69 protein-coding genes are annotated in these 54,449 nt (G+C 51.9%); 53 read left to right on the forward strand and 16 right to left on the reverse strand.

The features are described from left to right. The 20 genes from AC4OVS_RS00585 to AC4OVS_RS00680 all read left to right on the forward strand — a co-directional run. The coding region (locus AC4OVS_RS00585) for a helix-turn-helix domain-containing protein (protein ID WP_491922123.1) at positions 1-309 on the forward strand (309 nt) is incomplete at its 5' end. Positions 310-337: 28 nt separating this feature from the next. Further along, positions 338-748 (forward strand): hypothetical protein, encoded by a 411-nt coding sequence (locus AC4OVS_RS00590; RefSeq protein WP_015058929.1) that lies wholly within the window; start codon positions 338-340, stop codon positions 746-748. 117 nt (positions 749-865) lie between these two features. Beyond that, positions 866-1,129: a hypothetical protein gene (locus AC4OVS_RS00595; RefSeq protein WP_004206908.1), complete on the forward strand. Its 264-nt coding sequence runs from the start codon at positions 866-868 to the stop codon at positions 1,127-1,129. 21 nt (positions 1,130-1,150) lie between these two features. Further along, a complete protein-coding gene (locus AC4OVS_RS00600) occupies positions 1,151-1,513 on the forward strand; it encodes a DUF3085 domain-containing protein (protein WP_004206909.1) in 363 nt (120 codons plus the stop codon). Between the two features lie 121 nt (positions 1,514-1,634). Then, positions 1,635-2,084: a JAB domain-containing protein gene (locus AC4OVS_RS00605; protein ID WP_004206910.1), complete on the forward strand. Its 450-nt coding sequence runs from the start codon at positions 1,635-1,637 to the stop codon at positions 2,082-2,084. 44 nt (positions 2,085-2,128) lie between these two features. After that, positions 2,129-2,395, forward strand: coding sequence for a helix-turn-helix domain-containing protein (locus AC4OVS_RS00610; protein ID WP_004187367.1), 267 nt, complete (start codon positions 2,129-2,131; stop codon positions 2,393-2,395). 63 nt (positions 2,396-2,458) lie between these two features. After that, the gene (locus tag AC4OVS_RS00615) at positions 2,459-3,742 is read left to right on the forward strand and encodes a DGQHR domain-containing protein (protein ID WP_015058930.1); all 1,284 of its coding nucleotides are present in this window, start codon (positions 2,459-2,461) and stop codon (positions 3,740-3,742) included. Between the two features lie 607 nt (positions 3,743-4,349). Continuing rightward, on the forward strand, positions 4,350-4,529 hold the full coding sequence (locus AC4OVS_RS00620; RefSeq protein WP_040119756.1) for a hypothetical protein: 180 nt from the start codon (positions 4,350-4,352) through the stop codon (positions 4,527-4,529). A 72-nt stretch (positions 4,530-4,601) separates the two neighbouring features. Continuing rightward, positions 4,602-5,462 carry a DUF4942 domain-containing protein gene (locus tag AC4OVS_RS00625; RefSeq protein ID WP_004206911.1) on the forward strand — a complete coding sequence of 287 codons (861 nt, stop codon included), beginning with the start codon at positions 4,602-4,604 and terminating at the stop codon, positions 5,460-5,462. A gap of 189 nt (positions 5,463-5,651) precedes the next feature. Next, a complete protein-coding gene (locus AC4OVS_RS00630; RefSeq protein WP_004187354.1) occupies positions 5,652-5,990 on the forward strand; it encodes a hypothetical protein in 339 nt (112 codons plus the stop codon). Between the two features lie 97 nt (positions 5,991-6,087). Beyond that, the gene (locus tag AC4OVS_RS00635; protein ID WP_004187345.1) at positions 6,088-6,318 is read left to right on the forward strand and encodes an Hha/YmoA family nucleoid-associated regulatory protein; all 231 of its coding nucleotides are present in this window, start codon (positions 6,088-6,090) and stop codon (positions 6,316-6,318) included. A gap of 297 nt (positions 6,319-6,615) precedes the next feature. After that, entirely contained in the window at positions 6,616-6,852 is a 237-nt protein-coding gene (locus tag AC4OVS_RS00640) for a hypothetical protein (RefSeq protein ID WP_015058931.1), read from the forward strand. 84 nt (positions 6,853-6,936) lie between these two features. Then, positions 6,937-7,347, forward strand: coding sequence for a DUF1380 family protein (locus AC4OVS_RS00645; RefSeq protein ID WP_011154458.1), 411 nt, complete (start codon positions 6,937-6,939; stop codon positions 7,345-7,347). 61 nt (positions 7,348-7,408) lie between these two features. Next, positions 7,409-7,714, forward strand: a complete 306-nt coding sequence (locus tag AC4OVS_RS00650; RefSeq protein WP_004187339.1) for a hypothetical protein — start codon at positions 7,409-7,411, stop codon at positions 7,712-7,714. A 200-nt stretch (positions 7,715-7,914) separates the two neighbouring features. Continuing rightward, positions 7,915-8,355 (forward strand): antirestriction protein, encoded by a 441-nt coding sequence (locus AC4OVS_RS00655; RefSeq protein WP_015058932.1) that lies wholly within the window; start codon positions 7,915-7,917, stop codon positions 8,353-8,355. A 43-nt stretch (positions 8,356-8,398) separates the two neighbouring features. Continuing rightward, positions 8,399-8,683: a hypothetical protein gene (locus AC4OVS_RS00660; protein WP_011091062.1), complete on the forward strand. Its 285-nt coding sequence runs from the start codon at positions 8,399-8,401 to the stop codon at positions 8,681-8,683. A 153-nt stretch (positions 8,684-8,836) separates the two neighbouring features. Beyond that, entirely contained in the window at positions 8,837-9,058 is a 222-nt protein-coding gene (locus tag AC4OVS_RS00665; protein ID WP_004187336.1) for a hypothetical protein, read from the forward strand. 71 nt (positions 9,059-9,129) lie between these two features. Further along, positions 9,130-9,564: a single-stranded DNA-binding protein gene (gene ssb, locus AC4OVS_RS00670; protein ID WP_015243642.1), complete on the forward strand. Its 435-nt coding sequence runs from the start codon at positions 9,130-9,132 to the stop codon at positions 9,562-9,564. Positions 9,565-9,622: 58 nt separating this feature from the next. Continuing rightward, positions 9,623-9,934 (forward strand): DUF5983 family protein, encoded by a 312-nt coding sequence (locus tag AC4OVS_RS00675; protein ID WP_015058934.1) that lies wholly within the window; start codon positions 9,623-9,625, stop codon positions 9,932-9,934. A gap of 132 nt (positions 9,935-10,066) precedes the next feature. After that, positions 10,067-10,603: a hypothetical protein gene (locus AC4OVS_RS00680; RefSeq protein WP_015058935.1), complete on the forward strand. Its 537-nt coding sequence runs from the start codon at positions 10,067-10,069 to the stop codon at positions 10,601-10,603. Between the two features lie 500 nt (positions 10,604-11,103). Here the strand turns inward: AC4OVS_RS00680 and AC4OVS_RS00685 are convergent, their stop codons facing one another. Then, positions 11,104-11,499, reverse strand: coding sequence for a hypothetical protein (locus tag AC4OVS_RS00685; RefSeq protein WP_015058936.1), 396 nt, complete (start codon positions 11,497-11,499; stop codon positions 11,104-11,106). Between the two features lie 34 nt (positions 11,500-11,533). Between AC4OVS_RS00685 and mobA the strand changes: the two genes are divergently transcribed. Genes mobA through AC4OVS_RS00725 form a run of 8 tightly spaced genes read left to right on the forward strand, consistent with a single transcriptional unit; the run spans position 11,534 to position 20,771 of the window. Then, positions 11,534-12,061, forward strand: a complete 528-nt coding sequence (gene mobA, locus AC4OVS_RS00690) for a plasmid mobilization protein MobA (protein ID WP_172740549.1) — start codon at positions 11,534-11,536, stop codon at positions 12,059-12,061. After that, positions 12,048-14,027 carry a TraI/MobA(P) family conjugative relaxase gene (gene traI / locus AC4OVS_RS00695; protein ID WP_015058937.1) on the forward strand — a complete coding sequence of 660 codons (1,980 nt, stop codon included), beginning with the start codon at positions 12,048-12,050 and terminating at the stop codon, positions 14,025-14,027. Before mobA ends, traI begins: the two co-directional genes overlap by 14 nt. Positions 14,028-14,040: 13 nt before the next feature. Further along, the gene (locus AC4OVS_RS00700; protein ID WP_004187320.1) at positions 14,041-14,541 is read left to right on the forward strand and encodes a DotD/TraH family lipoprotein; all 501 of its coding nucleotides are present in this window, start codon (positions 14,041-14,043) and stop codon (positions 14,539-14,541) included. After that, on the forward strand, positions 14,538-15,317 hold the full coding sequence (locus tag AC4OVS_RS00705; RefSeq protein WP_015058938.1) for a type IV secretory system conjugative DNA transfer family protein: 780 nt from the start codon (positions 14,538-14,540) through the stop codon (positions 15,315-15,317). Before AC4OVS_RS00700 ends, AC4OVS_RS00705 begins: the two co-directional genes overlap by 4 nt. Before the next feature lie 10 nt (positions 15,318-15,327). Then, the gene (gene traJ / locus AC4OVS_RS00710) at positions 15,328-16,491 is read left to right on the forward strand and encodes a plasmid transfer ATPase TraJ (protein ID WP_004187313.1); all 1,164 of its coding nucleotides are present in this window, start codon (positions 15,328-15,330) and stop codon (positions 16,489-16,491) included. Continuing rightward, positions 16,481-16,741, forward strand: a complete 261-nt coding sequence (icmT, locus tag AC4OVS_RS00715) for an IcmT/TraK family protein (protein WP_004187310.1) — start codon at positions 16,481-16,483, stop codon at positions 16,739-16,741. The genes traJ and icmT overlap by 11 nt, the downstream gene beginning before the upstream one ends. Positions 16,742-16,765: 24 nt before the next feature. Next, positions 16,766-20,293, forward strand: coding sequence for an LPD7 domain-containing protein (locus AC4OVS_RS00720; protein ID WP_015058939.1), 3,528 nt, complete (start codon positions 16,766-16,768; stop codon positions 20,291-20,293). Beyond that, on the forward strand, positions 20,259-20,771 hold the full coding sequence (locus tag AC4OVS_RS00725) for a hypothetical protein (protein WP_015058940.1): 513 nt from the start codon (positions 20,259-20,261) through the stop codon (positions 20,769-20,771). Before AC4OVS_RS00720 ends, AC4OVS_RS00725 begins: the two co-directional genes overlap by 35 nt. Here AC4OVS_RS00725 and AC4OVS_RS00730 read toward each other — a convergent pair whose 3' ends face one another. Further along, positions 20,772-20,984, reverse strand: a complete 213-nt coding sequence (locus AC4OVS_RS00730) for an Hha/YmoA family nucleoid-associated regulatory protein (protein ID WP_305953721.1) — start codon at positions 20,982-20,984, stop codon at positions 20,772-20,774. After that, the gene (locus AC4OVS_RS00735; protein ID WP_004187465.1) at positions 20,956-21,366 is read right to left on the reverse strand and encodes an H-NS family nucleoid-associated regulatory protein; all 411 of its coding nucleotides are present in this window, start codon (positions 21,364-21,366) and stop codon (positions 20,956-20,958) included. Before AC4OVS_RS00735 ends, AC4OVS_RS00730 begins: the two co-directional genes overlap by 29 nt. 67 nt (positions 21,367-21,433) lie before the next feature. On the opposite strand from AC4OVS_RS00735, the gene AC4OVS_RS00740 reads away from it, so the two are divergent. From AC4OVS_RS00740 to repA, 15 genes are all read left to right on the forward strand, one after another. Further along, a complete protein-coding gene (locus tag AC4OVS_RS00740; RefSeq protein WP_004187467.1) occupies positions 21,434-22,147 on the forward strand; it encodes a DotI/IcmL family type IV secretion protein in 714 nt (237 codons plus the stop codon). 8 nt (positions 22,148-22,155) lie between these two features. Continuing rightward, a complete protein-coding gene (locus tag AC4OVS_RS00745) occupies positions 22,156-23,307 on the forward strand; it encodes a DotH/IcmK family type IV secretion protein (protein ID WP_011091074.1) in 1,152 nt (383 codons plus the stop codon). Positions 23,308-23,318: 11 nt separating this feature from the next. Continuing rightward, positions 23,319-24,668 carry a conjugal transfer protein TraO gene (gene traO, locus AC4OVS_RS00750; protein WP_015058942.1) on the forward strand — a complete coding sequence of 450 codons (1,350 nt, stop codon included), beginning with the start codon at positions 23,319-23,321 and terminating at the stop codon, positions 24,666-24,668. A gap of 11 nt (positions 24,669-24,679) precedes the next feature. Then, positions 24,680-25,384 carry a conjugal transfer protein TraP gene (gene traP, locus AC4OVS_RS00755; RefSeq protein ID WP_015243644.1) on the forward strand — a complete coding sequence of 235 codons (705 nt, stop codon included), beginning with the start codon at positions 24,680-24,682 and terminating at the stop codon, positions 25,382-25,384. 23 nt (positions 25,385-25,407) lie between these two features. Next, the gene (gene traQ, locus AC4OVS_RS00760) at positions 25,408-25,938 is read left to right on the forward strand and encodes a conjugal transfer protein TraQ (RefSeq protein ID WP_011091077.1); all 531 of its coding nucleotides are present in this window, start codon (positions 25,408-25,410) and stop codon (positions 25,936-25,938) included. 16 nt (positions 25,939-25,954) lie between these two features. Next, positions 25,955-26,344 (forward strand): DUF6750 family protein, encoded by a 390-nt coding sequence (locus tag AC4OVS_RS00765; RefSeq protein WP_011091078.1) that lies wholly within the window; start codon positions 25,955-25,957, stop codon positions 26,342-26,344. Between the two features lie 45 nt (positions 26,345-26,389). Beyond that, a complete protein-coding gene (locus tag AC4OVS_RS00770; protein WP_015243645.1) occupies positions 26,390-26,884 on the forward strand; it encodes a hypothetical protein in 495 nt (164 codons plus the stop codon). Beyond that, entirely contained in the window at positions 26,881-29,931 is a 3,051-nt protein-coding gene (locus tag AC4OVS_RS00775; protein WP_011091081.1) for a putative type IV secretion/conjugal transfer ATPase, read from the forward strand. The genes AC4OVS_RS00770 and AC4OVS_RS00775 overlap by 4 nt, the downstream gene beginning before the upstream one ends. Next, positions 29,928-31,136, forward strand: coding sequence for a conjugal transfer protein TraW (traW, locus tag AC4OVS_RS00780; protein ID WP_011091082.1), 1,209 nt, complete (start codon positions 29,928-29,930; stop codon positions 31,134-31,136). The genes AC4OVS_RS00775 and traW overlap by 4 nt, the downstream gene beginning before the upstream one ends. Further along, positions 31,133-31,783 (forward strand): hypothetical protein, encoded by a 651-nt coding sequence (locus AC4OVS_RS00785; RefSeq protein WP_011091083.1) that lies wholly within the window; start codon positions 31,133-31,135, stop codon positions 31,781-31,783. Before traW ends, AC4OVS_RS00785 begins: the two co-directional genes overlap by 4 nt. After that, positions 31,776-33,956 (forward strand): DotA/TraY family protein, encoded by a 2,181-nt coding sequence (locus AC4OVS_RS00790; protein WP_004187492.1) that lies wholly within the window; start codon positions 31,776-31,778, stop codon positions 33,954-33,956. Before AC4OVS_RS00785 ends, AC4OVS_RS00790 begins: the two co-directional genes overlap by 8 nt. 2 nt (positions 33,957-33,958) lie before the next feature. Further along, the gene (locus AC4OVS_RS00795; protein WP_011091084.1) at positions 33,959-34,612 is read left to right on the forward strand and encodes a hypothetical protein; all 654 of its coding nucleotides are present in this window, start codon (positions 33,959-33,961) and stop codon (positions 34,610-34,612) included. Between the two features lie 74 nt (positions 34,613-34,686). Then, positions 34,687-34,917, forward strand: coding sequence for an IncL/M type plasmid replication protein RepC (repC, locus tag AC4OVS_RS00800; protein WP_011091085.1), 231 nt, complete (start codon positions 34,687-34,689; stop codon positions 34,915-34,917). 250 nt (positions 34,918-35,167) lie between these two features. Next, positions 35,168-35,218 carry an IncL/M-type plasmid replication leader peptide RepB gene (gene repB / locus AC4OVS_RS00805; protein ID WP_011091097.1) on the forward strand — a complete coding sequence of 17 codons (51 nt, stop codon included), beginning with the start codon at positions 35,168-35,170 and terminating at the stop codon, positions 35,216-35,218. Continuing rightward, on the forward strand, positions 35,215-36,270 hold the full coding sequence (repA, locus tag AC4OVS_RS00810; protein ID WP_011091086.1) for a plasmid replication initiator RepA: 1,056 nt from the start codon (positions 35,215-35,217) through the stop codon (positions 36,268-36,270). Before repB ends, repA begins: the two co-directional genes overlap by 4 nt. A gap of 1,003 nt (positions 36,271-37,273) precedes the next feature. Here the strand turns inward: repA and AC4OVS_RS00815 are convergent. The 4 genes from AC4OVS_RS00815 to AC4OVS_RS00830 all read right to left on the reverse strand — a co-directional run bounded on the left by AC4OVS_RS00815 (position 37,274) and on the right by AC4OVS_RS00830 (position 41,854). Then, positions 37,274-38,134 carry a broad-spectrum class A beta-lactamase TEM-1 gene (locus tag AC4OVS_RS00815; RefSeq protein ID WP_000027057.1) on the reverse strand — a complete coding sequence of 287 codons (861 nt, stop codon included), beginning with the start codon at positions 38,132-38,134 and terminating at the stop codon, positions 37,274-37,276. Positions 38,135-38,954: 820 nt separating this feature from the next. After that, on the reverse strand, positions 38,955-40,325 hold the full coding sequence (locus AC4OVS_RS00820; RefSeq protein ID WP_000971921.1) for an IS1182-like element ISCfr1 family transposase: 1,371 nt from the start codon (positions 40,323-40,325) through the stop codon (positions 38,955-38,957). A 114-nt stretch (positions 40,326-40,439) separates the two neighbouring features. Next, positions 40,440-41,576: a protein NO VEIN domain-containing protein gene (locus tag AC4OVS_RS00825; RefSeq protein ID WP_000080861.1), complete on the reverse strand. Its 1,137-nt coding sequence runs from the start codon at positions 41,574-41,576 to the stop codon at positions 40,440-40,442. Positions 41,577-41,626: 50 nt separating this feature from the next. After that, on the reverse strand, positions 41,627-41,854 hold the full coding sequence (locus AC4OVS_RS00830) for a hypothetical protein (protein ID WP_000248278.1): 228 nt from the start codon (positions 41,852-41,854) through the stop codon (positions 41,627-41,629). 23 nt (positions 41,855-41,877) lie between these two features. Between AC4OVS_RS00830 and AC4OVS_RS00835 the strand changes: the two genes are divergently transcribed. After that, positions 41,878-42,069 carry a hypothetical protein gene (locus AC4OVS_RS00835; protein WP_000951934.1) on the forward strand — a complete coding sequence of 64 codons (192 nt, stop codon included), beginning with the start codon at positions 41,878-41,880 and terminating at the stop codon, positions 42,067-42,069. A gap of 481 nt (positions 42,070-42,550) precedes the next feature. Here AC4OVS_RS00835 and AC4OVS_RS00840 read toward each other — a convergent pair whose 3' ends face one another. Next, entirely contained in the window at positions 42,551-43,093 is a 543-nt protein-coding gene (locus tag AC4OVS_RS00840; protein ID WP_000587837.1) for an AAA family ATPase, read from the reverse strand. A gap of 12 nt (positions 43,094-43,105) precedes the next feature. Beyond that, entirely contained in the window at positions 43,106-43,966 is an 861-nt protein-coding gene (gene aac(3)-IId / locus AC4OVS_RS00845) for an aminoglycoside N-acetyltransferase AAC(3)-IId (protein WP_000557454.1), read from the reverse strand. Positions 43,967-44,198: 232 nt separating this feature from the next. On the opposite strand from aac(3)-IId, the gene AC4OVS_RS00850 reads away from it, so the two are divergent. Continuing rightward, complete coding sequence (locus tag AC4OVS_RS00850) at positions 44,199-44,903, forward strand: IS6-like element IS26 family transposase (protein ID WP_001067855.1); 705 nt, start codon at positions 44,199-44,201, stop codon at positions 44,901-44,903. Between the two features lie 461 nt (positions 44,904-45,364). On the opposite strand, the gene AC4OVS_RS00855 is transcribed toward AC4OVS_RS00850, so the two are convergent. Genes AC4OVS_RS00855 through AC4OVS_RS00865 form a run of 3 tightly spaced genes read right to left on the reverse strand, consistent with a single transcriptional unit; the run spans position 45,365 to position 46,476 of the window. Further along, the gene (locus AC4OVS_RS00855) at positions 45,365-45,949 is read right to left on the reverse strand and encodes a hypothetical protein (RefSeq protein WP_004187403.1); all 585 of its coding nucleotides are present in this window, start codon (positions 45,947-45,949) and stop codon (positions 45,365-45,367) included. Further along, positions 45,949-46,107, reverse strand: coding sequence for a hypothetical protein (locus AC4OVS_RS00860; protein ID WP_163584230.1), 159 nt, complete (start codon positions 46,105-46,107; stop codon positions 45,949-45,951). The genes AC4OVS_RS00855 and AC4OVS_RS00860 overlap by 1 nt, the downstream gene beginning before the upstream one ends. 24 nt (positions 46,108-46,131) lie before the next feature. Continuing rightward, positions 46,132-46,476 (reverse strand): hypothetical protein, encoded by a 345-nt coding sequence (locus AC4OVS_RS00865; RefSeq protein WP_045626298.1) that lies wholly within the window; start codon positions 46,474-46,476, stop codon positions 46,132-46,134. 526 nt (positions 46,477-47,002) lie between these two features. Here AC4OVS_RS00865 and AC4OVS_RS00870 point away from each other — a divergent pair. The 8 genes from AC4OVS_RS00870 to AC4OVS_RS00905 all read left to right on the forward strand — a co-directional run bounded on the left by AC4OVS_RS00870 (position 47,003) and on the right by AC4OVS_RS00905 (position 51,745). Next, a complete protein-coding gene (locus AC4OVS_RS00870; RefSeq protein ID WP_012579093.1) occupies positions 47,003-48,277 on the forward strand; it encodes a type II toxin-antitoxin system RelB/DinJ family antitoxin in 1,275 nt (424 codons plus the stop codon). Between the two features lie 17 nt (positions 48,278-48,294). Then, positions 48,295-48,567: a helix-turn-helix domain-containing protein gene (locus tag AC4OVS_RS00875; protein ID WP_011091036.1), complete on the forward strand. Its 273-nt coding sequence runs from the start codon at positions 48,295-48,297 to the stop codon at positions 48,565-48,567. Next, positions 48,564-49,247, forward strand: a complete 684-nt coding sequence (locus tag AC4OVS_RS00880) for a hypothetical protein (protein ID WP_011091035.1) — start codon at positions 48,564-48,566, stop codon at positions 49,245-49,247. The genes AC4OVS_RS00875 and AC4OVS_RS00880 overlap by 4 nt, the downstream gene beginning before the upstream one ends. Positions 49,248-49,291: 44 nt before the next feature. After that, positions 49,292-49,510 carry a hypothetical protein gene (locus tag AC4OVS_RS00885; RefSeq protein WP_011091034.1) on the forward strand — a complete coding sequence of 73 codons (219 nt, stop codon included), beginning with the start codon at positions 49,292-49,294 and terminating at the stop codon, positions 49,508-49,510. Positions 49,511-49,512: 2 nt separating this feature from the next. Continuing rightward, a complete protein-coding gene (locus AC4OVS_RS00890) occupies positions 49,513-49,722 on the forward strand; it encodes a DUF7706 family protein (RefSeq protein ID WP_004187413.1) in 210 nt (69 codons plus the stop codon). Between the two features lie 68 nt (positions 49,723-49,790). Continuing rightward, positions 49,791-50,429 carry a hypothetical protein gene (locus tag AC4OVS_RS00895; RefSeq protein WP_040027915.1) on the forward strand — a complete coding sequence of 213 codons (639 nt, stop codon included), beginning with the start codon at positions 49,791-49,793 and terminating at the stop codon, positions 50,427-50,429. Positions 50,430-50,573: 144 nt separating this feature from the next. After that, positions 50,574-50,894 carry a hypothetical protein gene (locus tag AC4OVS_RS00900; RefSeq protein WP_004187415.1) on the forward strand — a complete coding sequence of 107 codons (321 nt, stop codon included), beginning with the start codon at positions 50,574-50,576 and terminating at the stop codon, positions 50,892-50,894. Positions 50,895-50,896: 2 nt separating this feature from the next. Continuing rightward, the gene (locus tag AC4OVS_RS00905; protein WP_015058924.1) at positions 50,897-51,745 is read left to right on the forward strand and encodes a 3'-5' exonuclease; all 849 of its coding nucleotides are present in this window, start codon (positions 50,897-50,899) and stop codon (positions 51,743-51,745) included. 22 nt (positions 51,746-51,767) lie between these two features. Here AC4OVS_RS00905 and umuC read toward each other — a convergent pair whose 3' ends face one another. From umuC to pemI, 4 genes are all read right to left on the reverse strand, one after another. Further along, positions 51,768-53,033: a translesion error-prone DNA polymerase V subunit UmuC gene (gene umuC, locus AC4OVS_RS00910; RefSeq protein WP_040027898.1), complete on the reverse strand. Its 1,266-nt coding sequence runs from the start codon at positions 53,031-53,033 to the stop codon at positions 51,768-51,770. Further along, positions 53,021-53,455, reverse strand: coding sequence for a LexA family protein (locus AC4OVS_RS00915; protein ID WP_011091030.1), 435 nt, complete (start codon positions 53,453-53,455; stop codon positions 53,021-53,023). Before AC4OVS_RS00915 ends, umuC begins: the two co-directional genes overlap by 13 nt. Before the next feature lie 344 nt (positions 53,456-53,799). Next, positions 53,800-54,132, reverse strand: a complete 333-nt coding sequence (gene pemK-mt, locus AC4OVS_RS00920; protein ID WP_011091027.1) for a type II toxin-antitoxin system toxin endoribonuclease PemK-mt — start codon at positions 54,130-54,132, stop codon at positions 53,800-53,802. 1 nt (position 54,133) lies between these two features. Beyond that, positions 54,134-54,391 (reverse strand): type II toxin-antitoxin system antitoxin PemI, encoded by a 258-nt coding sequence (pemI, locus tag AC4OVS_RS00925; RefSeq protein ID WP_011091026.1) that lies wholly within the window; start codon positions 54,389-54,391, stop codon positions 54,134-54,136. Positions 54,392-54,449: the final 58 nt, after the last annotated feature.

Raw genomic sequence — 54,449 nt, forward strand, 5'->3', positions numbered from 1 at the left:
CGCCCAGGCGAATATAACATGCTGATGCTGATCGCCGGCGTGCATCCTGATTACCGCCTGAACAGGGCATTCAGTCCGGATGATATGGTCAAAGATCCCGCCACGGCCGAAGACGTTCGCCGCCTGCGTCTGGCGCTGGGGCTGAAGCACGCTGAAATTGCAGCGCTGTTTGGCTATAAACCGGCGTCATGGCAGACCAAAGAAAAGGCTGCTCAGCGCGGCGTAAAGCTCAAGACCGGGGAATTCAATTTCCTGTTACTGCTGGCCGGTGAGCATCCTTCACTGCAGCTGGTTGAGAAGGTGAAATAAGGCCCGCGGCGACCAGAGAGGACCCTTTATGATCACCACACGCCGAATGTTAATGCTGTATGCCTGCCTTGTGCCCGTAGCCCTGACAGGGTGTGATCTGGCTGATTATTTCCCGAATGTGCCACAGCCCGTGCCCGTGATTTCGCCCGGCTATCAGGTTGATATCGATGGCCATCCGGTCCGAATATCAGGATTTGATGACTGCCCGCGGGATAAAGATGAAGCCCGGCACGCAGCTGCACAAGATGAGAAAGGCTGCATTGTGCTGTCTGCAGAGCGTTCCGAGGTGAAGGTCAGACTGTATCAGCCAGCCGGCGCCGTCACCGAAACCTGGCGGATCATCCGGGAAAAAGACGCTCGCCAGAACGATATTATTCGCCTGCAGCGCCCGAACGGTGCGCTTGTGATGCAAAATTTACAGGGGAAAGAGTCTCCTTAAACCAGGAAAATAACAAAATTAACTTGATTTATATGGCTCGTTAGACGTATAATAATCACATCGAAAGGCAATCCGGTCTTTCGACGGTAGCGCCCCGACCGGCGCAGGAGTCACCTTATGACTGCTCTCAATTCTCAGCAACAGGCTGATGTTGCCCGCTATATCCGGGAACATGGCAATAAAACCGTTATTTCCCCTGAATGGTCACTTATTTATTTCTCGCTGTGTCAGTGTGAATTACATCAATCGCATGAAGCCATTATTTTTCATAATGGCCGACCTGCAGGGCTATTTCTTCTGAATGAAACAGGCGAGCTCACCGAATTATACCTGCTGGGGTCGCTTTCTGACATTCTCACCGCCGCTGCGGTCAACAAATAGCTTTCAGGGAGTAAATACACTATGACCATGCAATCAGAACTTGTTTTTACTGATCCTATGCTCAACGTCGTTATTGCTGAAGTTAAGCGTTTTAATTGCCCGCTTCTTTTTGTCAAAGATCATGGCGTGTATGTGATGGCGGCGAAAGGTGAGAAAAACAGTAATGGGATGCACAATGTCTGTTACGCCAATGGTTTCAATCCGGATACAACGGATTTTGACGAGCTCTGGGACCGGATGCGTGATGCCTGTGGCGGAGATGATTTTTGCGAATCCCTGGACCTCGATCCGAGGTCGATTGAACTTCTCAGCCGTACCAAACCCTGCCTGAAAATTATGCTTTCAGAGACGGAACTGGAAGTTATTGCAGGGGGACAGAAATAGACCATAAAAGCCCGTTAAATCGGGCTTTTTTATATTTAACTGTATTTACATCTAGGACAAAATGTCCTATTATATATTTGTGGCCGGGCATGGTGCTCAGGTCCCCTAACGAGGGAAATATATGAAATTTTCAGCAGAAGAACTCAACATTATCCGCCAGGCGGACGCCATTATTGCCGGTAAAATTACCACAACGGATTTTATCACCGGCGCCGACGCCGCGCGTTCCTTACTGCGGTTTCGTCTTGCTGCAGAACCACGCGAATCATTCTGCGCGTTCTTTCTTAACTGCCACAACGGCGTGATTGCGTTTGAAGAACTGTTTAAGGGAACTATCAGCAGCGTCACCGTTCATCCGCGTATCGTCCTGCAACGCGCCCTGCATCATAATGCCGCCGCCGTGGTACTGGCGCATAACCATCCTTCCGCTAACACTGCACCCAGCCAGGCTGACAAGCTGATCACCGAGCGTCTGGCGCAGGTGCTGGGGATGGTTGATGTCAAAGTCCTCGATCACCTGATTGTGGGCGGCAGCGATATTTACTCTTTTGCTGAACATGGTCTGATTTGATAACCGCGGCCGCACAGTGGTGCGGCCGGCTCTGGAGGCTTGCTATGGGCAATAAATATACCGTGCCGCTTAACGTGGGCGCGATCCGCGAAAGTTGTTTCCGTCCCGCTGATAAATGGACCCCGCCGACGGGGGATGAACTCCGCTATCTGCTGGAAAATGTGCTCAACCTCAGTCAGGAGGGGCTGGCGCGACATGTTGGCGTGAACGGCAGAACGGTGCGCCGCTGGGTGAACGGAGAAAGTGACATCGCGTATTCCGTCTGGTGTGTCCTATGCATCGATGCCGGCTTACCGCCGATCTGGAAATAGCCGCGCAAAACACCGACGCGCAAACGTGCTTCCTGAACGTATCGGATATACGAAGGAAATATTATGAATACTGATAACTATTTTTTCAGAGTCCCGGCCACACGCGGAATACAGGGCGGCATAGAACAATACATGCTGACGGTTCCTATGGTCGTGTTACGTCGTATTCTCGCAATGGACAATGATGGCGATGTTATGGATCGCAGCCAGCGAGAAGCGAACAAAACGCGGGCCAAAAAAATACGGAATTATGTTGCCGGCGCAACATCAAAACGAGCTCCCTATATTTTGCCGTCAATTACCGGAAATATTGATAGTCATGTTGAATTCCTTCCCAGCGAACTCTCGCCGGCAGTCGGTATTCTTAAAATTCCGATGGACGCTGATTTAAAATTATTCGATGGCCAGCACCGTGCGCTGGGTATTTTTGAATTTGTACGCGATTATTCCAACACGGAAGATACGATCAGCTTATTGCTTACCGTTGGCCTGCCACTTGAGTTACGCCAGCAGTTTTTCGCTGATATTAATAACAACGCGAGCAAACCGGCAGCGGCGATCAGTATGGCATATAACAACAATGATCCGGTCAACCAGCTGGCAATGCATCTGGCCCGAACCGTCACCGGGCTGGCGGGCACAGTGGATTTTGAACACAACGTGGTCCCGGCAAAAAGCTCACGGCTTATCAGCTTTAAAGCGCTGAACGATGCGACGAAAAAAATGCTCAACCTGCGGGCCAACAGCATTCCCTCGCCGCAACAGCGTGATATGGCAGAAAGACTCTGGACTGCCTGGGCGCAGGCGATGCGCTGGAATGATATTGCCCAGGATGATATCGCCGCGGAGTACCGTCAGGAGGCGCTGGGACTGCATGGCATCATGATTAATGCGATCGGTATGGCAACGGCCAGGATGTTACGGCACAGAACCCCTGAAAGCATCGAGAACCTACTGGCCTGTGCGGAAAACGGTGACAACGGTTTTCATTACCGGGAGTCGTTTGTACCTGAGTGCTGGGAAGGGAAGTGTGTTGATCCGGAGACAGGCACCATCAAAACCGACAGGCGGGCGCTCGAAGCAACGGCTGAAGCGTTGCAAAAGCTGATAGATCCGTTCGCAGATGCGCTGTGGTTGCGTGATTACCTGCCAGCTGAGGAGGCGAGTGATATGGCATTACTGAAATATGCAGCCGACATCGAGAATTATAAGCAGCGTACTGCCGCGCCGATGATCAATATCGTGGAGAAGCTGAAGGCGCTGGGTGACGGCGAACCGCAGTTCAGAGCGTCGGTGCTGGCTTCCCGTGAGGGGCTAAGCCGCTATCTGGCCGGAGCTGAAGGCTGACGCGGTGGTTGCCGCCTGCAGGGCAATACGGGCATCGAACCCGTATTGCCCTGAAACGCTCTGAGCCGCTCTCTGGGCGCGCATTTAAAAAACCTGTACCCATCATCGTTTTTGTGACTTTGACGAGTCCTGCCCCCTATTCTGGCCCTTTCTGATGTGATCCCGCCCTGGTGTCTGCCAGTTAACTTAATTTTGACGCCCGCACAGCGTGTCTTCCCTGTTCATTTCTGCTCAGTTGCCGGCGTTTTCTGGCAGGCCTGCCGTACTAAAACACCTCTGGGCCCCTTCGGCTCCTGCCCGTCGGGCAGTCGTCAGCCACACTCCGCTAGCCAGGCAAGGCCTGGCAGCTCCGCCGAACCCCCTGCGGGGTTTCGGGCTATCGCTAGTGTCTGATGCCTGAACCCCTGCACCATGCCGGCAAAGCACCTTCATCGGGCTGATGGGGATCTGAAAAGCAAAATTTACAGGGAAAGGAGTCCGGGAAAAAACAAAGAAAATTAATCAGATAACGCTTGATTGATGTGGCTCATTAGACGTATAATAATCACATCGAGAGGCAATGAGGCTTTTCGCGGTAGCGCCCCGACTGGCGCAGGAGTAACAAATTATGAGTAAAGCACTGACCCCCTCCCAGCTTAAAGCTGAACTGGACACGCAGAAAGATGCGCTGCTGAAGGCGTGCCTGTATGCCCTCAACGAAATCCCTAACCGTCGTTTAAGTGGCCCGTATGCGTCCACGTATGCGCTGGCCGAGCAGGTCAGTAAACTGCTTCAGCGCTGCAAATAATCATTGATGGGCTGGCATTGCCAGCCCTGTTCACCCCTTACGGTAGCGCCCCGCATGGCGCAGGAGTCTGAAATGTCATCTGAAAAAACTCTCCCGTCGGTCGATCTGATGTCCTGCCAGCATGGCGGTGAAGTGATCCCGTCCATTGCTATTGAGCGCATTATCTCGTTGCGGAATGAAGGTATTCGCGTCTATCTCGACGGCATAGACAAGCTGCGAAAAGCGCGCGATCTGATGCAGCAGGCCGGAGGCTGTCAGTACCTGTATGACTACGACAAAGCCGTAGAGAGCGCGATCAAATGGAGCGACACCAGACCAGACCAGGCCGAAACGGCTATTTCCCGCGTTATCGACGGAAAAATCTGGGATCGGCTGATGTCGGAAACCGGCATGTATACGCTGATGAGCAACAAACAACGTCAGGAATGGGATCGGCAGGTGGCAGGCGAAGAAATGCCGCCGATAACGCTGGAGAACGTTATGAGCACGTTCCGGCACCTGAACGCAAGTAAGGCCGATACCTTCACGCAAGGGCTGATTGATATCTTTAAATCCCTGTCGTGGGATTATAAAACCAATAACCCCTGCATGTTTGGCAAGCGTATCATCATCGCGCCGTTGCTCGATGTCTGGCGCAGTGGCTGGGTGCGCTTCAGCTCAGACGGGCACACCAAAATTGACGATCTGGCGCGGCCGTTCTACGTGCTGGACGGGCGTAACGTGCCTGATTACCGTGTTTCTGACGGTGCCAAACTGGATGCCTTTTTCAGTGAAAACCAGTTCAACGGTAAGGTGTTCGAGTGTGATTACTTCAGCGTGCGATATTACAAAAAGGGCAGCGCGCACATTACGTTTAAACGCCCGGAGCTGGTTGAGAAGATCAATAATCTGGTTGCCAGTCACTATCCCGGAATGTTACCCCCTCGCGTGTAATGCAGACGGCAGGCCGCATTTGCGGCCTGAAATATAAACAGGGAAAGGAAGTATTCCCCGGCCTGAGAAAATCATGCCGGGCATGTATTTATTGCTTGATTAATATGGCTCATTAGACGTATAATAATTACATCGAAAGGCAATGAGGCTTTTCGCGGTAGCGCCCCGACTGGCGCAGGAGTAATAAACATGGCTATTCAATCCCTTCAGTTCCGTAACGGCTCCGTTTCTCTTGGTGATGTTTTTGTTTCCAGCTGGGGTTATGAGCAGACAAATACCTGTTTTTATCAGGTGATCGCCCTGCGCGGTAAGAAAACCGCCGTACTGCGCCGCATCGCTGCGCAGCAGGTGAAAGCAGACAGTGCAATGTCTGGCGAGTTAAAGCCGGTACTGAACGACTTTAAAGGCGAACCCGTGACCCGTCGCATCTGTGAAAACCATGAGCATCCGTCTGTCAGCATTGACGAGTACGAACAGGCTTATAAGACCGATCCTAACGAAAGCCATTTTTACAGCACCTGGGGCTGACCGCCTGCTACGCCCCGCAAGGGGCGTATAGTCGAAGACTTATTCAACCAAAACGTGAATACTATGCGAAATAACAAGGCGCTCAGGACGCAGATACATGGCGGAAACAGTTTATCAGGCACGGAGGCGTTTTTACCTTCTCCGTTTTCGGCGCAGTCGTAACCCGGACACACTGGAAAAAATGTACGAATCCATGCGGGATCGTGGACAGGTGCCGCCGGAGGACACCGAGGCTTTTGAGGCTGCCGCCGACCATCGCCGCGCAGAGCTGGCATCGGGACGCATCTGGGATAAGATCCCGCCGCATGTCTGGCAGTATGTAAAATAATCACAGCGCCCCTACAAGGGGCGTTTTTTTGCTTGCATATATGGCTCGTTAGACGTATAATGTTTTTACTGATTCAAATCAGTACCTTCCTAAACAGCCTTACAGGTGCATTATGACCTCTTCTGAAATCCTCCATAACCTCCCTCAGATTATCACGGCCGTGGCCGCCCTCATTACAGCCATTACCGGGCTGATTAAAGTCATGAAGGATAAGGGTAAGGACTGAACCGCCGCAGGGGGCGACAGCCCCCTGCATCGCTAACCGGCAGCGCCCCGACTGGCGCAGGAGTAAAAAAAGTGACAACGCTGCATATTCGAGAAATTCCCACTGATGGCGCGCCGCCTATCTGTGCAGGCCGCTCAATCTCAGATGATGACCTTTGCGCCTCATGCCAGCATCTCGACTATCGCCCTGGGCACCTCAGCGCCTGCCTGCTGTCAGGTTGCGGGCGTGACGACTGGCCTTCAGAACTGGATGCAAACTGCTACAGCGTTGCCTGTAGCAGCTATGAGCGTGAAAAATCGCTTGATTGATATGGCTCATTAGACGTATAATAATCACATCGAAAGGCATCCGGTCTTTCGCGGCAGCGCCCCGACTGGCGCAGGAGTTTTACAATGCACGGTAACGTAAATGAAATTTGCGCAAGGCTTCTCGATAGTTTTGAACCACAGCAGCGGATCAGCCTTCTGATCTGGACTGCTGAAGATGTCCATGACTGCACCAGTGATATGAACCTCACTGACGATGAGGCCGAAGCCGTTCTGGCAGAAATCGCGGAATGCAGTTCACACAGCCGTTATGGCGTCGGAAAAGATACCGTCTGGAGCCTGGCAAAGCAGGTGCGCGAAGATGCCGCCCGCGATCGAAAGATAGAGGTCAATGCCGAGGCGCTGCAAAAAGTCGTGGCGCTGGCGGCGCAGTTTATCCGGCTGGAAGAAATCCAGTCTGGTGAAGGAGCTGCACGCCGACTTTATCCGCAGGAGTCTGAGGCGCTGGAGTGCATCACGAAGGTGATTAACGGCTAATTCATGCAGTAACGCAGCGAACTTTCACGGTAGCGCCCCGACTGGCGCAGGAGGAAAAAACATGTCCCAGAATGAAGCCTATTACGACACGCTGGCCCTGATTGAAAAGGGGCAATGGTGTTTCGGCAGTATGGACGAAGAAAACGAAGAGCGGGCAATCAAGGCCGCTAAGGCGCTGGCGCTGTTTGCGCGCCTGAATGAGCAGGACTGCGACGGACACCCGGTTTCCGAAATCATCGTTGATTTTATCGCTAACCTGATGCACCTGGGGGAAGCGATAAATTTTCGTGTGCTCGATGAGGAAAGCGCGGTGATCCCGTTGGTCAGGATCGCAGCCGTACACTTTAACGCTGAAACAAAGTCATAGTAATCATGTGAATCAGAAGGGGGCAGGCGTGATCCTGCCCCCAAAAATGGACAGGGGAAAGAGTTCTACCGCCTGAAAATATTCAGGTAGGCGGGAATATTTTGCTTGATTGGTATGGCTCATTAGACGTATAATAATCACATCGAAAGGCAATCCGGTCTTTCGACGGTAGCGCCCCGACTGGCGCAGGAGTACAGAAAATGTCTACTGAACTGAATCAACCCGCCATCACTGCACGCATTATCCCCAATAACCGCCGCATGGCCTTTCTGCCACGCCTGTTCGGCGCCTGGTATCTCACAGGTGAGGCCGGTGTCTACAACCACGCACGTTCTCTCTGCGCCGATTATCAAGGCGGTTCCTGGGAGTTCGTCGAACTGTCTTGCGGTAGCGGCTTCATGTACCCACTGAGCGCAGAGCGCTTCACGGTATCGGTTAGCGGTAACTGGTTCGAAGGGGAATTGTCCGCAGAAGCTACCGGTATCGTGCTGACCCTGTTCACCCTGAACCGCATGATCTGGCACGCACATGAAGAAGGCTATCAGCACATCTGCGACATGCTGATCACCCAGCAGGAAAAACTCAAATTATATGCCGACCAGCACGCCGAAGCCGGTTTGATTTACCGCGCGATTGACTGAAACGGCGGCCCCCGCGAGGGGGCCAATACTGACAGGGGGAAAAATGTTAACACTAACTGATATTCGCGCCAGCAATACGGTGCTGGTTACGGAATTTGGCGGCGTGCGTGCTGTGCATTTCTGTCTGCATGAAAAATTAAGCGGTAGCGACAACGATCTGTGGTTTCCGCTTGCCAATGGGGCCGACCTGTTCGAGGCGCTGGAAAGCATTATGTGCATCAATTTTGCCGCTGCTAACGTTGTCTCGCTGGAGTTCCTGCGGCAGAACGGGAAGTGCAAAGACTACCGGATCACCTACAACAAGGCCAAATTCAAGCCATTATGTTAGATATTTAGCATCAATAAATGTTCATATTTGAACAAAATTAAATAAAAAAATACGTCTGATGAGTTGATAAAGTGGCTCATTAGACGTATAATTATTACATCGAAAGGCAGTTGAGTCTTTCGCGGTAGCGCCCCGACTGGCGAAGGAGTTGAAATGAAAGAAGCAGACCAAAAAAAAGTGAATGCCGTAATGGCAATTGCTGATTATCTCGGTGTAAAAAATCAAATCGAGGTGATCGAATACTCAGCCGAATCAGTGCAGGTTGAGTGGCGAAATCCTAAAACAAAACAGCTTATTCATCGTGATTACACTTTTGCAAATTCCTTTGTAAAAGACTTTGAAAAAGCCCTGAAATCGAACGTGAAGTTTTACTGATAAAGAGGGGGAGAAATCCCCCTTAATCCTCCCATTTTTTACTGATAAACATCAAATATATGAGGTGTATTATGTGGAAACGTGGCGAAAACAAAGTGATTCTGATGGGGCGTGCTGGCAAAGATGCAGAAGTGCGTTACACCCCAAACGGAACGGCCATTGCGAGCCTGACGCTGGCTACAGAAATCAGCTACAGCGACAACGAAGGGAAGGAGCAAAAAGAAACGGAATGGCATGATGTTGTCATTTTTGGAAAGAAGGCCGAAGCAGCTGGGAAGTACTTCAAAAAGGGTATGATGCTGTATTTTGTCGGGCGCATTCGTAATAACAAATGGCAAGGGACAGACGGCAAAATGCGCAGTAACAAGGAAATTGTGATCGATAATAACGGCGAAATGCAGATGCTGCCGGGAGCTGGGCCACGTAACACCAGTGCTGAAGGTCTGGGAGGCACTGAAAATCATGATGAACCGCCGTTCCCGGATATGAATGATTACCCGCAGTGAGTATTTGAGTTAGAACGGCCCGCAGGGCGCGGGCCGCCAACCCTGAAGGGGGGGGAGTATGAATATCAGTGAACAATATCGGGTGGCTGTCGTCAGTACCGGCCATGTAAAAAAAGAAGACGCGGAGCTACTGGATAAGGTCTGTAACGATGACTTGTCCGGTCAAGGTTTGTTCTGGATCGAGAAAAATCGCTATGGGTGGATATTGCGTATTTCTGCTACTGAACAATGGCGTGTGGAATTAGCCAGGGCGGGGATCAGTGCAAGTGCTTTGGATAATATAGCCGCGTTAAATGGTGCCGGGTTCGACTGGATTTGGTTTGACCGGGATGCAGAACAGGTGCCAGAACTGACCGTTTGGGAGTGGTAAACCGGTTAAAAATATGCCTCGAAAAGGGGCATTTTTTTCTTGCCTGCAATGGCTCATTAGACGTATAATAATCGTGAAGTTTAAAAGTGGATATTGATTAAAACGCTCTGTAAATAACGTGGAGAGAATATTATGGCGACCTTATACCCTTATGAGGTTTATACCCTTATTGTGTCAGAATTAATCGTAAGCCATTTTAATGATGTCGCTATGGTATATCCGGGAAGCGATGAAATTAAAAAGAACTACGACAGTGAATTAAGTGCTGTACAGGTTGTTAATGGCATCAGAGAAAAACTGATTAAAGATGGTGTTATACAGTGCGAACAGTGCCCACTGCTATCCGAGTGGGATGAGAACAAGGTTATCAACCAGCTAATTAAAGATTACCGCCTGATTCTCAATCGTGACTATGAACTAAACCGTGTTCGTCAGCAGCTGGCCCCGGAGCTGATCGCACAGATAGAAAACTGGAAAGAGCAGAAGTATTCCGATTCTGCGAAGGAATACGAGGTGCTCTATGAAACCATCAACATCAACGGAAAGGAGGTTACAGGCAAACTAAACGTAGTTGCAGTAAGTCGCTTTGATGCTGTTTTCATCGTAGGGCAGCGTCACGCTAACGATAACTTTTTGGTTCTGGATGTGAAGGAGGTGATGAATCATTGAAATCCAGAAAAGGTGCCGGATTGCGCCAACAATCCGGCTGGGTAGGCAATTTAAATTGTGAGGTTCAAAATGCCGTTGTGGATTATACACTATGCTGAAGATGTCGCAAACGGAGTGCAAACAAAGTCGCATCCGATGAACGCAGCGCAATGGGATCACTTCCGTTTCTGGTTGGCAGTGTTCCGGCGGATTAAAGAAGCCGCGATGTAATCTGTAACTGTCTCAGGGGCGCTGTAAGCGCCCCTTTTTAATATCCGTGCCCGGACTCCTTTCCCTGTAAATTTATCGGGATCTAAGGCGGATCGTGGTCCTGAACGTGCGCACCATTGAGCGCTGCATTGCAGCGGAACCGGAAATTTTTTTCCGGCCAATGAGTGCCCTTGTCACCGGAACGGTGACAAGTATGCACGCTCAATTACACGAACAGGCAGCACCCATGCCCGGCCTGTCAGGCCGGGAGCTATATCATAATGTTGGATGCTATATGCGAAAGGTGAAGGTTAATACTGCGGACCTGAAGCGTCAGGATTCTGAGCGGTAGAGCTATTTTGTGTGCGCTGCTCTTCGTCAACTCCAGTGATTTTTTTTCGGCTGTTGCTGGTTCTTTTTTTTCCAACTCGTCCGGCAGTAATGTCCTTGATATCACGTAATGTAACGTCTGAAAAACCCGCATCGTTGAGGAATTTCAGTATCTCTTTATCTTCATATCCTTTCGAATCTTTCAGCTTCTTAATGTCAGACTTAAGCTCGTCGAGTACGTGCTTTTTCTCAAGCCTTTCTGACGTCACATCAGGCAAGTTGTCGAGAATGCTTTTGAATTTTCCGATGTCCTCACTGCTATAAAATGCTTTCTTTTTTGCAGGCATATGCCCTCCCAATAATGTCAAAATCGCCATGCTGAACCGGAGAAAATCGACCCAGGCTATTCGGGTGATTTTACATGATGCCCGGCACGATTCAATTGCTCTGCCTGCCAGGCCCTTCGCTGCTGGCTTTCAAACCTCGCCGATGGTAGAATTCAATGAGGTATTTAAGTACGGGACAAGATGTGTTTTTGGAGTACCGCCGACACGCGGCGGCCGTCCAAAAACGTCTTGGTCAGGGCAAGCCCCGACACCCCCTAACGAGGTTAGCTATCTGATGAGCCGTAGCGAGAGCAGAAAAACAGACGATCGAATCCAGGTGAGATGTTCCACAGAAGTGAAAGCTAAACTCACCGAAAAGGCCCATGAAGCAGGGCTTAGTCTTAGTCAATATCTTATCAAATCTGGGCTTGGAAAGCGCATTCAATCGAAAGGTAATTACAATGCACTTGCCGCTCTTGTAAAGATAACAGCCCTTCAAAAACATCTGTTTAACGAAGGTGCCGGGGTTCATAGCAAGGAGTATTCAGAGATTCTGATCGAGGTCAAAAAGGCCGCACAGAAACTGCAACAGGAGATGGATGGTGATACCTAAAATCATTGAGGGCCGAAGGGATAAAAAATCCAGCTTTGGTCAGCTGATTAAGTACATGGCAGACAAGCCGTCTCAGGAGTTGACTGATACTGTTCAGCCTACTCCTGAGACGGTTTTAGCTGTTAAATCGGATATGTTCGAAGGGTTAAACAATTACCTTATCCGTAAACAGAAAGTGATCAGCACACCGGTGGATGTTGAGCCAGGTGTACAGCGTGTTGTGGTTGGTGATGTTACCTGCCAGTACAATACCTTCTCGCTCGATGGTGCAGCACAGGAAATGAATTCTGTTTCCCAGCAAAACACACGCTGCAAAGACCCGGTCATGCATTATGTTCTCTCATGGCCAGACTATGAGAAGCCGAATGACGATCAGGTGTTCGATTCGGTGAAGTTCACTCTTGCCTCTATGGGCATGTCCGATCACCAGTATGTTGCAGCCATCCACCGGGATACAGATAACCTGCATGTGCATGTTGCTGTCAACCGCATCAATCCCCAGACATATAAAGCCGCCTCATCGAGCTTTACCAAAGACACTCTTCATCAGGCGTGCCGCTTACTGGAATTGAAGAATGGTTGGTCCCATTCAAACGGCGCATATGTGGTTAATGACCGTCAACAGATTGTCCGGAACCCTCACAGTAAGAAAGAGCGGGGCAACTGGCGCTCACTCGATCGCATCAACAAGATGGAGAATAAAGAGGGGGTTGAAACGCTCTATCGCTATATCGTTGGTGATGAACAAGTAGGCGGTAGTCGTCAAAACTTGATCCATGTTTCAGCTGGACTTCGTGAAGCCAAAAGCTGGGATGATGTGCATAAGACATTTGCAGACATCGGTCTTCGTGTCGAAAAAGCACAGGGGAAAAAGGGCTACGTCATTACCCACGAACATCAAAACCAGAAGACGGCTGTTAAGGCGAGTCTGGTATTTAACAAGGCACAATATACCCTGAAGTCGATGGAAGAGCGCTTTGGTGAATACCAGCCTTCACATATTGAACCGGCCAAAGTATCGGTATTTAAAACCGCATATACCCCTGGTGCTTATCGTCGAGATGCCAATAAACGTCTGCAGCGTAAAATTGAGCGCGCAGAAGAAAGAATGCTGCTCAAGGGTCGCTATCGCGCCTACCGGAACAATTTACCGATATATTCTCCGGATAAGGATCGCATCGCCGATGAATACCGGAAAATTGCCCAACATACCCGGTTGGTGAAAAATAACGTCCGGCATTCTGTTTCAGATCCTCATACCAGAAAGCTGATGTACAACCTGGCTGAGTTCAAACGCCTGCAGGCGGTTGCCAATCTGCGTCTTAGCTTGCGTGAAGAACGCAACGGCTTCAGGGCGGCTAACCCACGGCTTTCTTACCGGGAGTGGGTCGAACAGGAAGCACTGAAGGGTGATAAGGCAGCGCTCAGCCAAATGAGGGGCTTTGCCTATTCCTCCAGGAAGAAGGAGAAGTATAAACAGCAACTGGTTGAGCAGATCGGGTTCAACCGTACCTTTAACGCCATCACCAGTCATGATCGTGATGATGTGGCCGTAATGGCCTCAGCACGTCATGGTGTCAAGCCACGGCTTTTGAAAGACGGTACTGTTATCTTTGAGCGCGATGGTAAACCGGTAGCGGCTGATCGTGGTCATATTGTGCTGACAGAAAGTAATGGAATCGACAAAGAGAAAACGGCTGACCTTGCAATTGCATTAACGATTGCTGGTAAAGCCAAATCTGTTCGTGTTGATGGTGACGGCGAGTTTAAGGAACTGTGCTGTAATCGTATCGTCGATGCAGCTGTGAACCACAATCTCCCTGTCGCGCAGGGCATTACCTTCACAGATGCCGCTCAGCAGGCGTATGCTCAAAACGAGAAACATCGTTTGATTCGTGAGCAAAATAATAGTAAAAATGAAATGCAATTCAGAAGTGAAAGCGACGACAAATTCAATCCGAAGTAAAATGGAGTAAGAAATGAAAATCAAAATGCAAACGGTCCTCGCGGCCGTTTCTGTGTTAGCTCTTGCCGGGTGTGCCTCTCAAAGCGAAAAGGAAAAACAAATCTCTGCACAGCAGCTGGTAGATCAGGAATTGCGTGAGCAAGCCATTAAGATAAAACTCGCACAGGATGAGCTTTACCAGGCTGGAGCCATTAACAGGACCCGTTACAAATTCCCTACCATTATCAATGCAAACAGTCAGTATGTTCGTGTGAGCTGGCAGGGTGATGCTTACGAATTACTGGAGCAACTGGCTAAACAGCGTGGCCTTCAATTCACCAGTCAGGGGATCAAGTTACCGCTTCCACTCAATATCGATGTTGGTGGTTCGAAGGTTACGTTTGAACAGTTGCTGACCCTGATCCGACAACAAACGCAGTACCGTGCCACCATCAACCAGAAACCCGGTGAACTGCAGCTGCTTTACCTCACACCATCGAAGAAAGGTTCATTCCTCAGAGGGACCCGCCCATGAAACTTAAACTGATCGTGCTTCTGACGTTACCGCTGCTTGCTGCGAACGTTGCACGCGCGGACGACTCCGATGTTAAAGGCCTGGATTACTACATGGACCCGCCAAGCCAAAGTGACGATGAGGCCGATGTTACTGGCAGTATGCTAAACGACGCAGCGCACACCATTGGATTTCGCGGCGGAAAGGCAGAACGCGCTAAAGAAATTCGCGCCGCGCTGGAAAATCAGCGCAGCAACCTTGATTACATGTATTCGTTCCAGCCGCTGGTCTCTTCTGAAGGCTACCTGCCACCGGTCATTGCTGAAGCTAAAGACGTTGCACACATTACCAATGAGCAAATCCGAACGGCCAACCGTGCCTATGACATTGTGGTGCCGGCGCGCTTTGTCAGTAACCCACCGACCTGGAAAAGCTATCTTCTGACCGGGCTGATGGCGCAGCGGATCGAATTGCCTGAACCGGCTGCAATGCCGAAGGACGGGAAACAACGTGATATCTGGAAAAAAGCTGTCGCGCTGGGCTGGTCTGACGGTCGCCAAAAAGCTGATGAGATATTCACTGCTAATTTCAATCGCCTCACACGGGATTACACCGGCATGTTGCGCTACAGCACGCTACTGCAGCAGGGCATGATTAAGGCTCCAGTCATCACACAGCAGCAGCAAACAGTTACAGGGGATAAAAACCGCCTCATGCTGGGCGATAAAACGAAACGTATGAAGCAGCAAGCTGAGTTTGACATCAACAAACGCAGCTGGAAACCGACCATACGTTAAGGGGCAGTAGATGGAAGCATTCAATTTTGGTCCAACGCTGACGCCCCAGACGCTGGAACGTTTTCTCGTACACTGCTCAAACAATGAAGTGTCCGATATTCTGTTGCAGGGCGGAGATAAAATCTGGGTAGAACGTCATGGGCGCCAGTTGCCCATGACATCTTACCCGCTCGACAACCTGGAGCTGGAACGTACCGTTGATAAGGTGTTCGGTCAGGAGATCAAAGGGACGCTGAAAAGTGCTGCGGTCGTTAATACCGCTATCCAGCTAAGAGGTGATGAAGCGGGCACGATTGGACTCGGCCGCGGCGAAACCCGCCGGTTCCGCGCGAACTTTACTCAGGCCGATATTTATAAAACAGAAGCGGCAATGTCTCTGACACTCCGTGTTCTGAATGAGGTTATTCCTCAGCTTAAACAAATGGGTATTGAGCCGGACCTGTTTAATTCTCTGTTGCCGGCTGCCGGCCTCGGACTGATATGCGGCGAGACGGGATCGGGCAAGTCAACCCTGATGGCCAGCATCTTCCAGTATTGCGGTGAAACGTACCAGGACCGGAAAATCATCACGGTTGAAGATCCCATCGAGTATCGCCTGGGAAGTCGAGACTGGATTGCTCCGGCGCCGGCACAGTCACAGATTGGGCGCGATATTGATTCCTTCCACAATTTTATCACTCTCTCCGGGCTCCGTCGTTCTCCGAAGATTATGGGGGTTGGTGAGCTCCTTAACCGCCTGTCATTTGAAGCTGCTGTACTGGCAGGTAAATCCGGCCACTTTTGTCTTGGCACACTGCACGTCAAAACGGTCGGAGAAGCCATTTCCCGATCATTGCAGAACTATCCGCCGGAAATGCGTGAAGCTGCCGCCTTTGACCTGCTGAGTATCCTTTCTTACATCATCGTGCAACGCTTGCTTAAAACAAAAGACGGCCGGCGCAAGGCTGTCCGTGAATATCTCGTCATTGATAACAGCCTGCGCCGCAAACTCTATGACGTTGATTACAGCAAGTGGGGCCGCTACATCGACGACCTGTTGATCGCTGAAAACCGCAGTCTGATTCAGAACGCCTGGGCAATGCACCAGGAAGGTTTGATCGACGAAGCGGAAGTCATCGAGGTCGCAGGATATATGGACTATCTGGCGTTAAAAGAGGGCAAGTATGGACATTAACAAATGGCGTTATGCCGGCCGGCCACTGACGGTTTTTGGTGTGCCTGTTATCTCGTTTCTTGTGTACTTCATCTGGTTTCCGTTCCCGTCAGTAAAAACCTTTGTTATCTGCACCTGTGTGGTTCTCTTTTACTTTCTGCTGGCCATGATGGGCTACACGTTACCGGTGCTGTACCAGGTCATTCTCCGGGTTATCCGCGGGAAAAAACTTACCGGGCGGCCGTGGTGGTACCGGCGCTCTCAGCGATAACACATAACTACAGGGGTAGACAGTATGGCGAAACCTGAAATTGCAACTGAAAGAACCCGTCTGAGTATTCCCTTTGACGATCGCCAACGTGCAATACGTGCGGCCGGCAAACTGGCTGATGGCAGTAATGCTCTGGACTACGTGAAGGAAGAAAAGGTGTGGTATGCACAGCCGGGGGCCAACCTGAGCCGGCTGAAAGAGTGGATTTTTGACCCCAATAAAGTGATCGAAGAACCGCCCCTGGATATTCAAGCCATTGAAGATGAATTTACGGCGTGGCTTGAAGAGCGCGGTGCCATTATCAAAGACCCCATAGAGTTCGATGGCCAGAAGCATTATGTCGATACCGTGGACGGTAAAGCTGGTTCAAGAAAGGGGGTGTATGCCGCCTTTCTGGATGGCCGACCTGCAGGGTGGTACAGGGACTATAAGAACGGTGGTGAAATTCAGAAATGGGTATCTACCGGCGCAGCCCCTAACCCTGAACAAATGGCCATGCTCCGTGCTGATGCTGCGGCAAGGCGTGAACAAAGAGCTGCAGCGCAAGCGGATAAGTTTGATCAGACCGCTAACCGGTTGATGGAAGAATATAACCGGCTTCCGGATGCCACGGGAGATCTGGCATACCTGAAAAACAAACAGGTCATTGCCGCTAACGGCCTTAAAGCTGATGAGCGGGGCAACGTTGTGATCCCTCTGTTTAATGCTGATGGCGAGTTCAGGACCCTTGAGCGCATCTGGTCCGACGGTAGTAAACACCTTGAAAAAGACGGCCAGGCATGGGGGAGTTTTTTCGTTGTGGGTGGTCAACTGAAGGATGGTGACAACCTGCTTTATGCCGAGGGATATGCGACAGCAGCCAGTATCAGCGAAGCCATCAATCAGCCTGTGATCATGACGGTTAATGCCGGCAACATGGTGGAAGTTGCTGGCCGCCTGAAAGACACCTTTCCAAACAGCACTCATTACTTCCTTGCTGACAATGACATTTATAAAGACGAGAACGTTGGGCTAGAAAAAGCGACAGAAGCTGCAGAGCTGACTGCCGGCCATGTTCTGGTCCCTGCCTTTAGCAACCCGAAAGAAGGGCTTACTGACTACAACGATTTGCATGTCTCTGAAGGGCTGGAGCAAGTCAGATTGCAGGTAGAAGGAGCCATTAATCAAATGAACAGGGTAGACACTATGCCGACTGATAACCCGAACATTACTGACGTTAATCACAGCTCGACTGACAGCGCTGCCGTTGCAGATCCTGAAAAAGCCGCGCCGGTGGCCAGCGCCCCTGCAGCTGCCGAACCGGAGGAAACCGCGCCGGTGGCCAGCGCCCCTGCAGCTGCCGAACCGGAGGAAACCGCGCCGGTGGCCAGCGCCCCTGCAGCTGCTGAAGCGGTGGAAGCCGCGCCGGTGGCCAGCGCCCCTGCAGCTGATGAACCGGTGGAAGTCGCGCCGGTGGCCAGCGCCCCTGCAGCTGCCGAACCGGAGGAAACCGCGCCGGTGGCCAGCGCCCCTGCAGCTGCTGAAGCGGTGGAAGCCGCGCCGGTGGCCAGCGCCCCTGCAGCTGCTGAACCGGAGGAAACCGCGCCGGTGGCCAGCGCCCCTGCAGCTGCTGAACCGGTGGAAGTCGCGCCGGTGGCCAGCGCCCCTGCAGCTGCTGAACCGGAGGAAACCGCGCCGGTGGCCAGCGCCCCTGCAGCTGCCGAACCGGAGGAAACCGCGCCGGTGGCCAGCGCCCCTGCAGCTGCCGAACCGGAGGAAGCTGTGCCGGTGTCCAGCACCCCTGCAGCTGCTGAACCGGAATACACCGCACCAACAGATCGAGACGGCGATGATGAAGAGAGTAATAGCGCCAGTGATCTTGAGGCGTATGCCGCTATGATGGCCTTTGGCGGTGAAACAACTGACTCCGCTCAGCAAAAGCCTGAAAGGATAGCGCCCAGCGAATCTGTAGCTAATACCGCCCCGGCTGAAAATGAAACCGAGGAGAAGAAAAAAACAAACGAAGAACTGGAAAACGGCATACGCTGGGCAACCAACGATAATGCAGAAACGCCCCCAAAAGAACGTATAGACCTGGAAGGGTTAATTGCCCGGTTTGGGTACAGAGCAGAGAAAGATTATACGGCGTATACGCTTGATGGACAGGATGCGTTTTACGATTACGGCTCACATCTGCGTATGGCTACCCCTGAAGCCAGCCAGAGTGACGAGATGATCCTGGCGGCCGTTCTAACCGCGGATAAGCAACATCATCGTGGTATTGAAATCACCGGCAGTGACGAATTTAAAGAGCGAGTGTTTAACCTTATCAGTGAATACAACATTGAGGTGAAACTGACTAACCCAGAACAAAGGGTTAAATTGCTCGAACTCAAAAAAGCAAATGAAACAGCAAAAGAAACGGCAAAAGAAAATGTTGCTGATTCAAATGCGAATAAGCAGGAAGGGGCAAACGAAAAGACAAATTCATCAGTTCAGCAGAATGGAATGCGCTGGGAAGAATCGGCCTCTGTGCAGCCGAAGAAGCAGAATGCATCTGATACTCAAAAGGAAGATAAAGCTGCAGGGGAACCCTGGGAGAAAGGCGTTATCGTCGCGCATGGACGTGCTAAGTATGAGTGGAAAGAAGATGAATCCATGAACTACTTTGTCACCCTCAAAAATGAACATGGAGAGAAGACACTCTGGGGGAAAGACCTTGAGAGAGCGGTTAAAGATGCTGGTGTAGACACAGAACGTCTTGTTACAGTCAGAAAGCTGGGATTTGTGGATGTTGAGGTGAATGCACCTGTCCGTGATGAAAGCAACAAGATCGTTCGTTATGAAACTATCCAGACCAAACGTAATGAGTGGGAAGTAAAGCCTGTATACCCACAGCCAACAGCAGGGAATGAACAGGCCTATAAGCCTTCTGAACTGGTTCCGTATGATGCTGCAACCTTCCAGAAGCTCCGCACAACAATTCAGCAGATTACCGGTGTTGATCTCAGCCGTGAGGCCGTGCCTGAAAAAGAACTGTACTGGTTCCTGCCTAATGGTAAGCCAGCTCCAGAAAGCATGACAAAGCCCACAGGCTATAAACTCCCTCAAGAGTCAAAAACCGCGGGTACACCTTTGCTGATCGCACCGCATAAAAAAGGCGAACGCCCAGATTATTTCCTTGTTGAGTCGCGTAAAGGATTCATGCAGGGGATCGCAAAGGATAAGGAGTCCGGTGAGTACCATAGCGTGATTGGAAAAGTGAACAAGCGTATTGATAAAGACGGAAACTGGAAAACGTATATGACTCTTTCAGCAATCAATAAAAATGCCGAAAGTGGAATTGTTTTGCATGGTTATGGACATGTAGATCAGGGGGGTAAAAATTTGCTTTACAAAAACACAATTGCAAATGAAAAACAGCCTCAGCATTTACAAGCGGCCTCAGATGAGGTAAAAAACAAAACAGTAATGAAGCAGCTTTTTCATCCTTCAAATGCTGCAAAAAGAAAAGATGATGAAAGGAGAGAACAGACTCATGCACCAGTCGCAAAGTCAGCGCCTCGGCCATAAAACAAAAACCCTACTCGTTGCAGTAGGGTTTTCCTGCATTTCTGTGAGCTCATTTGCGGCAACACAGACCTGTGCAGCATACGAACTGGCAAAAGCTGGTGCAGATGCTGCCTATAAGCAGGAAGTGGAAAGGATTAACAACGCCGCAAAAAGCGAATCCAGTACGTCTGATTCTCTCGGACAGTGCCTGGGGTCGCTATCGGTATCACTTAAAATCCCACAGTTTCCGTCTATCAGCGACATTATTGATAAGGTGAAGGATGAGGTATGCAATACGGTTAAATCGAAGATTAATGAGAAGTGGGGGAACCTGACTAATACGACGCTGGACCCGTGGTCAACGATTTCATCCCGACTGCCAGATACGTCAGGTATCCTGCCCAACGCATCTTCTAAAAATGTGCAATTAAACAATCCGGCAGCTGCGAGTGGAAGTGGTGAGGATGCAAACAGTGATGCATTCCCGTTCCATTTGTAACTACCGGAAGAGTCCTTTCGGGATTTTATCGAATAGCTTGCCGGTTCGTATTTCAACGCGGCGGTGTTCCGCCGCGGTTAGTAAACGCATAAATTCTGTGGCAGGTAGAACATCACGTTTTGAGTCTACATACGTATCAAGCGAATCTTCATTCATGAAACGTCTGACAGTATGCAGCCAGTCTTCAGCTGATTTCATATTTTTTGAGCTCATCGTCGCTCATCTCGGCAAACGCTGCAGGTCGGCGACCTTTTCCTGTCCAGGTTATGGACTTTCCATCAACTTCGATCCGGTACTTCACTTTTCCAAAAGTGGATTTACTTTTCGTGGACGGACCAAAGAGATTTTCGAAGATCTGGAGAGCTTCATCAGCCGTAATATTGTGTTCTTCCATGAACCGCTTTGTGGCTGCGGCTTTCTCTTCAGTGGCCTTCTGTTCTTCCTTAAATTTCTCGATCATTCCCTGTGCAATGTCGGACCACATATTAATGAGTTGTTCAAGGTTTTCTGGCGGGATTTTGCGCAAAACGGCGGTGGCTTTTCGTCGTTCGCACATGATAACTGCACAGGATTCGTAATCATTATGTTCGCTCATGTATACCTCATTGTTCATTAACGATCTGCGTGATTTTCTAACACAAACTTTTGAAAAGAGAAACTCTATGAAAACACAAAATGGTGAAAATATTATGGATCAAACTGACTCGGATCAAAACTCAGTCGTTGATGATGACAGCAACGCCCTTGCTCCAGCTCTGGCTGAAGAGAGTAACCGAACGGTACAAGAAATCGTATCGAAACATGGTTTAAAAGTAATTTTGATTCAAACGCTAATCATATTAGTCGCAATCATTATCATTGGTCTTCAGGGTTACTGGCTTCACCAGAAAAAAACCAAATATATTGCAACGAATGGGGGCATGATCACAGAAGTTCATCCAACCGATGAACCCGCTTACACGGCGGAAGAGGTGATGGACTTTGCCAACCGTACAATGATCAAATCGCTTTCACTGAACTTTGTGAATTACGAAAACCAATTAACCAGCGTCCGCGGCGATTTTAGCGCTGAAGGGTACGTTAGTTTCCGTAAAGCGCTGTCCGATAGTGGGCTGCTGAAAGATATCAGTGAAAAACGTCTGAACGTAAAACTTTCCACAACTCCTGGAACCCTGATCACGGAAGGTCTTATCCGTGGCACCAAAACCTATGCCTGGCAATACCGCATTCCGGTGACTGTTCAGCTTGTTGGGCAGGCTCAGGACTACAGACCGCAACCTTACGATTTGATGGTTCAGGTACGCCGCGTCAAAGAAGACGAAGATCCACGGGGTATTCAAGTAGCACAGGCCATTCTCAAACCCCGGAACTACTGAGGTCAATCATGAAGATTAAACTGTTAACTGTACTTATGGCCGCACTGTTTTCGGCAAATTCTGTATCTGCAGCTGATGCGCCGACTGGTAATGGAGCGCCGCAGCAAACGGCGCCAGCTGTGCCTGGTGGTGATATTGCTCAATGGCAGCAGGCCAGTTCCGGGTTGCCCGTAAATCAGCAGTCACAGGTGCAACAGCCTCCACAGCAAACAGCACAGGAACAAGGTCAGCAGCAGGCGCAAGGCCAACAACCACAGGCACAGGCCCAACAGCGGCCAACGACTGCACTGCCTCCTGCACCCATGCCGCAGATTCCTCCACCACAGCAGCAGGTTACTCATGTTAATCCGCAGACACTGGAAGAGTTACCTGCACCTGTTCTGCAGCAGATCCAGCCTATTACCCCTGGTCAGGTGCGGTCGGCCCGCAGCGCAATGGAAGATATGAGCGCGGCGGCCAAAACCTCACCATTAACGCCGATCCCACGAATTTCAAGCCAGACGGTATCACTGTCAGCTGGCGCATCCATTCCGCAGGTACGGGTATTTCCAAACCAGGCAACGACAGTGACGTTTTCAGATGCAACCGGACACCCCTGGGTATTAGGTGCCCCTCCATATAATTCGAGTCCCTGTGCTTCAGGTGGTGAACTGTGTGTTGGCTATATTCCAGGATCGGCGGTATTCACAATCCAGCCGACCAATGCCTATGCCAGCGGGAACATCACAGTGCTTCTGAAGGGGCTGGCCACGCCGGTCATTATTAACGTGAAGGGGGCAGAACCCTCCGTTAAATCAAAAACCGTTGATGTTGATTATCGTCTGGATCTCCGTATCCCGAAGCGCAGTCCTGACACACCGGTTTATACCGCTACGCCTGAGAAAAAAATCTCACTGTATGACAAGCAGCTGCAGAGCGTGCTCGATGGCATCCCGCCTGAAGATGCTCAGCGGTTGAAACTTAAAAACGCGCCAGGGAGTACCAAAGTCTGGCAGATCGGTGATGAGCTCTACGTCAGAAGTAACATGCAGCTGCAGGATGAGTTTGAAAAAACGCTTTCCGCTATCGATGGCACACATGTTTACGTGCTGCCGGCAACACCAGTGCTGACTTTTTCTGTTAATGGTCAGGCGCGTGACGTTGAAGTTGAGCTGAATTAAGGGGAACGACGATGGCTACAGATAAAGGTAAAGAAACCAGAAAAATGATGCTCTACGTCGGTGGTGCTGCTGCAGTGGTGGCGCTTCTGGGAGGGTACTGGTTGTTTGGCTCATCAGATGAGTCGGCAACGGGTGGGTCGCAGGTGAAAGCCCAGGGGCTGGAAGGGAAAACTGGCAGGGAAAAAGCTAATGATCCCCAATACAACAAGCTGCTGAATGAGTGGAATGTTGATAATTCAGATAAAGCGGCTCTCACAGGGGATAGCTTCATCTCCACGTTGTCAGCCAGTAATCCGGTGGCCGTTGATTACGGCACCAAAGCACCGCCACCAAAATATTCGTGGGAATCGTCAGCAAAGCCGTCGGGCGATAACAGTAAGGCGAATGATGCTGAGCAGAAAGAGCGTGAGCGTCAGGCTAAAGCGGTGGCTACGTTACTGCAGAAAATAGACCAGGCCAGAACACCAGTTGTCACGGGTGTTGCTCTTGCAACCCCTCTGGGAGCAGAAGGAAATGACAAGAACGGCGGTACCTTCTCAGGGTGGACCGATTCGGTCTATCCGCAGAACAAAAAGCCGGATGCTGAAAAACAACAGGGGGCGAAGAATAAGGCCAAAGATAAAGGAGCCCGACTTGTATCGGCTTACACGCTTGTGCCGGCAGTAATGGATACGGCGATGGACAGTGACGATCAGAACAGTATTGCTATTGCCCATGTTCCAACTGGAGCTCAGGCCGGCGCCAAATTCTATTCTGGCCAAAACCGTCTTGCCGGCGATGGTATTCGAATTCACTTCACCGGCATGGAGCTGAACGGAGTGCAGTGTAAGGTCGATGCGTATGGCGTGGCTTCCGACTCGTTGCGCGCGGCCGTTTCCTCAAATGTAAATAACCGCTGGTTCAGCCGTATTATTCTGCCGGCTGTCGCTAACGGATTAGGCCGAACTGGTCAGCTGTATGCGGACAGCAATTCGCAGATGATTATCACTGACGGCGGGAACGCATACCGCTCAACTGGCACACCGAACGGGAAGGCTGTAGCCGGTACCATTATTGGCGGGATGGGTGAACAGGCAGGGCGTGTCCTGGCTGACGATGCAGCCCGTCTGCCGGTGAAGCAGGTTACGGTTGACCGTAATCAGCTCATAGGCATCCAGTTTGTCGCGCCGGTGTATGAAAGCGACTGTGGCGAGAATATGGAAAATGCTTCTGCAGAGCAGGCGCAGCAGCAAGCTACTCCGACACTCACCAGTGTGCCGCCTCAGCAGATGCCACAACCACCGGCTCCAAATTACCCTCAGCAAAACTTTCCCAGCTACCCCGGCTACGGGTATGGCTCCAGTAACCCGTATTACCGTTAAGGAGATTGATAATGAATCTGTTTGAAGAAGACAATAAAAACGAAGCAGCTCCTGCCCAGGAACCGGTGTCTGCCAAGCCTGCTGAAAAGCCAAAACCGACAGTGACGCCAGCAGCAAAAGCAAACAAAAAGCCGCTTAAGATTAGTGACTATGCATGGATTGGTGGTATCGCTGTCATAGCTATCCTGCTTTTAGTCTGGTTGTTTGGGGGCTCCGATAGTGACACTGCGCCTGCGGCCGGGAATGGCACGATCCAGTCTTCAGGGCAACGTCAGAACGTACAGGCTGCCCCTGCCGGGCAGGATTCTGGTGACTTCCGCGAGCAAATTTCCGGGATTTTGCTGCAGCAAAAGGAACGGCTGGACGCGATAGAATCAACTTCTAAAAATGGAATGATGATCCTTTCCAGTCAGTTACAAAGCGCTAATGAACAAATCAAAAATCTGAACAATCAGGTTCAGGAACTGAAAATGAAATCCGCTGGTTATGGGCCTTCATTTGGTAATCAGAGTGGAACAATTTCTGGGGCAACGTCGCAGGCATTACCTTTGTTGAGAGGTTTTTCAATTAATGATTTATCTGGCGATCTTGCTTGGGTAAAATACAAAAACCAGACGTATGCTGTGAAGGTCGGTAGTCAACTTGGCGGAGTCACCATTACGGGTATCGATACTGAAAATAGAATCGTTACTACAAGTAAAGGCCTTATCCGCTAAACAGGACCCAAAAAGGCGAAACTATGGATTTAGAATCGGTATTAATTCAGGTTGCTAACGGTGGTCAGGAACCGCTGACAAGGCTAATCATAGGTGTCGCTGCAGTCGTTGGGATCATTGGTGTTATTGGATATCTGATGAGCCTGCGGAAGCAGGCCAGGCATTCAACAAAAGGTGTGGAAGTTGGCAGAATTTTTGCCGGTATCATCTTCTGTGTATGCCTCATCACGTTGAAGGCACAGATGAACTCAGGCGGTGCCACTTTAGGATTTGGCGATGTTAGCTTCGGACCCGTCAGTTATGCGAGCGAATCTACGTTTGGCATGGGAGCCGCAGCAGTCAACGCAGTGCTGGGGATTGTTAGAATTCTCGGCGCATACTTTTTTTACAGGGGTATAAAGGGGTTGAAAGACTCTTACCTTGAGGGCCATACGGAGCTGTCAGCTTCGGGTACGAGAGGGGCATCCATTGTGAAAATTGTATGTGGACTACTTCTGATGTTCGATACACAAACGCTCGATGCGTTGCAGAGCACATTAAACATTCACTGGTAATCAAAAAGGATACTTTATGAAAATTGTTAAACTTATCAAAGACAAGGCATTATCTGCATCCATCGCAGCGTATCAGCTGCGCGGAACGGTGGCAAAATCGTTAGTGGTATTGCCGCTGGCATTACTGAGCAAAGAGGCTGCGGCTGAAACGACTGTCTGGGAGAAAATCAATACCTTCACGGAAGGTCTTGCCAGTACCCAGCCTGGTCTGATTACCGGCGGTAAAGTCATTGGTGTTGTGTTCTTTATTGTCGGGCTTGTTTCTCTTTTCCTTAAAAACAAACGCGGGAAAGATATCAGTGGCAGCTTCATCTTCTGGTCAATGGTTGTTGGTGCCTGCCTGGTCGGCCTGACCGCATGGATCTCTTCTGTTGGTTCAACTGTTGGCGTTGACGCAACCCTGTAATGTCCCTTCGGCCCCGCCTTGCGGGGCCAATACCGGAGTTCCCTCATGAAAGATTTTAAGCTCACCAGGAATGAACAACCTGCCAGATGCCATGTGTGCGGGATAAAGAGCAAAGATGTTTTCTCCCTCGCAGAAGATGGACAGAAAGAGAGAATGCTTTGCTCTGTATGCCTGTCGCTCGAACATCCGGAGAAAATGAAACTAGAGACTCAAACCGGACTTCTGCTGAAGAGAAATACAAACCGAAAACTCTACAGCCTGCTGTTTCGTTCAATTGCAAAGGCGGAAAAGTCAACGGACGATTCTTACCGTGAAAAGGCGAAGAAACTTAAACAGATATTGCTCAGCACAACTGACGTAGTTCTAAACGAAACCGGCAGTGATGATGGATACGATTTACTGCACCTGATAAAAAAACACCATCAGTTACTTCCCATGAATTTTGACGATGAGTTTGTCGCTTCTGTTGCAGAGTCAGACGAATTGCCGGATGTAAGTGACTGGAATGAAATTTACAAGGGTAAGAGAGGTTTTAAATGATTTCTTTCTTTGAGGATGTGATCGAAGGTATCTCACGCAATCTGACATCAAATGACTCGTTAAAATACTGTGATTTGACAACGGTTGTAGGGCTTACGTCGCAGGATCGCGTTGAGCATCCTGAAATCAGGGCTCCGTACATTCTGACCACTAAGAACAACGATTTTCTTACCGTTATTGAGGTTCAGGGCGCTAAATCATCGTTTGACGAGAAGTCGTTTAATGACTTCATCATGCACCTATCAAACTCCTTGTCGAATTCCTTTATTAACAGCGGCCATAAGTTGTCTGTGGTGTTCGAACGCGACTTTACCAAGAACCAGGAAGAGCTGAATAATGTTTATAAACCGCAGGTAGCAGCAATAGAGCGTCTGCAGATAGACATTAAAGACCTGATCGCCGATGACGCAAAAAAAATCGCCGCTCATTACAGCCGTGAACGCGCTTACATCGTGCTGTATACCTCGAAGGGGATGATTGCGAAGGATGAACTTAAAAACGAACAGGCAAAAGCTGCCGGCGTACTGAAGGATATCCCGCAGACGCGCTTCAGTCAGAACCCAATCGAATTTCAGCTTGAAGGTTTGAAGATCACGCATGACGCGATGCTGTGGCGCCTGATTGGTATGCTTCAGGGGGATGATGAATCAGGAATGGGGCTTCTGGTTGATGTCCTCGATGTCAAACACGCTGGCGCAATGATGCGTCAGATGCTGTTCCGGAATTCAACATCAGAAAACTGGTACCCTCGCACGCCGTTTGACCAAAATCTGCGAATTTATGGCGCCCCACGGAAAGACAATATCGACTCCGTGCTGCCGCCGCGGCTGAATATCCAGATCATGGAAGGGGAACTGGAAGAAGATGGTGGCCTGATTTACTGTGATGGTAAGTATTACGGCTCTGTTGCCCTTGAGTTACCACCACTTCACCCTGTCAAATTTAAGCAGTTATTCAACGCGATTAACCGGAAAATCCCGTACCGGATAAAATATGACTTTATAGGCGGGGGCAAAAAAGCACTGTTCTGGCCATCAGTAATCATATCTTTCCTTCGTTTCATTCCCTCACTCGGTAATATCGCGCGTGATATGGATTATGTCCGGGCCCAGAGCGAAACCGATCCAACGGCTATCATGGCCATCAACTTTGCCACCTGGGGCGACACTAAGGATGAAGCCAAACGCAACCTGGCGGCTTTAACTAAGGCGATTGAAGGCTGGGGTGTATCAGGTGTGTCCAAGACATATGGCAATCCAGGTAGCGCACTGATTGCATCCGTTCCGGGGCTGACGACGGCCACACCTGGCTCATTGCATTATCCGCCGTTGAGTGAAGGCTTGCGGATGTTACCTTTTGAACGTCCGGCCAGTCCCTGGCATGGTAAAGGCAATATCAACTTCATCACGCTCGATGGCAAGCTGTTCCCCTATCAAATCGCCAGTCCCCTGCAGGAGAAATTTACCGATGTCATCACCGGTGTTCCTGGTTCCGGTAAAAGCGTGCTGGCCAACCGCCTTAACCTGAGTTCGATTTACCGGGCTGATAAAAAACTGCCTTATCTGACCATCATTGATAAGGGCTACAGTGCAAAAGGTATCGCCGATCTGATTAGCGCTGAGCTGCCGTCAGAGAAACGTCACCAGATTGCCAGTATCACCCTGAACAATGACGAATCGCACTGTATTAACATCTGCGATACGCAGTTAGGTTCAAGGTATCTGACGCAGTTTGAGGAAGTATTCTTAAAGCAGATGCTTAACGCATTCTGTATTGATCCGGCAATTGGCCAGCCGCCAGATGCAATGAGCGTTGGCCAAATCGTCAGTAAGGTTGTATCAAACGTATACAAAGCAAAAGCGCATTCAAGTGCTAACTTGTTTAAGTATAACGACCCGGTGATTAATGAAGCTCTGAAAGAATCAGGTCTGGATAAAGAGCTTGGTGAAGACTGGTTTGAAAGAGCTACATGGTGGGAAGTCGTTGATAAGCTGTTTGCCAAAAAATATCTTCATGCTGCGACGGTTGCTCAGCGTTATGCTGTGCCAACCATTCACGATTTTATTGCTGAACTACAAACTGAATCATTTAAAAACCAATACGCTGACGTAAAAGTTAATGGGAGTGAGCCTGTAGTAGGCTTCGTTGCACGTTGCTTCCAGGCTGCTGCAGCTGAGTATGCCATTTTCTCAGGGATAACGGTTTATGATTTCAGCCCGGAGACTCGCATTGCGATCCTGGACATGCAAAACGTCCTCGGTGACAGAACGACACCTGCAGGTAAGCTCAAGTCCGGCATTATGTATCTTTTTGCGCGCCAGATGGCTGTGCGTAACTACTACCTGCCTCAGTCCGCAGAAACCTTCATTCCTGCTTTACCGGAGCAGTACAGGGCATATCACCAGGCGCGCATCAGGGAGCTTTCAGAAGAGGTTAAACATACCTTTTATGATGAGTGTCATAACTTTGCCGGCATCGACTTTATTCAAAATGCGCTGAACACCGCTGACCTTGAAGATCGTAAATTCAACGTCCGTACTGCCTTCTCGTCTCAGTATCTGAGCCATATGCCTTCGAGTGTGCTTAAAACCATGAACAGCCTGTTTATGATGCGCCTGACGGAAGGGGATGAAGAGTATCTGAAGCAATTAGAGATCAACATCCCGGCCGATATCCTGCGTCGTTTCAGACAGCTTCCGCAAGGGGTTTATCCGGACGGAAGTGGTACTGCATTCCTCGGTATTTTTAAAACAAAACGTGGTCTTATTTGCCACATTCTGAAAAACACATTAGGACCAAAACTGCTTTGGGCTTTGAACTCATCTGCAAAAGATAGAGCGCTCAGAGATGTGCTTTATGAAGAGCTGGGAACGAAAAAAGCAAGGGAAGAATTAGCAAATAGATTCCCTATGGGAAGTGCATCAAGTATCATTGATGAAATGGTGGTCAATCAGGGTGGTGAGCGTGATTCTGAAGAAGAATCACAAACTATGGCGATGAAGCTCGCTAAAGAAATCATTTCTGATGTGAGAAGGGGATTCAGATGATAAAAATCGGAAAAGCAAAACGGTCAGTGATGGCCGTTTCAATTCTGGCCTTCAGCGTACAGTCAGCATTTGCCTATACGGTCAACGTTAACAGCAGCATTCCCATCTCAACGCAGGTTATGCCGGCGTTGAGCACAGCTAATGGCCTGTTAGGTAATATCCAGGCCACGCTGATTAACATTGGTACGGCAATCAGCCAGCAGGGCGATCGCCAGGCAGCATTAATGCAGCAGGTGGCTGAAACTAACCGACAGTTCGAAGTCGAGCAAAAACGTAATGACCGGCTGCTGCAGGCACAGGATAAGTACCGTGTTCCGGATGATATCTGTGCGCAGTCTATTGGCGGTGGCGCCGCGGGGGTATCCTCTGCGGCCGCTGGCGGTCAGCGAACGCTGGGAAGCGCCAGTTCTGCGAAAGATGTTAAGGCTATTTTTGAAGTGCCGGCACGCGCAACCGACGTGGATGCATCTTCAACGGCCGAAGTTCACAGCCAGTACTGCGACAGTTCGGATTATGCTGCATTTGGTGGGACTTCATTCTGCCCAAGTGTATCTGACATGCCGCGGGCAGATACGTCGCTGAGCTCGTTGCTTTATGGCGCCGGCAAAGAAGGCAAGGCACCTGATCTGACGTTTACAGATGAGCAGACAGATGCGGCGCTGCGCTATATGAAAAATACCGCGTTGCGCAGTGCTGGTCGTCAGCTGAGTCGTGGGGAAGTTAAAGGCGCCAGCGGGCGAATTTACCTGGGCATGATTCAGCAATACCAGGCGCTCACCGACGCGGCCGCACAACCTCAGATGGAAATGATCGCCAACTCCAAACCGAACCCGGCCACTGATGCCGCGCTTGCAGATGCGCGCAAAGTGCCGGAAGTCGAATCCTATTTCCAGGCGACGGCCAGTAACAGGGCGAAACAGCTTAACCGTATGTCTGCCAGAGAGTTTGAGGAATTCGAAGTAGGTCGCCGTTACAGCAACCCTGCTTACCAGGCGACGCTGACCAACAAGAACACCGAAGATTTGATGCGTGAGCAAATCAATATCGCCAATCTGAACAACTGGTTAGTGCTGAAAACCAAACAGCAGCTGGAGAAACAAAATGTGCTGCTTGGCCAGATCCTGGCGAACGACGCATATCAAACATACAAACCGATGCTGGCAGCACAGCTGGAGAGTGTGAACGCGGGAGTATCCAGAAAATGACCGACGAAAATAAAACAGGGGATAAAGACACAGCCAAATCAGGGAAATTAAAAAAAGGCCTTGATGTTGTAACAGGTGTCAATGACCTCCCGGAAGGGAAGGCTAAACGAACGATATATTATATTACTGGCATCAGCGATATATATTTTATTATCGCGTCAGTAAAGCAAACATTCAGCCTGCTCTTTCAGCGGGCTTCATTCGTTAAGAAGCAAATAAAAAACCTTGATGGTCCACCTGTTGATTCTGATGCAAATCAGCCGTTCGCCGAAGTTATGAAACGGAGCAATAGACCTGTATCAGAATTGTTGGATAAGGCCAGTTTATACAAGAAATACTGGCTTTGTTGTTTTTTTGCATTAGTCCTCATTCTGCTTTTTTTAACGTCTGGTTATGCCAGATTGCTTCTAAATGGCTCACCGAACATGAGCTTGTTAAGAGCAACTCTCACCTGTGGCGTCCTGTTTGCTGCTGGGATCTTTACTTTCATTAAGGCTCTCACATGTGAGTTCATGGGGTGGCAGTTACGAAACCAGGCTCACTCTGATGCAGAGCAAGGTACGTTACGTTATTTCCTTAATGATGGGGGAGTGCGTAATACATTTAATTTTTCGCAGGCTGGTCAAGAGCGGGGGCCACATGAGTAAATTAAAAAGGTTGCTTCTATCTCTTTTCGTTGTGGCGTCGCCTTCATATTCAGCGGATTTGGGGATTGATGGCATAACTGAAGCGGCTAAACGTTCAGGTGACCTATCGCGTCAAATGTTACATACCGTTTTTGGTGAGGTAGTTAATAATCCGTTTAGCCCTTCCGGCGATGGCTTACTTAATAACGTTTTCTTCACTGTCAACGAAGTTATCGCGATTCTTGCCCTTGTCTATATGGGGATAATCAGCATTAAGAAACTTCACCAGGCAGGTCAGTTGGGAAGTTTCATTGAGGGTGATGGCAATAACGCATTCAAAATTGTTAAAACGACTTTTGGGTGGTTGTTGCTTGTACCTACCGTTGTCGGTTGGTCTGTGGCGCAGCTGCTTTTTCTATGGTGCGGTTCAATCATTGGCGTAGGATCTGCCAATGTTATTGCAGATAAAACGGCTTCGGAATTAGCGAGTGGTAAAGCTGTCTATATAGCCCCTGTTATGCCAGAAATGGCGTCTGTTGCAAAAGGGATGTTTGAAACAAACCTTTGTGCTTTGGGTGTAAATCAGGGGATTGCTCAAATGGAGGCTTCTGGCCAACATTATGAGAATAACGCCAGAATGCAATACCAAACAGGTGACAGCACATATTCTATATCTGTAAACAACGGCTCAGCTGTATGTGGGACCGTTTCGCTGCCACAACGTCCAGCAGGATGGACTTCTATCTTCGCTAGCGGTTATGCGGATTCCGTCTACAGCGTTCAGCAACAAGCAACGGACACGTTGTGGGGAAAAATGAAGACTGCTGCAGAGCAGTTTAATGCAGCATATATGGCAAAAATGCGTTCCGGGGACGGTGAGCTGCCAGATGTTGAAAGCGCGATCCAGACTGCTGCGCGTGATTACCAGCTTCAGGTTCAACATGCTGCTAATTCAGCAGCCGGTGACGACGAAATTGTTCAAAAAATGGAGTCGGATATCAAAGAGAAAGGGTGGCTATATCTTGGTGTGTACTATCACACATTAGCTACTGCGAATACCGAGATGAAAGATGTTGCTAACCTGAAGCCGGTAGTTTCAGGAATGAGTAACGATGGCGATATCGGCTCTATCGATTACTTTAAAGGCTTGTTCCAGGCTTACCATTCTCAACTGAAAAATAGTAATTATACGCCGCCTCTTGGCACCGAATCTAACGCACTTGCAAGGAACATTGATCAAAAAAGCCTTGAAAATGCCGCCACAACTGGAGACGGAACGTCCCTTATTACAAAAATTTTCGACTTCAACGTTACAAACTGGCTTGCAACGAGTAACTACGGCACTGGTGATGGTTACAGTGACGTGACCAACCCTTTACTCAAAATGAAAGCTATCGGCGATTACACGTTAGGTGTAGCTGAGGTTGGACTCGCCAGTTGGACCGCTATCAATGTTGCAGTGAAGGTTTCAGAAGGGAAGAGTCTACCCGGTTTTGCTGCGGGAATGATGAACAAACTTACAGGGATTCGAGATGCTATTGCTGGCGTATTAGAATCGGTTTCGTTCTTGGTTTACCCGCTGTTTTATAGCCTCTTTGGTATCGGTCTTGCACTATCTATCTGGCTGCCGTTTATACCGATGATTTATTGGTTTGTTGCTATGGCAGATTGGCTGGTTACGCTTATGACAGGTGTATTGGCGTCTTCCCTGTGGGCAGCTACCCATATCAACATTGGCCAGAGTAATGATGAGCGGAGTACATATGGTTATGTGTTCCTTATCGATGTAATGATTCGGCCGATGCTCATGGTAATGGGGTTTATTTTTGCTTCTCTGGCCATCGTAGCTTTGGGAACAGCGTTAAACATGATGTTTAAATTCGCTATGGAACAGGTCCAGTCTGACTCTTTCACTGGCCTGCTGTCATCGATCGGATTTTTGATGTTATATGCAAGGCTTTGCACAGGTATGGTGGCTCGCGTATTTGCACTTCCTGCGAGGATGCCGAACTATGTTATAAACTGGATTGGACAGAAGATGAACGATTCAGTGTTGGGTGATATGCAGAACCATGTTCATGACATCTTTGCTGCGTTCGGTCGTGGAGCCAAAAATATGAACCGTAACAACCCTAAGCAATTTAATCCTGACGCAGGTGTAGATAAGAGCAAGGACGGCATCAAAGGAGCTTAAATATGAATGCGTTATCAAACACTGACTTTAAGAAAATTAGTAACAATGCGCGTCCTAAAAGGCTTGGATACTACGCATCATGGCTCTGGATGATGTTTGTATTCCTCTTTCTGTTCGTTAGCGCTTTCGTGTTTCTGAGCGGCTTATACTGGACGGTTAGAGACGGTTCAATTCAGGAGCACTGGTTTAGTACAGTCGGTATCTTTGTGATCGATGCAGTGCTGATCTGGATGTTGAAAAAGGACTTCAGGAGCCGCAAGCTCTACCAAGTAACTGCTTCAATGAAGAACTCTGGTTTCTTCGAGCCTCATAAGGACTGCGAGCACTATGACCTGGCCCGGAGAACTTACATCGGCTTTGACTTCAGTACTGGAATCATAGGAGTAGCATCCCTGTATGCCACATCCAGTATTAAACGTGAGCGGCTATTTTTTGAAGCCGAAACAGTCGAGTCATGGGAGTCAGTCGGCAGGGAGTTAATCATAAACCTGCGAAATACGGGGCTTACGACGATAACGATCACAGCTCCAAATATCAATAAAGCGTACAGGGATATGGAAATCATCTGCAGAACGCATAAAAATAGGGATGAAAACTATCAGCATCTGAAGAGTAAACTGACAGACGCTGGATGGTTCATAAACAGCAATTATTGAGTTTAACCCGCCGAATATGGCGGGTTTTTTGTGTATACTCAAGTGGTTATAGTCGTATGTTGTGGGAGGAAGTAGTGAACAGAGTTACTGAGCGCCAGGAACAGAAGAGTAACCCGGAGTTCCAGAGAGAGTACCGGAACCGTATCCGGGAAACACACGACCAGTTAAACCTTTATCTCCCCAAAGATGCAAAAAGAATGTTGATAGAGATCACAAAAGTTAAAAAACTCACTCAGGCTGAAGTCATTGAATTTCTTGTCAAAAGTTATTACGACGGATTGAAATTTGACGATTCTGAAGAGTGATCTTACTATGTAAAAGCGGGTTCGCAGGTATTGCCCCGCTTAGAAACGCATGATATGTTAAGCGGCGTTTACATAACCTTACGGGGTTATTACAGAATTTAGCACGGGAAGAGCGGCCCGGAGATGTACCGCTTGGGGTGTGGCAGGAGCCACAAAAAGTAAAACCCCCTGATTCATCCTCTCACTTTGGCCGGTCAGAGATGAAATCAGGGGGCGCAAACTGCCTTGCTGGCAGAAAGGATTATAGCAAATGCGTACCCTATTGCAATACAGCCCGGCCAATAAGTGCAGGGGCTGGTGAATCAAAAGAATCCATACCTACAGCTTTCTGACATTGAGTCAGTAGAAGGTCTTTCGCCGGAGTTCATCTCCTGGCTTGAAAGCCAGTCCCCTAAAGAATCGCCCCTGCAGCTGCTTCTCGATGAAGGCACCAGGCCCGTGCGCAAAACCCGCCGTCGTCGCGGTACGCACTCAACGGCGTGTCTCTGCCCGGAGCCCAGCTGGTACCGACCGGACAATTTCAAAAAGCTCCCTGGCCAGCTTGGCCATGCCTACAACCGCCTTGTTCGCCGCGATCGCAAAACGGGCGCGTTAAGTCTGCGTATGCGGATCAGCCGCCACCCGTACTTCGTGCAGCTGCGCGAGCAGGCTGGCCGGCAGCGCGACTTCCGCCCGGAGCGGGAGAAATTACTCGATGCGATTGTGCCGCTCCTGGTCAGCACCGTTGACCGGGCTACCCATATTGACACTATCAACCTCAGTAAAATGGCGTGGCAGCTCAGCGAAAAGGACAGCGAAGGGAACGTGATCCGGAAAGTGACGGTACCGCGGGTTTGCCGGCTGCTGCAGCACATGATGGAATTCGGGTTACTGGCGCTGCCTGAAGGCGTCACATGGGACCCGTTTAACCGCAAGTGGTTCCCCAAGCATGTGGTGCTGACGGAACGCCTCTGGAAGATGATCGGTGTTGATCTCGATAAGCTGTATGCGGAGCAGGCCGAACAGGTGGCCGCTGAAGCTGCAGGCTGGATAACCCGTGATGAACATGGCCAGGCGGAAGAAATCTCTGTTAAAGCCGCGCGCCGGCGCTGGTATGAAAAAATGATGCACGCCACGCTGGTTCGCCGGCGTGAAGCCGCCCTGAAGGGTAAGCGCGAGAAGAAGCTGAAAGCGCTGGCAGAACAGCCCTATGACGACCGGGCTTACGCCATGTCCGTTCATCTGATACGGACGCTGCCGAAAGACGAACTGCACGCGCTGTCGCCTGAGCAGTTTACCCAGCGAGTACGCAGCCACCTGTATCAGCTCGATCTGGGGCTGGAGAGGGAATCCGGTCCCCCTGATTATCACTGATTTTCTCCCCCTGTAATTCTCTTACCGCCGCCTGGCGGTTTTCGTGCTGGCCAGCCGGCGCGACCTGCTCAAATTTCCTCCAGTTTTAACGTGTGGCCAACGTGATTTTTTGACGTTCTGGCGCCGCCGGTGGATAACCGGCAGCGAAATCACCACTATCCACAGTTATCCGCAAAGGAGGAAATAAAGTCACCTGCAATCGTGGTCAAAACAAGCTGCAATACACTCTTAACTTCTTTAAAAAGATCTTTATTCAATAAAGAGATCACTGTTATTCAGGCTCAATTTTCTGTGGATTATGGGAATATGCCTGGCCTTTCAGCGCCGCTACGCGGCACGACGGCCAGAATGGTCGCTATGCTCCCAGGTTAGCACCCGGCAAATGCCGGGCAGGGTGGCCAGCAGAAACCTCCAGTCCGGATTCTTCTTTGCCCCACCGTGCTTTTCCCCGCCGAGCCAACGGCTCGGCAGAAAAAAGCATGATGGATGTTGTAACTATGAACACCCCCGTAAGACGGCAGGGGTGCGACACGCCCCCCTGACGTCAACGCTACTACCCACGCGCCCGGTGTGCCGCTAACGTCACACCGCCCGCTCGCAGTAGCCAGGGGGTAATGTGGCCACAGAGCCATCTGCAGGGCAGTCTGGCAGGATAATCGTCTGCACTGACGTGCAATGCCTTTCAGGCAATCAGCACCGGTGCCAGCTGCCCGTTTTAAAATTAACAGGGAAAAGAGGATCGATTTAGCCGCGGTTATCCACGTCAGCCGCTCTCAGGCGCGTTAAACAGGGTGAAGACAGGGGAATGTTGCTCTTTTTGCAGTGAAGGCCACAGAGAGCGTTTTAGGCGCTTATTGGGGTCTGACGCTCAGTGGAACGAAAACTCACGTTAAGGGATTTTGGTCATGAGATTATCAAAAAGGATCTTCACCTAGATCCTTTTAAATTAAAAATGAAGTTTTAAATCAATCTAAAGTATATATGAGTAAACTTGGTCTGACAGTTACCAATGCTTAATCAGTGAGGCACCTATCTCAGCGATCTGTCTATTTCGTTCATCCATAGTTGCCTGACTCCCCGTCGTGTAGATAACTACGATACGGGAGGGCTTACCATCTGGCCCCAGTGCTGCAATGATACCGCGAGACCCACGCTCACCGGCTCCAGATTTATCAGCAATAAACCAGCCAGCCGGAAGGGCCGAGCGCAGAAGTGGTCCTGCAACTTTATCCGCCTCCATCCAGTCTATTAATTGTTGCCGGGAAGCTAGAGTAAGTAGTTCGCCAGTTAATAGTTTGCGCAACGTTGTTGCCATTGCTGCAGGCATCGTGGTGTCACGCTCGTCGTTTGGTATGGCTTCATTCAGCTCCGGTTCCCAACGATCAAGGCGAGTTACATGATCCCCCATGTTGTGCAAAAAAGCGGTTAGCTCCTTCGGTCCTCCGATCGTTGTCAGAAGTAAGTTGGCAGCAGTGTTATCACTCATGGTTATGGCAGCACTGCATAATTCTCTTACTGTCATGCCATCCGTAAGATGCTTTTCTGTGACTGGTGAGTACTCAACCAAGTCATTCTGAGAATAGTGTATGCGGCGACCGAGTTGCTCTTGCCCGGCGTCAACACGGGATAATACCGCACCACATAGCAGAACTTTAAAAGTGCTCATCATTGGAAAACGTTCTTCGGGGCGAAAACTCTCAAGGATCTTACCGCTGTTGAGATCCAGTTCGATGTAACCCACTCGTGCACCCAACTGATCTTCAGCATCTTTTACTTTCACCAGCGTTTCTGGGTGAGCAAAAACAGGAAGGCAAAATGCCGCAAAAAAGGGAATAAGGGCGACACGAAAATGTTGAATACTCATACTCTTCCTTTTTCAATATTATTGAAGCATTTACCAGGGTTATTGTCTCATGAGCGGATACATATTTGAATGTATTTAGAAAAATAAACAAATAGGGGTTCCGCGCACATTTCCCCGAAAAGTGCCACCTGACGTCTAAGAAACCATTATTATCATGACATTAACCTATAAAAATAGGCGTATCACGAGGCCTGTGGGAGGAAAATAAAGTGTCATCCTAACTACAGGACCCTGCAACGTAGCAATTCCTGCAAAAATCCATTTAAAACAATGACTTATTTCAATTCTGCCATCTGCAAGCGTTTTGTGGGGATGGAGGCCGGAATCATTAAAGTATCATCCTAATTTTCGCTCAACCTTGGAAAATGCTGAGAATCGTAAAAATAAAGTTTCATCCTTTCCGCTACTAGTTCAAGGCTTTCTTCCGGCCGCCGGCAACAACGCTGCTTGGCTGAGGCGATCCACTTGCGCTACCGCTCACTGATCAGATCGAACTTGAACTCGACGAGCAGCCAACCATCAGGCCGAGCGTGATCGCCAAAAAAAACGGATCATGCGAAATCCTTCGTTGAGTTTGGCGCGGGTTTTAGCAAATCAGCTGGCCCGCGATCCGGTTGAGAGTGATCCGAAGCGGTCCTTGACGACCGGCACAAATCGGCCGATTCTGTTGAAAAAGTAGCTTTAGCGGCAGCCTGCCGATCAGGTGTGCCTGCTGTCGAAGTGGCTGCAAGCCACTTCAAGTTGCCTTCCGGCGTTTCACTGAGCGTCCTTGCTCAGGTTTAAGGGTTAATTTGAGGGTTTCTGCTCGTAGCAGGCATACCTATCCCGTCAGCGGTGGCCCTTGAGGCAAAAGCTTGGCCATGCGGCGCAGGTTCTGCACCATCGCAGCCAAGGTGAATTCGTCAGTGGCACCCGTTAGGCCACGCAGTCGTAAACGGTCGAGTTTCATGATCCGTTTGAGGTGGGCGAAAAGCATCTCCACCTTCTTTCGTTCGCAGCGAGAGACGAGGTACTCCGGTGTCTTGGCGATGCGTCGAGCCACGTCGCGGGCAGCCTCATGGATGCTGCGGACGATCTTCCGATTCGGCGTGTTGGGGCAGCATTTCGCTTTCAACGGGCAGGTGGCGCAGTCGGTTTGGCTGGAGCGGTAAATGACGGTTTTGGCCTTAGTTACCCGCGACCTTTGCTGGGTGAAGGCGCGCCATTCACTGCGTAGCGGTTTGCCGGCTGGGCAGCGATATTCATTGGCGTCCTGACTCCAGTGAAAGTCGTTACTGGAGAGGCTGTCGTCCTTGCGCTCGGTCTTGTCCCACACCGGCACATGCGGTTCGATGTCCTTTTCTTCGACCATCCAGGCCAGCATCGGGGCGGTGCCATAAGCGGTATCGCCGATAAGGCGTTCCGGTGTGAGATCGAACTGCGCCTCGACACGCTCGACCATCGTCCTAGTCGAATCGACTTCGGCGGTACGGTGCGCCGGGGTAGCTTCCACGTCCATGATCACACCGTGCTCAGTGTCGATCAGGTAATTCGTGGAGTAGGCAAAAAAGGCCGGGCCACCTGGCGCTGCTGTCCAACGGGACTGAGGATCAGTGAGCGAAATTTTCTTGGGAAGAGCCTCAGCCAGCGCCTCTTCATCAAGGGCTTCGAGGTACTCGCGCACTGCGCGGCTGCTGAGCTTTGGATCGTTCCAATCGACCTCATCTCCCGCCACCCCACGTTGCCGGCTGGCATCCGCCTTAATGATGCTGGCGTCGACGGCGAAACCTTCACCCTTGACTAGGCCGGCTGCCATGCAGCGCCGCAGCACCTCATTGAATAACCAGCGGAATAGATCGCTGTCACGAAAACGCCCATGGCGATTCTTCGAGAAGGTCGAGTGATTGGGGACTTCGTCTTCCAGACCCAACCGGCAGAACCAGCGATAGGCCAGGTTCAGGTGCACCTCTTCGCACAATCGCCGCTCGGAACGAATGCCATAGCAGTAGCCGACGACCAGCATGCGCACCATCAACTCCGGGTCAATCGAGGGACGCCCGATGGGGCTATAGAAATCTGCCAGGTAGGCACGTAGATCACTGAGATCCAAGCACTGGTCGATGCTGCGCAGGAGATGTTGGGCCGGGACGTGATCTTCCAGATTGAACGAGTAGAACAGGCGCTGCTGTCCTCCCGGTAACTGTCCCATCATGCTGTTCGCCCCCACGCTCGCTGACAAAGCAATTTTGCCAACGGCATGGGGAGGCCGCTACTTTTTCAACAGAATCGGCCGCACACAGCCATTCGGCTCAACAGAACCCTGCCTTTACCCCACCAAACTCCGGAAACTCGCCCGGTAGTCCGTCGGCTTGAGATGCACATGTTGGCTGAGGTCGCCGGGTAGCGTGAACAGGCGCGGACCGTCCCGAAACTGGAACACGCGATACAGATGGAATTGATCGCCCGCCTCCTTGGAGAATTCGAGTTCGTTGTGGCTGACCAAGAAAGACGAGCCTACCCCGCCATTGGTGGTTTTCACCTCGATGAAGCGCTCATGGGCGTCCTCTTCGAACGACAGGATGTCGAACCCCGCACCGTCTCCCTGGGTGTCGGACACCCAATCCAGCCGCTGAAAAAGCTCTGGGTGGCCGAGCTCGGTCAGGCGTTGCTGTTCGTAGCCAATCACCCACTGCTCCCCTGCCCGGCCCAGCTTGCGGTTGGCTTCATCGCGAGCGGCATAATCGAACTTTCGCGGTAGGCGTTGCCGTAGAGATGCCGGGGTACGCACAAGCACTTCACGGGCGGGTGGTTCTACCAAAGCCGCTCGGTAGGTTTTGTCACCCGGAAGTTTTACCTCCTCCAGGGCATCGACAAGAGCGCCGACCGTCTGCTGATGTTCCAGAACGTAGGCGTGTACGGATTTACGCAGCAGCAGTTGGCTGTTGCCGCGTGGCTTGTAGCCGTTGATATAGGGCAGGCCCAGGGCATCGAGTACGGCGCTAATGTTCTGGTGCTTGAGCTCGACTGAAGACTTGCTGCGACCGTTCAGCAGTTGGCGCAGTGCCTGGTTGTGCTCGGACTTGTGGTACGGCTCCCCAGCCGCCTCGGCACGCAGCATGTCGAAATAGTCTTCGACCGTGGCCAGGACCTCTTCTTCGGACCAGTCTTCGCCGATGCGAATGATGCGAAACCCGAGCCGCGTCAGCGCCGGAACGACGGTCGTCTCGCCACCGGAGAAGCTGTCAGCAGTGAGCGGGCCCTGCTCGGGAAATTGCTTGCCGAAGGCCACACCGGCGATGGCCTTGGAATCGCAATCGGTGCCGGTCTTCGGATCACGTACCAGGAAGTCGCGGGACTTGCCGTAGCCGTGGCGCGCCAGGAATTTCGTGCGGCCCAGTTGCACGAACTCATCGATGGCAGCCTGCACGGCGGCGGGGCTTCGAAGCTGGGAGAGTTGAGACACAGGGTCCTTCCTTACTGTCATGGTGTGCCGGGAACCGCCGAGCCACGAGATTATGAGTAGCCCCTGAACAGAAACGTCACGATAAAAGCCGTGAACGCCACCAGGCCCATTAAATCCCTTGCGTATTTGCAGCCCGTGCTGTCCAAACCTGTACCAGGTCCGATCAACACGCTCCAACCATTGAGGTACGAAAACACCGCCTGACCGAACAAAAAATGCGTGATAGCCGCCGCAGCCATGACGCCGGAATCGTCAGACAGGCTGTAGCTGTTGACCATTGCCCTGTACGCCTGCATCTGAAATGGCTATTGCCCTGATGGGAGCCGGCTTTTCAGCCACCGACACCAGCGATGCCGTCAATATTCTTTACCCGATAACCATGACCGTACAAGCTAACAAGGCCTGGCAAGCCAGCGGACTTAAAAAGTCTTTTTTTCTACCATCCCACAAAAAAGTTCGTGGTGGAGAAAAGATAAGCTATGCAAGGCTTTAGGAGACGTGGTTTTTCAGGATGACGAAGAACGATTCGGCGCTAGGTGCAACATAGGTGCATCGCACGAGCGCTAGGAACGGCGAAAAAAGGCGGACGTGGCGAAATCGGTAGACGCAGCAGACTTTAAAATTGGAGTGCCCGCGGGGAAATCCGCGGAGTAGAACCGCTCAAAGTCGGGGAACGCTAACGGGCAATACCCTAAGCCAATCCCGAGCCAAGCCCCTTCGGGGGAAGGTGTAGAGACTGGACGGGCGGCGCCTAAAGCCTTCGGGCAATGGCGAAGGGACAGTCCAGACCACGAACGTCATCAGACGGCGGCGAAAGTCGAGGTGGTACGAAAATCTGCTTCTCTGTGAGAGTACGGGTTCGAGTCCCGTCGTCCGCACCACAAAGCCAAACATCCCTGCGATGATCGACCTCTGGGCGTTTGGTCGTGAGCCCGCCACCCTCGCGCTACGCTTTGCGCAGGCGTCGAAGGCGATCAGGTGCGCCCATCGATTCCGTCGAGCACCATCGCTGCGAGTTCATCGCTGGTGTGTGCACCACTATCGAGAACACGGGTTGTGCATGGAAGCCGTTCCCTTGCGGCCAAGCATCGGGCGACATTCGCTAATCGCCACTCTCGAATCTCCGCATTTCGATTCGGGTCAGGATGCATGGTCTGGTTCGCGATCCGGTGACGCAATAGGTCCTCGTTGAGCGTCAGAAAGATGTGCAGCAGCTGATCGTCGATCCGCCTTACCCCGTCGAGTATCTCAGTCAGATAGTCCGGGTGCACGAGCGTCATTGGGATGATGATGTCCTGCGAGTAATTCCTTCGAATCTCCCTGACCGCCGCGATCGTAAGTCCCCTCCACAAGGGGAGATCCTGATAGTCTCCGCTCGCTGGCATGGGGACCGTTTCTTTCACCACGAACCCGATTTCCTCGGGGTCAAAGATCAGCGATTTGGAACGCCGATCGCGCAGCCGCTTAGCGAGCGTCGTCTTTCCGGCGCCGAAAGGTCCGTTGATCCAGATTATCATTGTCGACGGCCTCTAACCTGAAGGCTCGCAAGAGCGCTCGACGGCCTCGTGCGGAGGCACGATCGGAGTGGTTCCGAAATGCTTCTCAAGATAGGTGACGCCGAACGTCACGATGTCCTGCGCGTCGAACAGGTAGCACTGAGCAAAGCCCACGACACCTTCTCGATGGCGACCGAGCTTCACGTAAGCATTTGCTATAGTTTCAACCGCATCCGGCTTTCCTTCGATAGCAAAGCAATCGAGAATGCCGTTTGAATCGTAATCCGATGCCGTTTTCCAGGCGACTTCACCGTCTCTTCCAAGCATCGGCATCTCATACGTCACCCACCGTTTGTTGGGGATATCGGCAACCGCCTCGGCGTAGTGCAATGCGGTAACGGAGTTTAGCGGCGCACCCAACAGCAGGGCCTTCCCGCCAAGGCGAACGAACCGCTCGACGGGCGATCCTTCCCCCAAGGCGTGACCGAGTTCGTGAGGCTCCGTCAGCGTTTCAGCCAGCGGACCAACCGCGACCATCGATGCATCGGGGTGCGCGCTGCGCCGCGCGCCGGGGGCTTGAACCAGAAATTGATTCAGCAGGCCGAACCCACGGTAAGTCCCGGCTGTTGCGGGATCGAACGGCAGCCAGGTACGGCGGGCTTCGTCATCCAGCCGAGCGCCATTCAGAGTCTCCTCGTAGGGTGATCGGTCCCACGACGCGTATCCCATCACAGTGCCAGTCGGCCCAACCGCGGAGCGTAACGCGGCAACGACCGTCTCCGCTCCTCCTTCGACCGGACCAATCGCTTTAAGTGAGGCATGCACCATCAAGAGGTCACCGGTTTGGACTCCGAGTTTTTGAAGCGCCTCCGTTATTGCCTTCCGCGTATGCATCGCGATATCTCCTCTAAACTGCAAAACACTATACGGGGTCTGACGCTCAGTGGAACGAAAACTCACGTTAAGGGATTTTGGTCATGAGATTATCAAAAAGGATCTTCACCTAGATCCTTTTAAATTAAAAATGAAGTTTTAAATCAATCTAAAGTATATATGAGTAAACGGCACTGTTGCAAATAGTCGGTGGTGATAAACTTATCATCCCCTTTTGCTGATGGAGCTGCACATGAACCCATTCAAAGGCCGGCATTTTCAGCGTGACATCATTCTGTGGGCCGTACGCTGGTACTGCAAATACGGCATCAGTTACCGTGAGCTGCAGGAGATGCTGGCTGAACGCGGAGTGAATGTCGATCACTCCACGATTTACCGCTGGGTTCAGCGTTATGCGCCTGAAATGGAAAAACGGCTGCGCTGGTACTGGCGTAACCCTTCCGATCTTTGCCCGTGGCACATGGATGAAACCTACGTGAAGGTCAATGGCCGCTGGGCGTATCTGTACCGGGCCGTCGACAGCCGGGGCCGCACTGTCGATTTTTATCTCTCCTCCCGTCGTAACAGCAAAGCTGCATACCGGTTTCTGGGTAAAATCCTCAACAACGTGAAGAAGTGGCAGATCCCGCGATTCATCAACACGGATAAAGCGCCCGCCTATGGTCGCGCGCTTGCTCTGCTCAAACGCGAAGGCCGGTGCCCGTCTGACGTTGAACACCGACAGATTAAGTACCGGAACAACGTGATTGAATGCGATCATGGCAAACTGAAACGGATAATCGGCGCCACGCTGGGATTTAAATCCATGAAGACGGCTTACGCCACCATCAAAGGTATTGAGGTGATGCGTGCACTACGCAAAGGCCAGGCCTCAGCATTTTATTATGGTGATCCCCTGGGCGAAATGCGCCTGGTAAGCAGAGTTTTTGAAATGTAAGGCCTTTGAATAAGACAAAAGGCTGCCTCATCGCTAACTTTGCAACAGTGCCAGAGTTACCGCGTGAATGATGTCCTTCTGCCTGGACGCCTTCTGGATGCCGCTCATGAAGCCCTGTTCAGGGCGCTGGATTCAAGCACTGGCGGTAATTTCTGATACGGAGTTGCACCACGTTTATCGGGTACTTATACTGACAGTGATTAACAAATTAATTTTCCGTTTACTCCGACAGAAAGTTAAGTAGTAAAAACGTCTAGTAATTAAAAGGAGCCCTTCCTCACCAGTTGGGCTCCTTTTGTATATCCTTATTCATTTCATCAAATGTCGGTCCGAGAACTGTCCGCGGCCAGTTTCTGAATTGCACTGATCTCATCTCCGGTCAGCTCAGCACGACTGTCCAGCTGCTGCACGTTTTTGCTCCGGACCTCCCAGAAGTAGTACAAAAAGAATGCCTCGCATGTTCATGACTCTTCTCCCTGTTCGTTTTCACCTGCCCGGTATGCCCGCTGCCCCTTATAACCCAGCAGGGATTCGCACATCAGGTCAGTGATGCGTGCAATAGCGAGATCCGCATTGTCAGCACGCAGGGAAATCACGGCCGTTTCGCCCCGGTTCGCGGCATTCCAGACGCCAGGCAGCAGCGTCTGGAACCGGGCCCGGTCATCCCCCTCCGACAGCAGGGCCGTTTCCGGTAGCCGTTCGCGGATCACCGCTTCACTGGCCTGCCGCAGGATATCGTCACGACTCCAGATGCACAGCGTTGCCGGTCCGCTGCGCATGAGGATAGTAGCAGCGTCAGCCATACTCAGTGTGTCCAGCTTCAGCATCTCCATGCCCGGCCGACGCAGCACAAATCCTATGGGCCGGCGGTACTTGCCCAGCTGCAGCAGATCGTCGTCTGTAAGCAGCTCCAGGCCACGCTGCAGAACCAGATGAAGCACGTCCGCTTCTTTGACCGGGCGGATCAGGTTTTGCCTGGCATTTGCCCGGACGGTCAGAACTTCAATACGATGCCAGAGCTCGTCATTAATATGCTTGGTGGCCATCAATCCTCTCCTTTACGGGCACGAATATAAATCAGCGTCACAACCACAACCGCGCCTATGGCCCAGCTAATCGCTGCATATCCCTCCGGCATGTAGATCATGACCAGCAATGCCAGCAGTAAAAAAATAACGGCGGAAATCACCCCCTGACGCATCATAACCCCCTCTCTGTTAAACATTGTTCACTGGCCACCGGAATGCTCCCCGCCGACATATAACCGTTTTCCATCCGCCGCTTTGCCCAGGCATACGGTGTGACCTGTGCTTAGCTGGCCGGCCTCGATCATGAACGGCGAGCCCGGACCGCGAAACACGTCCGGATCGAGGGCGGCAGGTTCGCCGGCAGCGACCGGCCGGACCATGCCCATATCGTAGCTGTCCGGCAGGTTATCCGGCAGGCAGGCCTGCGTGTAGTCATCCGCGACCTTCTGCGCCTCTTCCAGGGTGGGGTAACGCCCCAGCACGCCGGTGATCTCTTTTTTCAGTCCGAAGCCGTAGCCGCGAACCTTATACGCTTCATATTCCATCCCGTTCACTCCGTTTGCTGTTGTTTACTGAATAACCACACTCTAATAAATTAGGTTTCATGCGTAAATTATAAATATTTAGATTTAGCACTAAAAGCTAAATCGACAGAATCGCCCGCGGGTAGCCATCACCTGGCGTGACTGTCACGCGGTTTATATTGCGGAATGCTTCGCGCCCTTATCTTTTCACCCTGTGACTTTTGCGCCCGCAACCACCGGAAAATACCTTTTCGCCGGTGCCGTCGTTGCGGAAAAAACGTAAATACCGCAAAAAGTGAAATCAACAGGGAAAGGAAGGCAGGGGAGCGGCCGCGCGGCTGCCGGCGCGGACACCATATCTTGTGCCGTTTCCAGCTGACGGAGCCACTACATATAGCGTTATCCACAGAAACGGTGGATAAGTGGCGGCGCTGCGGAGAATACCGCTAAACCGCAACGGTGAAAAAATGTGGTCCCACGCGCAAAAGTGCGGTACAAATGGCTGTACATTATGTAAAGCCAAATGACTGTACAAAAAGGAAGGAGCATGACCGGTTTTTTTGAACGTAAAAAGCGGGCCAAAAACGCCCAGCTGACCGTGCGTCTCGATGAGCAGCTGAAGAAACGCGCCGAACTGCGTCTGGAGGCAATGGGCATGACCGCCACGGAAGCAGTGGAGCAGCTTTACCGCTTCATCGCCGATCACGGCCGGATGCCCGTCACGGAGCGTATCGTCACATTTGACATCCAGTCACAGCGCGGCCGCGCCATCGCCCTCAATCCCGCCGACGCTGTGACCGAAAACACCCGGCGGTTTCTGCAGTCGCTGGGATCTGCAGAAGTGGTCTGCTGCGATCCCGCTGCATTTGAACAGGCGGTGCTGGAATACTTCAGCCTGTATGTGGCCGACCAGGCTGCCTGTTTACTGGCCGGTGTACTGAACGTCACGTTCATGGTTAATGCCGCCAATCGCGTGAAAGATGACTGGCATGACAGGCTGCTGTCCCTGTTACAGCACGACTTTGATTTCAGCGAAGAACAGTCAGTGACGTTCATTAACAGCATCGTGGACAGCGAACATGTCGATCCGGCCATCGTCAGTCGAAATAATACGGTCTGGCGGAGCGGAAAAAGCACCGGGTCCGACGCCGGCGCTGAACAGGCCTTACTGGATAACACCAACGTCAGGGTCTTCTATCCCTCCGGAGAAGCGCCCGTCTCCGGCGAGATCGGCGCCGCCGTCCTGCAGCGTTTCCTGACGTTCCTGGCGGAGCGGGGCGTCAGCTGCAGCGATCCGCAGAGACTGAACGAAAGCGCCGGCCGTGCATGGGGCGTGCGTGAAAATATGATCGGGAATATGCCCCCGGACATGCAGCAGGCCATAAACGATGGCGTCATTTTTGAGGCCAGCGCTGACACGCCGGACTTTTCCCCTGAGCTGGCGGCGGCGTTTGGCTTCACACAGGCCCAGGCAGAAGCGGTGCTGAAACCCGCCCTGACCGCCAGGGATCTCCCCGGTTTCCTGCAGCGCTTTCTGGCGTTCCTGGCCGACCGGGGTATCAGCTGCAGCAATCCCCGGCGGTTTACTGAAAAGGTCACGGAATACGCCAGCCATGAGGGACCGCACCGGCTTATTGCAATGTTGATGTCGCGCATCAGGGATGAGGGGGTCAGTTTTGTCTTTCACAATGAATCCCCGGACGAACTGCCGCGCCTGGCCGCGTCACTGCCCGGCGAACTGGCCGATACCTTCGGGTTTACGGGATGGCAGGCAACAACAATACTGCGTCAAATCCAGCCGGCACGGCCGGGGCAGGATTAGGGCCGGGAGCATACGCGATGAAAACGACCTGTCATGCGGCCGGCATCACGGCGGCGCCGCTTTCCCCGCAGGAGTGGCGGGCGCTGCTCAGGGCGAAAGGCTGGAAGCAGAAGGAGCTGGCCCGCCGCTGGAATGTGTCAGAAACCTGGATCAGTAAGCTGGCCAATAACCCCGATCGGGGCACGCACTGGAACGATGCCTGCCGGGGTCTGCCCGATATTCGTGCCCGGCGGCCCGGCGAACCGCGCGCGGCAGGCACAGACGCACCAGAGCCGGGAGGCACTGAATGAACAAACGTCTTCACCTCATCACCACCTGTACCCGGCGCAAGGCGGGCAGCGTGGAGGATACCGTTTTTCCGGGCGACGCTTCCCTTGATGACGCCTTTGACGGCTGGTACAGGCTGATCGCCCAGGCTGCCCGCCGTCCTGGCAGGGTGCTGGAAACGGGAGAGCTTTACCGGGGCGCACACTGGCTGCGTGCCCGCGGTATCGCGGCGCGGTGGCCGGGCATCGAGCTGTGGGCCATGTCGGCCGGTCTGGGGCTGCGCCACCATACCGATCCGGCGGTCGCGTATGAGGCAACGTTTCACGCCATGCCCTTCGCGCCGGCGACCGTCTGGGGCTCACTGACGGCACGGCCCCCGCTGGCGGGCCGCTGCGCCTCCCTGGCTGAGCTGATGCAACGCTGCCCGGACGATCGCTTTGTGATCGCCGGTTCACCCGTGTATATCAGCGCGGCTGAGCAGGATATTCTGGCCGGCGTGTCGGCACTGCATGATGCGGCCACTCAGCTGATTATCGTGACCTCACAGGGCTATCGTGGTCCGCTGCAGCCGTTTCTGAAAAGAAGCCGCGCGGACATGATGGCGACCCTGAAATCGAACATGACGTGCCTGAATATTGCCTGCGCCGGCGCCCTGATTGACGCCATGATGCAGGCAGACGCCCGGCAGGCGGCGACCATTTAATACAGACAGAGACTGGCGCTACCGTCGCCAGAAGGGGGTTTTACATGTTCAGCATCATTTATCACGCCGGCGCAGCCGTCCTTTTCCTGGTCATGAGCCTGGCGGCCGGCGCCGGCCTCCTGCTTCATGGCCATGAATATACGACAGGTCATTTCTGGAACATGACGGGGCTGTGCATTGTGTCAACTCTCGTCTGGATCTGGGCTGTAGCTCAGGCAAAAGAAGCCTGGTACATTTCACGAAACATCAAAAAAGGACTCTGACCATGAAAGATGAAATTCGCCACGAAAAACCCGTTGAAGTGAATATACAGCTGACACACAGAGAAGCGCAGGCTCTGGCGCAACTGGTTAAGCGGCTGGGATTCAGTGACTGCCGCGGCCTGGCGACGTCAGATATTGAGGCATATCTGATGATGGATGGAATCAACCAGATCATGAAAGCACTGGCTGAAGAGGGCTATGCACCCCGATAAGGGGTCGGGACTATGTGGAACAGGCCGAAAATCCGGCCATATCACGCGGACAGTTTGGGGATGTTTTAATGTTATACATGGCTTTATGCTGCTTTATGATGATCATGGCGTTCAGTGAGATGATCCGCACGATGACGGCGCTTGGCAATGGGAGCTATACCGGCAACCGCTTCTTACCCCTCGTTTTCGTTCTGCTGACGCTGGCGCTGGCTTCACCTTTCCTTGTCACATTTTATGCGCTGAGCCGGCCGTTATCGATGGATGCACTCTCCCGCCTGTCAGTCGGTGCGCAGTGGGCAGGTATCGCTGCCGCCATTCTGCTGTGCATTCTGTATGGCTATCGGGCCTGGAAAAACGGCCGTTTCTGGTATACCGGTGCGGCCATTGCCTCAGTGGTGATTGCCGTTATTTTTGCCAACAGCCTGCTTTTTGTGTCCAGGCCCGATGCCGGCATCGTGGCCACTTTTGTACTGAACAACGATGACAGTAATGACGTGCAGTGTGACCGTTCAGTACTGCTGGTTCATTACAACAAGGGAACCCCCACGGAGTGGCGCTGCCCGACCGGTATCATGTTCATGTCTGATACGTCAAAACCCTTTCTTCCGTGGCCGGATTATCACGGCGGGCGGAGTCAGCATCTGACGGCAGCACTGGATTTGCTCACAGACAGCGCCCTGCGCATTGACCCAGACCAGAAACCATAATTCTCCCGACACCAGGGAAAACAAGCCGCCGTCAAGAGCGGCATTTTCTTTTTCGGACTCCTGATTTCCCGTTATGAACACAATATTATTGATGTCTCACATCAATTAGGTTACTTTGTCATTAATTCCTTAATGACGTGACACATGAATAAGATGCAAAGTAAAGCCCCCTCGATGCGGCTCTCCGGTGTGCAAAAAGACGTATTGTTTGTTCTGTATGGTCTGGCAGAACGTCAGCTGGCGGGCCCGTTCCCGGCGATGCAGCTTTTCAGCATCCTCAATAAGGGACGCCTCCAGCCCGTTGCCGATACCAATTTTCGTCGCTCCTGCCATACGCTGAACCGTCACGGCCTGCTCAGCAAATACCGGGATAATCAGTCACTGACGCTCGCGTTTGGGCTGACAGAGGCAGGCCTGGAGATCGCCAGAGAGGTTTATCACAAACGCCTGACGGAGATGGAATAACCATGAAGAATGATGAGCTGGCCACACGACGCGCAGAGGCGATAGCCGGCGATCGGTGCTTCACGAAAGGGCGCCTGCGCGATGAATTCAGAATGAAGCCGGCTCCCGGTGCTGAGCCGGTGAAATGGTACAAAAGCGCCTATGGCGGCAAGTACGCCGTATACCGCATTGCAGACTGTGTTCCGATGCGGGAAAAACGGCCGCCGACCGAGAAGCAGCAGCAGGCCGGCCTGCGTCTTTCCGTCCTGTCCCGGCTTAACAGCACCAGTGGCCGGATGGCACGGCGGGCACACGACTGGCTGAGTCTGGCGCCGCTCTTTCTGGATACCGAAACGACGGGGCTGGGTAATACCGCAGAAGCGCTGGAAATCGGCCTGACCGATGCGGCCGGCCGGGTGATATTTGAAACCCGCCTGAAGCCGACGGTCGCCATCGAGGCGCAGGCCGCCGCCGTGCATGGTATCGATGAGCCGGCACTCAGCGGCGCACCATCCTGGCCAGATGTGGCGCTGCAGCTGCGACACGCCATCGGGGACCGGCCAGTGATTATCTTTAACGCCCCCTTTGATACCCGCATTCTGAAACAGACGGCCGCCGCACATGGCGATCCGGCCGACTGGCTGGGAGAACTGACAGTATATTGCGCGATGGAGCTGGCAGCAGGGTATTTTGGGGCCACCAATCGCTATGGCACCATTTCGCTGGCCAGCGCGGCCAGTCAGGCAGCATTGGCCTGGGAAGGGGAGGCACACTCGGCAATCGCCGATGCACGGATGACGGCCGGGGTGGTGAACGCCATTGCCGCATACCATCTGGCATTGCTGCAGGAGCAGGAACGGCTGCAGGGCTGACAGACTGGCCTGCACATCGCTGTTATCGCATAAACGCCGCGGGAATATCCTTCCACTGCGTGGTGTAGGCCGGAGACAACATTTCACGGCGCATGGCATATTCCGGATCAATACCTTCCCCGGCGAAGAAGACCCTTGACCTTCCTTCCCTGTTTATTTTGTCGATGGTGGCCATCAGTTTTTCGCTGCCCGGCCGCACTGCAGCCGGCGCAAACAGATCCAGCTGGGTTTCATGTCCCTGCAGATCGCTGAGCATCACGCCGGCTTTTGCATACCGCACACCCTCACGCCAGATACGCGACAGCCCCAGCTGCGCCGCGGCGATGATGTCGCGGGTATCCTGGCTTGGCACGGAAAGCACTTCCGTAGCCTGGTTACTGTAGGGCACACCGCCGGCGTCATAAGCACTGCTGCGGATAAAGACCGTTACCACCTTCGCCAGACGGTTTTCCTGGCGCAACTTTTCCCCTGCCCGTGTGGCATATTTAGTCACCGCCTGCTGCATCTGCGCCAGTTGCGTGACCCGCGATCCAAACGAGCGGGATACAACAAGCTGCTGTTTCGCGCCGGTACCTTCTTCCAGGGCAAAGCAGGCCTCGCCACGCAGCTCACGGATGGTCCGTTCCAGCGTCACACCGTACAGCCGGCGTGCAAGTCGGATATCCATCTCTGCGAGCGCCAGCGCCGTTTTGATCCCCATTGTCGCCAGCCCTTTTTCGGTACGATGGCCAACCCCCCACACATCGCCGGCCGACACCAGGCTCATCAGCCTTTTCAGTCTCACAGGATCACTGAGCGCCACAACCCCCCCGGTGGCAGGCCACGTCTTTGCGGCGTGGTTGCACAGCTTGGCCAGCGTCTTCGTTGGCGCGACGCCCACTCCACAGGTGAGCGTTGTCTGGCGCAGCACTTCAGCCCGCAAAAGCTGGCCAAACGCCTGCGGCGACATCACGCCCTCCATGTGAGACGCATCCGCAAAGAGCTCATCAATTGAGTAAACAAACGTCCGCGGCGCCAGACTTTCCACTACGGTTGCAAATCTGGCGGAGAATGAGGCGTAAAGGGTGTAGTTGGAACTGAATACGGCGACGTTATGCTGTTCCAGCAGGCGACGGCAGCGGAAATAGGGTTCCCCGCGGCGCACTCCCAGCGCTTTCGCCGCGCGATTGACCGCAACAAGCGCCCCGTCGTTGTTGCTGAGGACGACCACAGGGCGCCCCCGCAAATCAGGGCGGAACGCCTCTTCGCAGCTGCAGTACATCGAATTGACGTCGATTAAGGCGTACACGGGCGGTGACTCATAACAGTGAACGTAACCACACCCCATATCTGCAGCGCCTCCGGATCAAACCTGATTGGCGGAAAAGCCGGATTCAGCGGCATCAGGCAGGGGTAAGGGCGGAGCTGCAGCTGCTTGACCGTAAATTCATTATCGATGCTGGCAATCACGATGCTGCCGTGCCGGGGCTCTTCTGCCCGATCGACGACCAGCACATCGCCATCATGAATGCGGGCATCACGCATAGAATCTCCGGACACACGCAAGAAGTACGTTGCGGCCGGACGCCGCACGCAGTAATCATGCAGGTTAAGTTCATTTGCCTCATAGCCTGCGGCCGGACTGGGAAAGCCGGCCGCAACGGGTTCGGCAAAAAAAGGAAGTGCGGCGCCTTCCACTGAAGGCCGGGGATAAACGAGATCCAGCGCCATAATCTAGCCTCCAATAACTGTTTTTATATACAGTATATTGCAGACTTCAGGAAACAGGCAATGCCGGCATAAATATCGGGCCGGCACGCTTTTATTTATTGCAGAAACACCGCAGCTCTCGCGCAATGCTAGTGATCAGGATAAGGACAATCGCCGTACCAAACCCGGCCCCGATTGGCCTCAGAAAGCTGGTAAAGGCGGAGGACAAAGTTCTGTCATCATATGGATTAACCATGCTGCATAAATACGCCATCACCAGGCATGTGACAACGCAGATAAAAAACCACAAATACCTTATCAAATTTCCTGATTTCATCATGATGGTTCTCTGTCGAAACAATGGGTCAAGTCAGAATCGTGGCCAGACGACCAAGAACGTCATCCATGATAGCCTCTGGCACCCGTTCGAGTCGTTTGCCGCCGCGGGCTTTCATATCGATCGTCCGGGGTTGATCGCAACGCACAACGCCGGTGGTACGTATGCCGGCGCCGTCCAGCGACACCGCAAAGCCAGCAGTGCGGGCAAAATTGCCTCCGCTGGTCACGGGCACAACAACAGGCAGACGGGTCACGCGGTTAAAAGCAGCCGGCGTGACAATCAGCACCGGCCGCGTTCCCTGCTGCTCATGACCTGCGGTAGGGTCAAGCGAGACAAGCCAGATTTCCCCTCTTTCCATGTCAGATTTCCTCCTGACCAGCCACCGGCGCATCCAGCCATTCACGTTCTTCAGCCGAGATTTCAGCATTCGGATCGCACTGCGCTAGTAGCTCAGCCAGTGAATACTGCGGGCGTCTGTGCGGCTCCACAATCAGCCGGCCATTATCAATGACCATGCCAACTTCATTATCTGTACCCAGCGACAGCGCATTCAGCAGTGCCGGTGGAACGGTCAGCATAACTGAGCCGCCAACCTTCTTCAGTCGGGTGGTATGCATTGTTCACCTCCATAAAAGTTATATTTAAATATAACATCCACTAAAAAAACATACCAGG

This window comes from Enterobacter sp. 4974935 (genome assembly GCF_058661735.1).

Coding starts and splice junctions, on each gene's coding strand:
- icmT (WP_004187310.1), top strand. CDS start 16,481: ATGGACATTAACAAATGGCGTTATGCCGGCCGGCCACTGACGGTTTTT.
- AC4OVS_RS00895 (WP_040027915.1), top strand. CDS start 49,791: ATGTTATACATGGCTTTATGCTGCTTTATGATGATCATGGCGTTCAGT.
- AC4OVS_RS00850 (WP_001067855.1), top strand. CDS start 44,199: ATGAACCCATTCAAAGGCCGGCATTTTCAGCGTGACATCATTCTGTGG.
- AC4OVS_RS00655 (WP_015058932.1), top strand. CDS start 7,915: ATGTCTACTGAACTGAATCAACCCGCCATCACTGCACGCATTATCCCC.
- AC4OVS_RS00610 (WP_004187367.1), top strand. CDS start 2,129: ATGGGCAATAAATATACCGTGCCGCTTAACGTGGGCGCGATCCGCGAA.
- AC4OVS_RS00785 (WP_011091083.1), top strand. CDS start 31,133: ATGACCGACGAAAATAAAACAGGGGATAAAGACACAGCCAAATCAGGG.
- AC4OVS_RS00720 (WP_015058939.1), top strand. CDS start 16,766: ATGGCGAAACCTGAAATTGCAACTGAAAGAACCCGTCTGAGTATTCCC.
- AC4OVS_RS00685 (WP_015058936.1), bottom strand. CDS start 11,499: ATGGCGATTTTGACATTATTGGGAGGGCATATGCCTGCAAAAAAGAAA.
- AC4OVS_RS00620 (WP_040119756.1), top strand. CDS start 4,350: ATGAGTAAAGCACTGACCCCCTCCCAGCTTAAAGCTGAACTGGACACG.
- traP (WP_015243644.1), top strand. CDS start 24,680: ATGAATCTGTTTGAAGAAGACAATAAAAACGAAGCAGCTCCTGCCCAG.
- traW (WP_011091082.1), top strand. CDS start 29,928: ATGATAAAAATCGGAAAAGCAAAACGGTCAGTGATGGCCGTTTCAATT.
- AC4OVS_RS00915 (WP_011091030.1), bottom strand. CDS start 53,455: ATGGCGCTGGATCTCGTTTATCCCCGGCCTTCAGTGGAAGGCGCCGCA.
- AC4OVS_RS00590 (WP_015058929.1), top strand. CDS start 338: ATGATCACCACACGCCGAATGTTAATGCTGTATGCCTGCCTTGTGCCC.
- AC4OVS_RS00885 (WP_011091034.1), top strand. CDS start 49,292: ATGTTCAGCATCATTTATCACGCCGGCGCAGCCGTCCTTTTCCTGGTC.
- AC4OVS_RS00680 (WP_015058935.1), top strand. CDS start 10,067: ATGGCGACCTTATACCCTTATGAGGTTTATACCCTTATTGTGTCAGAA.
- AC4OVS_RS00875 (WP_011091036.1), top strand. CDS start 48,295: ATGAAAACGACCTGTCATGCGGCCGGCATCACGGCGGCGCCGCTTTCC.
- AC4OVS_RS00860 (WP_163584230.1), bottom strand. CDS start 46,107: ATGATGCGTCAGGGGGTGATTTCCGCCGTTATTTTTTTACTGCTGGCA.
- AC4OVS_RS00900 (WP_004187415.1), top strand. CDS start 50,574: ATGAATAAGATGCAAAGTAAAGCCCCCTCGATGCGGCTCTCCGGTGTG.
- AC4OVS_RS00600 (WP_004206909.1), top strand. CDS start 1,151: ATGACCATGCAATCAGAACTTGTTTTTACTGATCCTATGCTCAACGTC.
- AC4OVS_RS00835 (WP_000951934.1), top strand. CDS start 41,878: ATGGCTATTGCCCTGATGGGAGCCGGCTTTTCAGCCACCGACACCAGC.
- AC4OVS_RS00790 (WP_004187492.1), top strand. CDS start 31,776: ATGAGTAAATTAAAAAGGTTGCTTCTATCTCTTTTCGTTGTGGCGTCG.
- AC4OVS_RS00725 (WP_015058940.1), top strand. CDS start 20,259: ATGCACCAGTCGCAAAGTCAGCGCCTCGGCCATAAAACAAAAACCCTA.
- AC4OVS_RS00855 (WP_004187403.1), bottom strand. CDS start 45,949: ATGGCCACCAAGCATATTAATGACGAGCTCTGGCATCGTATTGAAGTT.
- ssb (WP_015243642.1), top strand. CDS start 9,130: ATGTGGAAACGTGGCGAAAACAAAGTGATTCTGATGGGGCGTGCTGGC.
- AC4OVS_RS00625 (WP_004206911.1), top strand. CDS start 4,602: ATGTCATCTGAAAAAACTCTCCCGTCGGTCGATCTGATGTCCTGCCAG.
- AC4OVS_RS00840 (WP_000587837.1), bottom strand. CDS start 43,093: ATGATAATCTGGATCAACGGACCTTTCGGCGCCGGAAAGACGACGCTC.
- AC4OVS_RS00870 (WP_012579093.1), top strand. CDS start 47,003: ATGACCGGTTTTTTTGAACGTAAAAAGCGGGCCAAAAACGCCCAGCTG.
- AC4OVS_RS00675 (WP_015058934.1), top strand. CDS start 9,623: ATGAATATCAGTGAACAATATCGGGTGGCTGTCGTCAGTACCGGCCAT.
- pemI (WP_011091026.1), bottom strand. CDS start 54,391: ATGCATACCACCCGACTGAAGAAGGTTGGCGGCTCAGTTATGCTGACC.
- AC4OVS_RS00615 (WP_015058930.1), top strand. CDS start 2,459: ATGAATACTGATAACTATTTTTTCAGAGTCCCGGCCACACGCGGAATA.
- AC4OVS_RS00830 (WP_000248278.1), bottom strand. CDS start 41,854: ATGGTCAACAGCTACAGCCTGTCTGACGATTCCGGCGTCATGGCTGCG.
- traO (WP_015058942.1), top strand. CDS start 23,319: ATGGCTACAGATAAAGGTAAAGAAACCAGAAAAATGATGCTCTACGTC.
- AC4OVS_RS00595 (WP_004206908.1), top strand. CDS start 866: ATGACTGCTCTCAATTCTCAGCAACAGGCTGATGTTGCCCGCTATATC.
- AC4OVS_RS00890 (WP_004187413.1), top strand. CDS start 49,513: ATGAAAGATGAAATTCGCCACGAAAAACCCGTTGAAGTGAATATACAG.
- traJ (WP_004187313.1), top strand. CDS start 15,328: ATGGAAGCATTCAATTTTGGTCCAACGCTGACGCCCCAGACGCTGGAA.
- AC4OVS_RS00865 (WP_045626298.1), bottom strand. CDS start 46,476: ATGGAATATGAAGCGTATAAGGTTCGCGGCTACGGCTTCGGACTGAAA.
- AC4OVS_RS00815 (WP_000027057.1), bottom strand. CDS start 38,134: ATGAGTATTCAACATTTTCGTGTCGCCCTTATTCCCTTTTTTGCGGCA.
- AC4OVS_RS00775 (WP_011091081.1), top strand. CDS start 26,881: ATGATTTCTTTCTTTGAGGATGTGATCGAAGGTATCTCACGCAATCTG.
- AC4OVS_RS00700 (WP_004187320.1), top strand. CDS start 14,041: ATGAAAATCAAAATGCAAACGGTCCTCGCGGCCGTTTCTGTGTTAGCT.
- AC4OVS_RS00650 (WP_004187339.1), top strand. CDS start 7,409: ATGTCCCAGAATGAAGCCTATTACGACACGCTGGCCCTGATTGAAAAG.
- AC4OVS_RS00665 (WP_004187336.1), top strand. CDS start 8,837: ATGAAAGAAGCAGACCAAAAAAAAGTGAATGCCGTAATGGCAATTGCT.
- AC4OVS_RS00745 (WP_011091074.1), top strand. CDS start 22,156: ATGAAGATTAAACTGTTAACTGTACTTATGGCCGCACTGTTTTCGGCA.
- AC4OVS_RS00820 (WP_000971921.1), bottom strand. CDS start 40,325: ATGATGGGACAGTTACCGGGAGGACAGCAGCGCCTGTTCTACTCGTTC.
- AC4OVS_RS00735 (WP_004187465.1), bottom strand. CDS start 21,366: ATGAGCGAACATAATGATTACGAATCCTGTGCAGTTATCATGTGCGAA.
- AC4OVS_RS00740 (WP_004187467.1), top strand. CDS start 21,434: ATGAAAACACAAAATGGTGAAAATATTATGGATCAAACTGACTCGGAT.
- pemK-mt (WP_011091027.1), bottom strand. CDS start 54,132: ATGGAAAGAGGGGAAATCTGGCTTGTCTCGCTTGACCCTACCGCAGGT.
- traI (WP_015058937.1), top strand. CDS start 12,048: ATGGTGATACCTAAAATCATTGAGGGCCGAAGGGATAAAAAATCCAGC.
- AC4OVS_RS00770 (WP_015243645.1), top strand. CDS start 26,390: ATGAAAGATTTTAAGCTCACCAGGAATGAACAACCTGCCAGATGCCAT.
- traQ (WP_011091077.1), top strand. CDS start 25,408: ATGGATTTAGAATCGGTATTAATTCAGGTTGCTAACGGTGGTCAGGAA.
- AC4OVS_RS00660 (WP_011091062.1), top strand. CDS start 8,399: ATGTTAACACTAACTGATATTCGCGCCAGCAATACGGTGCTGGTTACG.
- AC4OVS_RS00795 (WP_011091084.1), top strand. CDS start 33,959: ATGAATGCGTTATCAAACACTGACTTTAAGAAAATTAGTAACAATGCG.
- AC4OVS_RS00635 (WP_004187345.1), top strand. CDS start 6,088: ATGGCGGAAACAGTTTATCAGGCACGGAGGCGTTTTTACCTTCTCCGT.
- AC4OVS_RS00730 (WP_305953721.1), bottom strand. CDS start 20,984: ATGAGCTCAAAAAATATGAAATCAGCTGAAGACTGGCTGCATACTGTC.
- AC4OVS_RS00905 (WP_015058924.1), top strand. CDS start 50,897: ATGAAGAATGATGAGCTGGCCACACGACGCGCAGAGGCGATAGCCGGC.
- AC4OVS_RS00765 (WP_011091078.1), top strand. CDS start 25,955: ATGAAAATTGTTAAACTTATCAAAGACAAGGCATTATCTGCATCCATC.
- AC4OVS_RS00630 (WP_004187354.1), top strand. CDS start 5,652: ATGGCTATTCAATCCCTTCAGTTCCGTAACGGCTCCGTTTCTCTTGGT.
- AC4OVS_RS00705 (WP_015058938.1), top strand. CDS start 14,538: ATGAAACTTAAACTGATCGTGCTTCTGACGTTACCGCTGCTTGCTGCG.
- AC4OVS_RS00880 (WP_011091035.1), top strand. CDS start 48,564: ATGAACAAACGTCTTCACCTCATCACCACCTGTACCCGGCGCAAGGCG.
- AC4OVS_RS00605 (WP_004206910.1), top strand. CDS start 1,635: ATGAAATTTTCAGCAGAAGAACTCAACATTATCCGCCAGGCGGACGCC.
- AC4OVS_RS00645 (WP_011154458.1), top strand. CDS start 6,937: ATGCACGGTAACGTAAATGAAATTTGCGCAAGGCTTCTCGATAGTTTT.